Here is a 57,671-nt window from a genome sequence, read left to right on the forward strand (position 1 = left end):
AAGGCAAGAAAAAGCAAGAAAAAAGTAAAAAAAGTTTTTGTTTGCCTATATTTATGTAATAAATATAGGGTATAAAAAAATTCCTAAACTATTAGGAATTTGTATTAAAAACTGGGAAACACAGGAAACACAATTACAAATACAGAAATTGAAGATGATATTGAATTAGAAGACCAAGACGAATAAAATACAAAAACTCCCTTTTGGGAGTTTTTTGCTTTTGTAAAATTGAAAGACAAGATGATTTGCTTGTTTTGTTTTGATTTTAGTTTTCTTTTATTATTCAACGAATATTTTTCTTACTTCCTTTAGCAAGTAACTTCCCTTCTTCTCTTAATATTTTTATTTTTCTACTTATTGTTCTTCTTGAAAGACCTGTAATTTCCTGTATTTCAGTAATTTTTATTTCAGGGTTGTTCCTCATAAGATATTCTATAGAATTTTCTCTTACAGAAACATTATATCCATTATTTTCTTTGTGTTCTACAACTCTTTTTTCTTCATCTTCAACTATTAATTTGTATCTTAAATCATTGTTATTTAAGAATCAATTGTTTTCTTTTTTAGCAACATGGTTTCTATTAAAAATCACAACTAAAAAAGAGTTTTTTGTAATACTGAAAACAGGTGCTTTTGGGAAATTTTCATACTCTCCAATTATCCTTTTTATTCCTGAAGCATAGTTTTCGGTTACTCCTATTTTTGTTAACAAGTTTATGATATTTGCATTTCTTGTTCCTATGTGTCCGTTTTTTATGTCTTCAAAAGTTAGATTACCAGATATTCCTCCCGGAGAAAATACTTCTAATCTATCAAGATAAAATTTTAAAAATATATTAGATTCTACACTTCAATCTCTGTGACAAAAAGCATTTACAATCGCTTCTCTTAGTGCTTTTTCTGGATAATCTGAAAGTTCTTCTCTTGAAACAGATCCATTTATGGTTGCTCTTCTTTGATTTATAAAATAAGAAATTTGAATAGCTTTATCGATTTGTTCAACGAGAGATCCTGTTAAATCTCTTTTATCTCTAAAATTACTGCTTAAATCTTCTGTTTCAAAAAGAGCAAATTTTGTTATATATGGGTTTTGATCACTTAATAAAAGTGCTGCATTATTGTATTTACCTGTTTCTTTGCTAATTAAATTTGATGAGTATGGATTGAATTGCATAGATAAATTCTGAAATCTTTGAGAAATATAATTAAAAGTTAAATTTTGTTCTCTGCTTTCTAATTTTTCAAAATCTAAATAATTGGATTTTAAGACCATCTGTCTTCATTCGTGTTCGTTAGCTTTAACTGTCGAACTCCCTATTCTTATGTAAAAACTAGATGGTGAAACTCCTTCTTTATCATAAAAATAATATGGTTTATTTCTGCCTTCTTTCACAAAGATGATAAAGCTGTTATTATCATTGTTTATTTCAATTAAATCTCTTGCATCTGAACTAAAAGAGTTTGTTATTATTTCAGTTAACTTTTCGGTTCACTGTTTTTTATTTTCCTTTATTTTCTCCAAATCTAAAGTTCCATTTTCATCTCTAACACCGAGGTGAATTTCTCCTCCTTTTGTATTCAAAAAACTTGCAATTACTTTTTTAATTTTTTGTGGTTCAGGTAAATCTCATTTAAATTCAACCTTATCATTTTCTCATTGTTTCATTTTGCATCCTTTAATTATAAAAAAAATATATATTTCTATTTTACCATTTTATTGTGCCATTTTTGAGTTTATTGTGCCATTTAATGTGCCAAAATAAGGTTTATTGTGCCATTTTTGAGTTTATTGTGCCATTTAATGTGCCAAAATGCAGGTTTATTGTGCCATTTTTGAGTTTATTGTGCCATTTAATGTGCCAAAAATGGTTTTATTGTGCCAAAAAGCAAGTTTATTGTGCCATTTAATGTGCCACAATAAAAGAAAAAATAGAGTTTCCTCTATTTTATCCTTTGATTTTTGTAATTCCATTCATGTAAGGAACTAATACTTTAGGAACATCAATTGTTCCATCTTCATTTTGGTATTGCTCTAAAATTGCTGCATAAACTCTGTCGATTGCAATTCCAGAACCATTAATTGTGTGAGCATATTCATTTTGCCCGTTTTCGTTTTTGTATCTTATTGAAGCTCTTCTTCCTTGGAAATCTCCAAAGTAAGAAATTGAAGAAACTTCTCTAAATCTTTGTTCTGAAGGTAGTCAAAGTTCTAAATCATATGTTTTCCTTGATGAAAACCCTGTATCTCCTGTAGAAAGAACTATTTTTCTATAAGGAATCTCAAGTTTTTCAAGAATACTTTCTGCATCTTTTACAGTTTTTTCAAACTCAACTAAAGAATCTTTTTCAGAAACAACTTTAACAAGTTCAACTTTATGGAACTCGTGAGAACGAATAAGTCCTTTTGTGTCTCTTCCTCCACTTCCAGATTCAGATCTATAACATTTTGTGTAACCCACAAATTTTACAGGGCTGCTTAAGTCTAAAATTTCGTCATTGTGATAGTTAGTAATTGTAACTTCCGCTGTTGGGATCATTCATAAATCATTGTTTTCAATTTTGTATAGATCTTCAGCAAATTTTGGCAATTGTCCTGTACCATAAAGCATTTTTGATAAAACCATTGTTGGTGTTGTTAGTTCTGTATATCCATTTTCAACGTGAGTATCTAGCATGAAAGAAACTAAAGCCCTTACTAATTTTGCTCCATCTTTTTTGAAAATTGCAAATCTTGAACCAGACATTTTAACAGCTCTTGTAAAATCTAAAATATCTAAATCAACCCCAATTTCATAGTGAGGTTTAATGTTTTTTACAAGTCCTCTACCTAATTTTTCGTTTGTATAAACTACAACGTTGTCATTATCATCAGCACCTACAGGAACATCTTCTAAAGGTAAATTAGGTATTTTTAGTAACAATTCTTCAATTTCTTGATTTACAGAATTTGTAGTTTCAGAAATTTTTTCAATCTCTTCTTTGATTTTTTGAACTTCGTTTTTAATCTCTGTTACATCTTCTTTATTTCTAACTTTTTGTCCGATTTGAGCTGACAGTGAGTTTCTTGAGGCCTCAAGTTTTTGTTGCTCTGTCATTAAAGATCCTCTTTGCTCTCCTAATTCAAAGACTCTTTCGACGATTGAAACATCAAATCCTCTTGTTTTTAACTTAGCAATAACTTCTTCTTTATTATTTAATATAAACTTAATATTTAACATAATTTAAATTATACTCCATCAATAAAAAAATATGCTTAATTATACTATAATTAAATTATGAAGATTGTAACTGGGAAATTATTTAGAATTCTATACTCAAGTTTTGACAAAACTTTTTTTGTCTATCTTTTTAGATCTGAACAGGATGGAAATGAACCTATTAAAATAGTTGCAAAGGATGAGCTTTTTAGTGATGTTTATTATGAACTTGAAATTAAAACAAAAAATCACCCAAAATATGGCGAATCTTATGAATTAATAAAGTGAAAATCAATAATTGAAAAGAATCAAAAAGGTGTTATTAACTACTTTTCATCCAGTATTTTCCAAGGAATTGGGCGTGTTATTGCAAACAAAATCTATGACAAATGAGGAGACAATGCAGCTGAAATACTCTCAAAAAATCCTAAATTAATTTTTGAAATTCAATCAGAAATAACACACAAAAAAGCTGAAATTATCTGTGCTGCTTTACAAAAAAAAGACATTGAAACAGAAATAAAGTCCCTTTTTGCATTACATAACCTTTCTAATTCTTTATTAAAAAAGCTAAAAGTTGTTTTTAATTTAGAAAAATATTGAGAAATTTTAAAAGAAAATCCTTATGATGTGTTAATGTCTGGGAATAAGTTTAATTTTAATGAAATAGATGCTTTAGCTCTTGCTTTAGGTTTTTCTGTTGATAACCCAATTAGAATTCAATATTTAATTCTTGATAATATTTACAATATTTTAGATTCTCAAGGTGACACAAAATACAACAACCCCTTTTTAGGTTTCTCTAAAACTAATGAAAGATTTTACATTGAAAAAGAGTACTTTATTACTCTTTTTAAAGAGCTTTCTGCTCAAAAAAAACTCTTTGTAGATAAAGAAGAAAAGACAGTAACACACTGATTTTTAAAGGAACAAGAAGAGTTTATTGTTAAGAATTTAATTGAAATAAGAAACAAAAAAACAAGTTTCAGTGATGTAATTGATTATCCTGTTCTTCCTTCTTATCTTGATTCAATCCAAAAAGATGCGATAAACAGTTGTTTTGAGAATAATTTAATTGTTGTTACAGGTGGACCAGGTACAGGAAAAACAGAGATTTTAAAGCACATTTATAAAGGTTTTTTAAGCAGTTATAAAGAAAGTGACATGATCGTTTTAGCACCTACAGGAAGAGCTGCTTACAGAATTTTTGAAAAGTCACAAATAAAAGCACAAACAATCCACTCTTTTTTAGAAGTAAGATCAGTCGAAGGTGATAATTTCTTTTTTGATTCTTTAAACAAACAAGAGAAAAAAGTCTTGATTATTGATGAGTTTTCAATGGTTAACACAGATCTTTTTTGTGCTTTATTAAAGGGTCTTGATTTAGATAAATTACAGAAAATCGTTTTAATTGGAGACAATAATCAAATCCCTTCTATTGGTTATGGAAATCTTTTAAGCGACTTTATAAATTCAAATGTCTTTGTTGTTAGTGAACTGAAAAATAACTATAGACAAAAAGATGGAAAGAGTATTATTGATGATGCAAACATGGTTAATAAAAATGAAGTTCCTGACTTAAATACAGAATTTTCCCTTTTTATCGATACAAATCCTTTTAAAATTAACGATCAAATTCAAACTCTTTTAGAGCAAGCTCTTAAAAAATATCCAATTTCAGAAATCACTATTCTAGCACCTATTTATGGAACTCATGTTGGAATTGATGCAATAAACTTATTTGTTCAACAGCTTTTATTTACAAAAAGAAATGCAGAAAGTTTTGAAATTAATGGAAAAACTTTCTATATTGGAGACAAAGTTATTCAAAATGAAAACGACTACAAACTCGACGTTTTAAACGGTGAAATAGGCTTTATAGAGCATGTTATTAAGTTTGAGTCTAAAATTGATTTTATTACAGTAAGATTTAATGAGCAAAAACTTATTAAATACAAACCTAGTGAGTTTGCTAAATATATTTCACTCGCTTACTGTGTTTCAATTCACAAATACCAAGGTTCAGAATCTAATTTTGTTATTGTCTTAATTTTTGAAAACTACAAAAACATGCTTACTAAAAAATTAATTTATACAGCAATGACAAGGGCTAAATACTACTTAAGAGTCATCGGTGAAAGAGAAGCGTTTAATAGTTCTGTAAAAATCAACGACCGAGAAAGACAAACAAACATCTTAAAATACTTTAAAATCTTTCTTTAGCCCTTTTTAATAAAAATTTTATATAATTTAAATTATGAAATTAATAGTAGGTTTAGGAAATCCAGGAGACGAATACAAAAACACAAAGCACAATGTGGGTTTTTGAGTCCTAGATAAAATTGCAAGCGACTTAAATTTAGAATTTGATAAAAATAAATTCAATGGTCTTTTTGTTAAAACTGAAGACTATATTTTAGCCAAACCGCAAACTTATATGAATTTATCTGGTGAGTTTGTGAGTTCGCTTGCTAGCTTTTTTAAAATAAATATTGATGATATTTTAGTTATTTATGATGATATGGACTTTAAAATTGGTCAAGCAGCAATCAAGAATAACGGTTCTCCAGCAGGTCACAACGGAATGAAAAACATAATCGAAAAACTTGGAACAGATCAAATTAAAAGACTTAAAATTGGAATCGGAAGACCGGCTGATAAAAACAATAAAAATTATGTTTTAAGTCCTTTCAGTGATTCAGAAAAAGAAATTCTAGATAGGGTAATTGTAGAATCTTCTGAAGCTGCAATAGATTTTATTTCAAATGACATCAGAAGAGTTATAGAAAGATTTAATGCAAAAAACAAAAAAGCAAAATAAAAAATTTCTTCTTGCTGTAAGTGGTGGACCAGATTCTATGTTTATGCTTGAAAAATTTAAAGATAGAAACATAATTGTTGCACATGTTAATTACAACAAAAGAGAAGATAGTTGAAAAGATCAAAAAATAGTAGAGGAATTTTGCAAAATACACAAAATTCCTTTATTTATTTATTCTGTAAGTGAAAGCGAATATACTGAAAAAGGTAATTTTCAATCTCTTGCAAGAAAAATAAGATATTCTTTTTTCAAAGAAATTTATGACAAAGAGTCTTGTGATGTTTTATTAATAGCTCACAACAAAGATGATTTTTTGGAAACCGCTCTGATGCAAAAAGAAAACAAAAGAAATCCTTTTTTTTGGGGAATTAAACAACAAAATGTCTTACATTCTATGAATATTTATCGTCCTTTTTTGTTTAAAAAATGAAAAAAACAAATTGAAAATAACTTAATAAAAAGAAAAATCCCTTTTGCTATTGATTATACTAATACATTAGATATTTATTCAAGAAATAAAATTAGAAATATTTATAGAAACAAACAAACAACTAAATGTTTTTTATTTTATAAGTTTAGGATTAAAAACTTTTTTCTTCAAATAAAGGAAAAAAGAGTTTTAAAATCTTTTTCTAAATGAGAACTCAAAAATTTTTCAATTGATTTTCTGAAAAAAAATTCAAAAGTTTGTTTTTATTTGCTTTTTATATTTTTACATAAATTTTGCTTAAATATTGAATTAAGTACAAAAAAAATAAACTCAATAATAGAGTTTATTTTTGCTAATAATCAAGCTAAAAAATATAAATTAAGTGATTACTATTTTTTAGATAAAAGCAATAAGAAGTTAACAGTGATTTCTTATATGTAAATTAAAAACTATCAAATTTTAACCATTTTTTCTTTTGAAACATACATTTTATCTTCTTTTTGGATGTTGTATGTTTGTTGGAATAGTTCTGAATTACCAAGAACTACATTAGCTCTAATTTTACCAGGTGAGTGAACGTCTGTTTCTAGTCTTCTTTTTGCTGCAGATTCTTTCATTTTGTTTCTTCAAGAAACTGCTCAAGCTTCAAAGAAATCTGTTGCACTGAAATCTTTTTCCATCTGTGCAGCTTCAAGCGCACAAGCAAACCCTCCAAGATCGGCTATGTTTTCAGAAACTGTTAATTGCCCATTTACTGGTCCAAATTCAGTTTCTCTTTTATCATATAACTCGATAGCTTTTTGTGTTCTTTCTTGGAATTGTTTTAAATCTTCTTCAGTTCATCAATTGTTTAATTTTCCGTTTTCATCAAATTGAGCACCATTATTGTCAAAGGCGTGTGAAATTTCGTGAGCTATAACAACTCCAATTGCTCCATAGTTTGCAGATTTAGATCTTTTTGCATCATAATAAGGAGATGCAAGAATTGCTGCAGGGAATACAATGTGATTTTTCATCGGGTTAAAATATGCATTTACTGTTGCTGGTGACATTGATCAATATTCTTTACTTTCATCTTTGTGGTAAAGAGAAAATGCATAGTCATTGTAAACTTTTGAGAAGGCGATGCTGTTTGAAACTAAATCCCCTCCTTGCTCATAAGTTGTTGTTTTAAAATTATCGTAATATGGCTGAATTTTTTCAGGGAAACCAATCATAACATCCATTTTTGAAAGTTTTAATAAAGCTTTTTCGATTGTTTCTTTTGATAATCATGTGTTTTCTTTTAGACGTTTTTTGTAAACTTCAATCATGTTGAAAACCATGTTTTCGATGTCTTTTTTAGCTTCTTTTCCAAAAAATTCATTTGCATAATATAGACCAAAAGGCATTGAGAATAGAGCATCTGCTTTATCATAAGCAAATTTTTCTAGCTGTCTTACTTCATCAATTGAGTTAATTTTTCTTGAAAATTCTGTTGCTTTTTCTCTTATTTTTTCACTTAAATCAGAACAGAAAGAAAGAACACTGAAAATAATCATAAAGGCTTTATATTTTTCAAAGTTTTCTTTTGAAAATAAAGAATCAAATTGTTCTGTAAATCTTAAATTTACAACAGAAGCTTCTGTAACTTTTTGCCCTACAGTTTTGTCTAAAATAGCGATAAAATCTGTATTTTTGGAAACTTTTTCTAACTCTTCTCTTAATTTTAAATTGTATAGAGAAACATAGTCAGCTTGTTCTAAAGCACTTAAAACGATGTCTTTATTGATGTTGTCAAATTCAAGAGCTAAATCTGCTAATTTTAGTGCTTCTTCTTTTGTTTTTCCATAGTCTACTAAAAGATCGACAACCATGTTTTTTCAAGTTGCTAAAAAATCTTTTGCTTCCTCTTTTTCATAAGTTTCTTTTGCTGGAAGAATTGTAGAAGGACCATCTAGTCAAACAATTTTTCTTGAAGAATCTTTAAAGTCTTCGTGTAAAGAAATTCCAACAGGAAGTTGTGAAGTAGATCTTCAAAAATCTTGATCTTGTGCAAAAATTTCTTCAAATGAATTTAGTTTCTCAAGTTTTTGGATGTGTTTTCTGATTGGTTCTCAACCTAATTCTTCTCTCTTTTTAACATCCATGATCATTGAAAAGTAATTCACCATCTCTTTGATGTGTTTGTTGCTTGGTAATTCTCTTTTTTTAGTTGATCAGTCCATTAGAAGTGTTTTTAATAATTTTTCAAGCTCTAAATCAAGCTCCACAAAGGCGCTTATGCTCGATCTATCGGCTGGTATTTGTGCTTTTCGTAGTCAGTCTTTGTTTATAAATTCATAAAAATCATTTTTTAATGTTTTCATTTTTCTCCTTTATTTGTGATATTTTATGTTGTTTTTTATTGCTAATCCTCTGTAAATTTGTTCTACTAGCATAACTCTAAATAATTGGTGAGGAAAGGTCATTTTTGAAAAATTAATTTTGTTTTCAAAATATTCTTCTTCAACTCCGTTCGATCCACCTATTACAAAACAAATATTAGCTTCATCTAATAAATCCGAAAATTCTTCAGATGTTTTTTGTTTTCCTTGTAAAGAACACAAAAAAGTTTTTGTGTTTTTAGGAATTTTTTCAAGGATTTTTTCTGTTTCTTTTTTCTTTTTTAAAGATATATTTTCTTCGTTAATTTCTTTTATTTCTATTATGTTAAGTTCTCTGAAAAAGGAAATTTTCTTTTTATATTCACTTATTAGTGCTTCGAATTGTTTTTGAATATTTCCTACAGCAATTAGTGTTATTTTCATTATTTATGTCTTGAGTTTAAATAGAACATTAACATTTGAATATCAGCAGGGTTAATTCCACTAATTCTTGAAGCTTGTCCAATTGTTGTTGGTCTTACTTTCTTAAGTTTATCTCTTGCTTCGGTTGCTAAATTATCAACTTGATCATAGTCAATATTTTCGGGAAGTTTCATTTTTTCTAAACGAATCATTTTTTGAGCTTCGTTTATTTGTTTTTGGATGTATCCTTCTAGTCTTGCGATGACGCTTAATTCATAACCAAACTCAAAATCACCTAAAATATCTGTATAATCAACTTCAGGACGAGCTAACAATTGGAATTTTGATTGTCCATTTGTAGCATTATATTTTTGAGCAAGCTCACTTTTTGAAGACACAAAGTCATTTTTTAATTCTTCCATTTTTTGATCGATACTTTGATATTTGTTCACAACTTTTTGGTATTCTTCTTCTGTGATCATTCCTGATTTTTGAGCGTATTTAGACATTCTGAAGTCAGCATTATCATTTCTTAAAAGTAGTCTATATTCCGCTCTTGAAGTTAGCATTCTGTAAGGTTCCTTTGTTCCTTTAGTTACTAAATCATCAATTAAAACACCTATATAACCATCATTTCTTAGGATTTCTATAGCTTCTTCGTTTTTTAGGTATTGAGCAGCATTAATTCCCGCTATAAGCCCTTGTCCAGCTGCCTCTTCATAACCGCTTGTTCCGTTAATTTGTCCAGCTAAAAACAGACCGTTTAACAGTTTGCTTTCTAAAGATTTTTTAAGTTGTAATGGGTCAATTGCGTCATATTCAATAGCATAAGCTCACTTTGCAACTCTTGCATTTTCAAGTCCTGGAATTGATTTTACCATCTCTTTTTGAACTTCAATAGGCATAGAAGTAGAAAGACCGTTTATGTACATTAAATCACCTTCTGCTGTTTCTGGTTCAAAAAAAATTTGGTGTCTTTCTTTATCTCTAAAACGAACTATTTTATCCTCTACAGAAGGGCAATATCTTGGACCAACTCCATCAATAAGTCCTGAATACATACTTGAACGATCTAAATTTTCTAAGATGATTTCGTGTGTTTTTGGAGTTGTGTAAGTTAGATAACAGTGAACTTGTTTTTCAAGAATTCTTTCTGTTTTAAAACTAAAATTTAAAGGTTTATTTTCTAGAATTTCTTCTTCAACTTTTGAGAAATCAATTGAATCAGTTCAAATTCTTGGTGGAGTACCTGTTTTAAGTCTTAATAAATTAAAACCATTTTCTCTTAATCATTGCGAAAGATTAGAGGAAGTTCTTTGGCCGTCCGGTCCACTCTTTTCTACTTGGTCTCCCCTAAGGATTCTTGAGTCCATATAAGTACCTGTAGTTAGAATTACAGCGGGTGCTAAAAACTCCTCTCCGGTTTCTAAAACAACACCCTGAACTGTGTTTTCGTTTTTTAACAATGAAGTTACTATAGATTCTTTTATAGTAATATTTGGGTTTTGCTCCATTTCTTGAGCAATTATTTTTGAGTATTTTTCTTTGTCGATTTGAGCTCTAATCGCTCTTACAGCAGGCCCTTTAGATTCATTAAGCATCTTAATTTGAATCATTGCTCGATCAGCAAAAATTCCTTGAACTCCTCCAAGTGCGTCTATTTCTCTTGTGATAATCCCTTTTGCAGGACCTCCAATAGAAGGGTTGCAAGGCATTGAACCAATTTTGTCTTTCGATAAAGTCACTAGCAGAACTTTAAAGTTTTGTTTAGCAAGTGCAAAAGTTGCTTCAACCCCAGCGTGTCCCCCTCCTACTACTATTGCATCAAATTTGTTATTCATTTTTCTCCTTTAAAAGAATAAATAAGGTGAGATTCACCTTATTATTATATAGAAAATACGTGATAAACTGAATCGTTTATTCAAACAACATCGCCACCGTGAATTTTTGTAGATCTTCCTTCAGCAACTTTACCATTTATTATCACTTTGTGTGTTTCTAAAAACTCTTTTGAAGCCCCTCCTGTGTCTATAATCCCTAGTTTTTTAAGGAATTGACTTACCTTTATTGAACTTCCTTTTATTTCTATTTTCATATTATCTCCTATGTTGTTCCCATTAGTTGTTTATTTGAAGGACATGAAGGTGAAAGTATTAAAACTTTTGTTCTTGCTTTATTAACATAAATATGCACATTACCTTCAAAAACTGAAATAGCATCTTTTAAATACTTGTGATTTAGTGCAATTGTTAAAGATTCTTCTGGACCTTTAAATTTGTGATTTCTTGTTTTAACTTTAACATTACCCATTTCTTTTCTCTCACCACTTAATGAGAACTCTTCATTATCTACACTCAAAATTAGTTTGTAGTAAGAATCACTAGAAATTATAGATGCTTTTGAAATTAAATCTGAAAATTCTTTTTTGTCAATTTCGATTTGGTAAACTAACTCTTCTCCAGAAGGAAAAGCAGCTGAAATATCTTTATATGGATAACCAATTAATTTACATTGAATTAGCGTATTTTCAATCTTTGTTTCAACTTTATATTCTGTAACAAAAATTTCAACTTCTCCATGCAAATCCGAAGGTATAAAATCCTTGATACTTTTAGCTAAAATAGAAACATTAAAATCCGGTTTTCCATTAAGTTCAACCTTCTCTACTGCCATTCTATATCTATCTGTTGCAGAGATGGTTAAATAACCTCCGTAAGCAGCTAAATTAAGTGAATTAAGAATTACTTCAGGATTGTCTGTAGCAGCTGCAAAAATGGTGTTTTTAATTGCTTTTCTCAAATCATCTGCTGAAACAACCATTTTGTCCCCAAAACCATCAAATTGAATTTGAGGATAGTCTTCCGCTTCCATTAAATTAAGAGTATAAACATCTTCGTTATTTTTAATAGTTAAAATATCACTACTAAAATCAAATTCAATAATTCCATTTGTCTTTTTGATTATATTTTTTAATAAGGAGTAATTGATTAACGAAATTCCGGTTTTTTTAATTTCGGTTAAATTTTCAGCTGAAATAAAAGATTTAATAGAAATTTCACCATTTGAACCAATTAAATATAGTCCTTCTTCTTTTAATTGTAAAAATATACCTCTAAGATTTACTGTTAGATTTGTAGAGTCAATAGCAATTGCAATTCTATCAAAATCTTTTTCTAAATTTTTCTTATCAATTTTAAAATTCATTTTTTCCTTTCGATTAAATTAATTTATATTATATTAATTAATTTATAATTAATTATTATTATAGTGTCAATAATGTTAATAACTCCTAAAAACACTGTATAACGGGTATTTTAGTAAAAAATAACTATGTCACTTTTGTGATTTTTTGCTTAATCGAAGCAACTGCATTTTTTACATCTGTCGATCTTTTCATCTCGTTATTTATTTTTTTATAAGAAGCGAGGATGGTTGTGTGGTTTTTCTTACCAAATTCTATTCCAATCCGTTCATAAGCTAATGAAAGAAGTTCTCTCATTATTCAAATTGCCATCGATCTGGCAATAACTATCTCTTTTCTTCTACTTTTTCCGACAATATCAGTTGTTTTTACCCCATAATATGATGCAACAGCGTTTAAAATCCTTTCTGGAGTGATGTCTTCTTCTTTAACAGACATTTTTTCAAAGATAGATTTAATAACTAATTCAGTGTATTTTTTGTTTTCTTTTGTATCTGAAGTATAGAAATTAACAGCTTTTAGAGCGCCTTCAATATCTCTAATTGATTTGTGAAAGTTTCTGACAATAAAGTTAAGTGAATTGTTTTCTCAATCTTCTAAATGCATGTTTTTTTGCTCAATTTTGAACTTAAGAATCTTTAAAAGGTCTTCTTTTGTTGGTTTTTTAATCTCTAAAATCAACCCTCCCTTAAATCTTGTGATAAATCTGTCTTCAAAACCTCCCAGAAGTTCAGGAGATTTGTCAGCACAGATGATAATTTGTTTCTTTTTCTGTATTAAATTGTTAATAACATTAAACAAAATGTCAAGAGTTTTCTTTCTTGTTGCCAAGATTTGCACATCGTCAATTAACAATAGGTCAATTTGACTTAAAAAGTTTGATAAATGGTTGATTTCTTCGCTGTTTTTCTCTTTTAAATAAAGAATGATTTCGTTTGTGAAAATGTCAGGATTTAAGTAATAAACGTTTTTGCCACGTGCTTTTAGTGCATTTCCAACAGCGTGCATAAAGTGTGTTTTACCTAATCCAGAATCAGAGTGAATAAATAAAGGATTGTAATCTTTTTCGTCATAATCTACAATACTTTTTGACACCCTAAATATTTCTTTGTTAAAAGTCCCTGAAACAAAATTGTTAAAAGTGAAATCAGAAATAAGATTATCGGGAAACTTTTTGATTTTTTCAACTCTTGGTCTTTCACTTTTTTTAACACCATAATCTAAATCATTTAGTTCATTTTTTGTTAAAAACTCAATCTCAAGATTTTTTTGAAAAACATCAAAAATAGCATTTTTAACAGTTGATAAAAACTCCACTGTTAAAAAACTTTTAGCAGTGTCGTTATGTGTTAATAAAACAACTTTCTCTTCATTATAAGATATGATTGAGGATGTTGAAAAAATCGAAGATAGCATAATCGGATCTTCTACAAGTTTTTCAAAACTTTTTAACAATTGCTTATTTAATCTTTTTAGTTCATCTTGTTTAGAATTTGAGTTTTTTAACATAGTGAATAAATAATAAACTAAAATAAAGTTTTTAACAATTAAAAACGAAAATAATCTCGAAATGACAAATAAAATAATATAGTTTTTAACAAAAAAAACACCTATTTTTAGGTCTTTTTTTATTGTTTTTACTACCTAAATGTTAATAATTGTCAATAAAATCAAAGAACTTTAAATGCCTATAAAAAACGAAAAATTTTAAGTTTTTAATATATAAAAATAAAAAAAATGCTATAATTCTTATTATTTAATTAGTAAATAAATTAATCAATTAATTACACAGGAGGAATAATGAAAAGAACATATCAACCAAACAAAAGAAAACACATCAAAACTCACGGTTTTAGAGCAAGAATGGCAACTGCTGGTGGAAGAAAAGTTTTAGCTTCAAGAAGAGCTAAAGGTAGAGCAAGATTAACAGTTTCTGAAGCTTAAGAAAATGAAAAGAAATAATAGACTTAAGAAAAATTGAGAATTTCAGGAAATAATAAAATCAAAACAACAAGTTGTCACAAAACACCTTATTGTTTATTATCAAAAATCGAATGAATTTCAATTGGGGATTTCTGTTCCTAAAAAGTTTGCAAATGCAGTTATGAGAAATTACTACAGACGGCAAATTAAAGCTATTATGAATGATTATGATTACAATTCAATATTGTATAAAACAGTTTTAATTCTGCGAAAAGGGTTTTTATCCTTGGACTTTAGTCAGAAAAAAGAAGAAATAATCAAAATTTATGAAAGGTTAAGAAATGGAAAATAGAAGACAAAAACCCAAATCTTATAATTTCTTCAAAGGCCAAGAAAATCCCGAAGATAAAAAAAATATATTTATAAAGATATGAAAATGGCTACGGATTTTCATATATGTTTTTATTTTTGGAACAACACTAACAGGGTGTATTCAATCATTTGTAATTAAGACATCAACCCAAGTTGGTTCCGGTCTTGAGTTTTATAACTCAGAAGAAAAAATTTCTCCAAATTCTGTTGTTTTTGAGAAAAGCGTTAACTCTCAAGGTGTTGAAACCATAACACAAAGAAAAACAAACGAAAACTTCTATGTTTCTAACCAAACAGAAGAGCGTGAAAAAGTTATTAAACAACTTAAAAAACAAACAGAAAACAATTATGGAAAATGAGGAAACTACAATACATTAGTAGTTTTCCAAAACGAAGATGGAACTTATGAATTCCCAATAAGTAAAAATGACGAATACTTATTTATTAATTCAGATACACAAAAATACAATCAAAACCAAGAATGAAGTGAGATCAAGTTATTAAACACAACAGGTTTAGACCTTAAACATGTTGATTCTCAAGTTGAAGATCCGAAAAAAGGAACTTACTTCTTGAGTGTATCTAATGATGTATCACCTAACTTATCTTCAATTGAAAGATATAACACTTTCTCAAGAGATGTTATTGAGTATTTAAATAAAAAACTTATTAATTTAGATTCTTATAAAGATAATAAATTACAAAACGCAATTAAAGACATTGAAGAAAAAGGAAAATTAGCTTCACAAGATAGCATAAATCTTGTTAAAAGATACACAATTTCACTTTTAGACATTATGTCAAAAACTAACTTTACAAAGATAGTTAAAAATGAAGTTCAATTTAACACAGCAAATTACACTACAGAATCAACTGATTTAACTGGATTAATTCCATTTAGACATGCAGAAAGTCAAAAAATTATCATCACTTGAGGTGATGCTTGAGCGCTTGGACCTTTCTATGGATTATTTATTTGACCTATGTCAAAACTGATGGCCTCAATTTCAGACTCAATGAATCTTGAAACATTAGCTGGATGACCATCAATTATTACAATTATCATCGCTGTTTTAATAACAAAAATAATTTCTTTCTCACTTAGATTTAAATCATTATTTACACAATCTAAACAACAAGAAATGCAAGCTAAAAAAGCAAAAATTGATGCTAAATACGCACCTCACAAGGGTAATAAACAAATGGAAGCAAGACAGAAACAAGAAATTTCTGAGTTATACAAAAAATACAATGTTAGTCCTGCAGGTCCATTTAAACAATTATTAATAACAATGCCTATTTTCCTTGCAATGTGAAGAATTTTACAAGGATTACCAGGAATTAAGGCAACAACTTGATTAGGAATTAACTTAGCTTCAACATCATGACAAGAATTATTTGCAGGAGCATGAGTTTATTTACCAATCCTAATTGTGGTAGTTGTGGTTCAATTATTACAACAATTACTACCTAAAATACTTTCAAGAAAACAAAACAACAGGCTGATGAATGCGGCTGAAAAACAAGCTCTTAAAAAGCAAAACAAGATGCAAAACTACACAATGATTATTTTCGTTGTTATGGGAGTTATCTTCCAAGCGTCAGTTCAAATCTACTGAATTTTCGGGGGAATTTGAGAAATTGGACAAATCTTATTTGTGCATTACTTCCAAAGAACCAAAGTCTTTAAAGAAAAAGTTAGACCTTGAATTGAAAGAAAGAGCAAGTGAGCTTAAAACAGAGAAAAATCTCTGTTTTTTTTATTGCCTTTTGTGAAAAAAAGAAAAACAAAAATACAGGAAATTCCTGTATTTTAGTTATTATTTGTTGTAGAACTCAACGATTAAAGCGTCATTGATTTCTTGGTTTAATTCTCTTCTTTCAGGTAATCTTTTTAGAGTTGCTTTAAAGTCTTTAACTTCGATTCATTCAGCTTTTGGTCTTGTTTCAAGAGCTTCTTTAATTTGGACATTGTTTCTTGATTTTTCTTTTAGTTCAATAACATCGTTAATTGAAACTTGCATTGAAGGGATGTTTGCTTTTTTACCATTTAGTGTAAAGTGGTTGTGGTTAACAAGTTGTCTTGCTTGTCTTCTTGTTTGTGCAAATCCTGCTCTGTAAACAACGTTATCTAATCTTGTTTCAAGCATTTGTAGGAAGTTTGTTCCTGCAACACCTTTACGTTTTGAAGATTTAAAGAAAGTTGTTTTGAATTGTCTTTCACTAACTCCGTACATAAATCTTACTCTTTGTTTTTCTTGTAGGTGTAGCCCGTAATCTGAAAGTTTAACTTTTCTTTGCCCGTGTTGTCCTGGAGCATAAGTTCTCTTTTTACCTTTGGCAAATTCTTTACCTGTTTCTAAAATTGAAAATCCTAATCTTCTTGATTTTTTGAAAACTGGACCTGTGTATCTTGACATGTTTCCTCTTTCTGCACTAACTATGAAAGAGAGATAATTCCTAATTATTTTTCTTGTTCTAATAGTTTCAACATCCAGCGAGTTTACTTCTAAATGAATAAACAAACAAGAAAATGTAAATTAATATTATCTAGCTGTGTTAATGCTTTTAAATTGTATAACATTTTTGTATAATAAAAAGTAAATGGTTGAAATTTGAATAATATTAATAAGTATCCTCTCATTTCTGTTGCTAATGCTAAGTTTATTTTTAGCATGAATTTTCTATTTAAAATATAGAAAATACATTGCAAAAAAGCAAGCTGAATTACAATATCACAAAGCAATTTTCTTAGGAAACGAACTTAAAAAACTTGAAAAACAAATCATTTCAACTAACGACTCACAAATAATAGCAAGCTACAAAAACAAAGAATTTCACACAAAAATTGAAACTCTGGAAAAAAACAAAGAAAAGATCTTTGACATTCTTGATGAAAAACTAAAAAACAACCTTAAAGATCTTAAAAGAGCTAAAGAAAAACTAAACCTTCTTCAAAGCGACAGAGAAGAATTGATTGAAGAAATAAAAAAAGAGTTTTTAGAAGTTTTTAAAACAAACGCAACAATCAAAAACATTAATAATCAACTGAATATGAATGTTCACAAAGCTCTAAATTTCTATGAGACTTACAAAGAAGCATTTGTTGCTGATAAAAATCTCATAGACTGAAAGATACTAACGATCAAAAACACAAATCAAGAAATCGAAAACAACTATTCAGACATCAATCTTTTATTTGAAAATAAAAAGAAGCTTGAAAAAAATAAAAAAACAATCACAAGTCTTTATAGTCTTTTAAATTATTCTTTGGGTTATGAATTCTTTCAAAAAGATTATGTTGAAAATCAACTAAAACATCTTAAAGATCTTTTTATCGATAATCAAAAATATAAAATAATTCCTGAAGATGTCTTTAAAAATTTTGAAAAAGAGATTGCTCAAAGATGAAAAAATTCGATGCTGAATGCTCACAAAGAAAATGATTATCAACTTCTGCAAAAAGAAGTTTCTAGCTTGCTCAAAGATACAGAAATATTTAAAAATACTTATCTTTCAAAAAGAGAAAAGCATCTCTTTGTCCAAAACAACTTAAACAGCGTTTTAAATAGCCTAGACGCCTTAATTAAGGAACTTGAAGTACAAATCAACCTTTTAAGAGAAAAGGCTCAATCTGAAGCTCAAAAACTAATAAAAAACATAAAAAACAAAAACAGCGAGCTTCTTGAAAATCTTAGTTATGAATCTTTTGTGTCTTTTATTAAATCCACAAAAGAATTTAAGCAGCAAATAAACGAATTGTTTGCTAAAATTGAAAATTATAAACTAACACAACCACAGATGAAACAACAACAAATCATCTACCAAGAACTGATTAGAGAAATTCTCTTTTTGGTTGAAGAAAAAGAACTAATGCTTGAAGAAAACGAAAATCAGCTTCTTTTAAAGTTGCAAAAAGAAATGCTTGAACAAAGCCCTTCTTTAAGAAACATCAATCTTTTATTTGTTGAGTTAGTTCCAACAATAAAGAAAATAATTACAAAAGAAGTTTTAAATGAAGTCATTCAAAAACTTAACATTTTAAGAGCTATAAAAACAAAAGTAAATGCTATCTTAAACTCAACGGAAACCCTTTATGCAACAGGAAATTACAAAGAAGCATTAAAAACAATTAATAACTTTTTAGAAAAGGAAGTGAAATAAATGTATGATTTAATTTTAATTAGATACGGAGAATTAGTTTTAAAAGGCGGAAACAGAAAACAATTCACAAACACACTAAAGCAAAATATTATAAAAATAGTTGGAGAAATTCCAAGAGTTTCTTTTGACAGAATGTATTTAAGTTACAGCGAAGAAAACCTAAGAAGACTTAAATTTGTGTTTGGGATTTCTTCATATTCTCCTGTAAGAGTTGTAAAAACAGACATCACAGAAATCAAAAAAGCAGCGCTTTTAGAACTAAAAGAACAAACAAAAACTTTTAGATTAGATAGTCACAGAAACTGAAAAGGTTTTGAGTTAGATTCAAGACAAATTATTCAAGAAGTAGCTACAGCAATTTTTAACAATAGACAAGACATAAAAGTAAGCTTAAAAGAATTTGATCAATGTATTAGCATTGAAGTAAGACAAAATGAAACTTTTGTGTTTTCAGAAAATATAAGAGGGCTTGATGGACTTCCTGTTGGAATTTCTGGAAAATCACTGCATTTAATTTCAGGAGGAATCGATTCTCCTGTTGCTGCTCTTGAATTAATGAAAAGAGGAGTTCATGTTGACTTTCTTTCTTTTATAACTCCTCCACACACAGACCAAAAAACTGTTGATAAGGTTGATAGAATAGTTCAGCTGCTATCAAACTATCAAGGTGGCTCAAAATTATTCCAAATTAATTACACAGACTTAATGAATTACATCGGGCTTGTTTCTGATCAGTCTTATAAAATTAATTTAATGAGAAGAAGTTTTTACAGAATAGCCTCAGAAATAGCTCAAGAAGGTAAATATTTAGCACTTTCTAATGGAGAAAATTTAGGACAAGTGGCTTCTCAAACAATGGAATCAATTATGGTTATTGCTTCACAAAGCAAACTTCCTGTTTATAGACCTTTATTAACTTTTAACAAAAATGAAACTATCAAAATAGCAGAAAAATTAGGAACATATCAGATTTCAATCGAAAAAGCGAATGAGGCTTGTGAGTTGTTTGCGCCTAAAAAACCTGTAATTAAGCCAACTTTCTTCCATGCTCAAAAGCTTGAAGAGGAACTTTCAGAAATGCTTAATTTAGAAAAAGAAGCAATCGAAAAACACATGGTACTTAAGAGATTTAAAAACAAATTACAATAAAAAAAACTCAGCTAATTAAAGTGGCTGAGTTTTGTTTACTTTTAGTTTGTCTACATCTATGATTTCATCAAAAAGGTCATAATGTTTTTGTTCTAAATTGTGATTAACAAGAATTAGTGTTATTTCTGGATCTTGAGCAATTTTATTAAGAATTATTTCAACATTCTTTTTATCAAGATTAGAAAAGACTTCGTCTAAAACATAGAATTTTCTGTCTAAAAAGAACATTCTTGCTAAAGAAAGTCTTTGTTTTTGACCTTCTGAAAGAGTTAGTGCACTTTCTTTGTGTTCGATCTTTTGAATAACTTCATTGTATAAATTTGATTTAGAAAGAGCTTGTTGAATTTCTGTGTTTTTGTCTTGAGTTCATAAAGAAACGTTGTTTTCTATTGTGTCATCAAAAACGATGTTGTCTGAATTTAAGTAAGTGATGGAGTTTCTGTAGTCAATATCACTGAGTTCTTGAATTTGAGTATCATTGACCAAAATTTCACCTTTAAAGTTTTGTTCAATACCTAAAATCATTTTAAAAATGGTGCTTTTTCCAGAACCCGATTCACCTTTTACAAAGTATTTTTTACCTTTTTCAAATCTTAAATTAAGATTTTCAAATACCTTTGCATTTTCGTTGTATTCAAAAGAAACATTTTTAAATTCTATTGAGTTAATTTCTAAAATAGGGGTTTTTCCTTTATTTTCGTCGATGTTATATTCAACTTTCTTAACAATATCTTTAGTTGTTTTGATTTTTTTAATATTGGAAATATAAGCAGGAATTGTTTCAGCAAGTTTAGGGAATAAAAAGGCAACAAACGTAATTGAAAATATAGTAAAGAACTTAGTATTCATTAGAAGTAAAATGGCAATTATGGTAATTGAAATATATTGTAGAACCTTTAAAAATATTTCTGGGAGTATTGAATTTTTCTCTCTTGCAATAGAAAGAGTCTGTTCTTTGATAACTAAATCCTTATTTTCTTTTTCAGCATTTTTAGCAATCATGTGAATTTTGTTAGCGTAATAAAGTCTGCTAAATCCATCGAGCTGATTATCAATTATTTGATAGAAATCTTCTCTAACTTTTGCGAAAATGTTTTGTTTTCTTTTTTGACCGGCGTTAAAAAAGAAAGAAATAACGATGGAATAAATTACAATAACCAAAATAATTGGTATTAAATAAATATTAATTGAGGCAGCAGAAACTAAGCTTGCAATAAGGGCAATTGTAGTTCCAACCATTTTAATTTGTGAAGCAATTACTTGATCAAAAACTAAATCACTATCATTAAAAATTAAGTTAAAAACTTTTGAACCTTCATAGTTGTAGTTGTTTTTTGCACTAGTTAATCTAAGTTTTTCAAAAACATTTTTTATTAGCATTTGTTGAAATTTGGTTCTGAAAAGAATGTCAAAATTAACCCTTGCCCATATAGTTAGTTTAGTGAAAACATCGACTGCAACTACAAGAGATAAAATAAAGATGAAGTTTTTAAAAACATCTTCTAAAGGAGTTGTGGTTTTTACTGAATCATAAATAATTGCAGAAGCTCATGAAAGTAAAATACCAAAGAATAAAGTTGCTAGAGCGTTGATTGCTTCAGCAAAAATATAGAGAAACGTGTATTTTTTAGAAGTCTTGAATGCTAATTTCATTTCTCATTTCCTCCATATCTATTACAACGTTATAATCGCTATAGTTGGTAGCGTGGTGACTGATGTTTAAGATTGTTAATTCTTTGTTTTCAAAAAGAAGTTTTTCAATTTTTGTAATGTTTTCTTGATCGATGTTAGCGAGTGCTTCATCTAAAATTAGTAATTTTTTGTTATTTATAAAATGTCTTGCGATGTTGATTCTTTGTTTTTGTCCTGTAGATAAACTGTTGTTGATATCAAGATTATAATTTGGATCGATGTGAGCTAAATTTACTTTTTCAAGAGCATCTACAACTTGCTGTTCTTTGTGTTGTTCTCAAAGGGTTACATTGTTATAGACACTGTCAAAGAAAACAAATTCTTTTGAGTCTAGAAAGGTAAACAAGCTATTAACGTCTTTATTGGAAATGTTTTTGATGTTGTAATTGTTATATAAAATTTCGCCTTCATAACCTTTTAGTTGTTTAGTAATAAGATTGATCAGCGTGCTTTTTCCAGAACCAGATCTACCTTTAATTAAGTATTTTTTTCCTTTTTCAAACTTAAAATTAAAGTTTTGGAACACGATATTTTTATCGTTGTATTTGTAGTTAAGATCTTTTATTTCTAAATATTCAAATTCGACATCCTGGTTTTCAAAAACGTTTTTTTCTGTGTATTCAGGTAATTGCTGAAACTGGTTAATTTTGTCTTTAAGACTTTTGTAGTTAACGAAGAATCACATTGACATTCTTGCAGAAAGACTTATTTTAAAACTTAACATCGGTATAGCTGTTATAGTTGCTAAAGGTTCACCCTTAAATAAAACAAATCACCCAGTTACTCCAACAAGCATCATGTCAGTTATTGTTATTATTAATCAAGAACCGACTTCCATTGAAAAAATTAACATAAATTTTCTTGCTAACTTTGTTCTAACTTTATAGTTTATATCTTCGAGTCTGTGTACAAAAATGTCTCTTGTATTTAAAAAATAAAACATTTTATAAGTTCCTAAAAAGGAATTTAATTCAACCGTTCCCTTTTCGTAAGTATCAAAAATTCTTCTAAAATTCTTGTTTACAAAAGGAGCTAAAGCTAAAGGAATAAAGGTTGTGATTATAGAAAATAAAAGAATGATAAGAGCTAAATTAAGACTTAAAATCAAGGCTAAAACTAAAGAAGCGATAATGGACGTTGCATATCCAAAAAGAGCAAAGAAAGGTAAATAAACTCTGTCAATAATCATCGGAACTTGATCTTTGATTTGTGAAATGAATTTACCTTTTGCAACCTTGTCAAAATTCAGTGTTGTTTCGTTTACTGTGGATTTTAAAATATCCTCTCTCATATGAAAACGAAGTCTACTTAACAACTTACCGTTTTTAAGCACCATTCTTGCAATCATAGATAAAATTGACACAAGAATTACAGCTCCTTGTATAGATATTCAAATATAAAATTCTTTTTCTTTATTTTCTTGTATGTATTGATTAATAATTGAAGGGATATAAACAGCAAAAACTAACTCTAGTGCAACTATTATTTCTAAGAAAATAGTGATAAAAGTTAGATTTTTCTCTCTTTTAAGATATTTAAACACATTACTCTCCTTTTTCTTATTTTATTATATAATTTTTTTATGTACGATCACAAAAAAATAGAGAAGAAATGACAAGAAATTTGATTAAAATCAAATGCTTTTAAAACAACAGACAAAAATGATAAAAAGGCATATGTTTTAGATATGTTCCCTTATCCTTCAGCTGCAGGACTTCATGTTGGTCACCCAGAAGGATACACAGCAACTGATATAGTTTCAAGATACAAAAGACTGCAAGGATTCGATGTTCTTCATCCAATTGGATGAGATGCTTTTGGATTACCTGCTGAACAATACGCACTTAAAACAGGAAATCACCCAGCACCTTTTACACAAGAAAACATAAAGACTTTTAGAAAGCAACTACAAAGCCTTGGTTTTTCATATGACTGAAACAAAGAGGTCGACACAACAGATCCTAAGTTTTATAAAATAACTCAATGAATCTTTAGAAAACTTTATGAACATGGACTAGCTGAAATTAAGGAAGTTGATGTAAACTGATCAGAGGATTTAGGTACAGTTTTAGCTAATGAAGAAGTTGTAACAGATGAACACGGAAACAGAGTTAGTGAGCGCGGAGGTTTTCCTGTTGTAAGAAAACCGATGAAGCAGTGAGTTCTAAAAATCACAAACTATGCTGATAAATTATTAGAAGGATTAAACAAAGTTGATTTCCCCGAATCTCTAAAAGTTCTTCAAGAAAATTGAATTGGAAAATCAATAGGACACAAAGTTGAATTTGCTTTAGAAAATAGCTCTGAAAAAATCTCTGTGTTTACAACAAGAATAGACACAATTTTTGGAGTTTCCTTTATAGCTTTAGCTCCAGAACATCCTTTAGCAATTGCACAAGCACAAAAATCAAAAGAGGTTTTTGAGTTTTTAGAATACACAAAAACACTGAGTGACAGAGATAGAATTTCAAATCAAAAAGATAAAAAAGGAATCAAAACAAATCTTGTTGCAATTAACCCAATAAATGGAGACAAAGTTGAAGTTTATGTTGCAGACTATGTTTTAAACACATATGGAACAGGTGCTGTCATGGGAGTTCCTGCAGAAGATGAAAGAGATAAAGACTTTGCAACTAAACACAAAATAAGCGTAAAACCTGTATTTTCGGAAAATAACACTTTAGTTAATGCTGATGTATTTAGTGGATTAGATCAAAATAAAGCAACAGAAAAAATTGTTGATTATCTTGCATACAACCTTGTTTGTGAAAAAGAAACAACCTATAAATTAAGAGATTGAATCTTTTCAAGACAAAGATATTGAGGTGAACCATTCCCTGTTTATTTTGACGAGCAAGATAACGTTTATATAGAAGAAAATCTTGTTGAACTTCCTTATATGGAAAACATAAAACCTTCTAAAACAGGAGAATCTCCTTTAGCTAATAATAAAGAGTGATTATACTTTGAAAAAGATGGTAAAAAATACAGAAGAGAAACAAATACAATGCCTCAATGAGCAGGAAGTTCTTGATACTTTTTAGCTTATATTCTTAAAAATGATGATGGAACTTATTTAGAAATTGACTCCAAAGAAGCTTATGAAAGATTTAAAAAATGATTACCTGTTGATCTTTATATAGGTGGTCAAGAACATGCTGTAGGACACTTAATTTACTCAAGATTCTGACACAAATTCCTGTATGATATCAATATTTTACCTGTAGATGAACCTTTTATGAAAGTAGTAAACCAAGGGATGATTTTAGGTACTGATGGAGTTAAAATGTCCAAAAGTAGAGGTAATGTTATAAACCCTGATGAAATTGTTGAAACTCATGGAGCAGACACATTAAGAACTTATGAAATGTTTATGGGTCCTTTACAGGATACAAAAGAATGAAGCACAGAAACTCTAAACGGAATTAGAAAATGATTAGATAGAGTTGAAACGGGAATTATGAAGTTCGTTAATAGTCCTGAATTAGTTGATAAAAATGCAGATGATAAAGAACTTCAATCTGCACTTCACTCAACTATTAAAGATGTAACATTAGCAATTGAAACCTTAAAATTCAATATTGCAATTTCTAAAATGATGGTATTTATAAATACTCTTTACAAAACAGAAAAAATATCTTCTAAAGAAATTCTTATAGATTTTGTAATTATGCTATCAACAATTGCTCCTCACTTATCTGAAGAACTACTTGAAAAACTTCAAGCAAAACGAATCAAAGATCAAAGATGACCAGAATTAGATGAAACAAAGATTCAAAGTGGTAATATAAATATCCCAGTTCAAATTAATGGAAAAGTTAGAGCAGTAATAGAAAAAGAAGAAAACGATACAGAACAAACTCTCTTTGCAAAAGCAAAAGAAAATGCAAATGTTAAAAAATATCTTGAAAACAAAGAAATAAAAAGAAAACAATACGTCAAAGACAAAATTATAATCTTCAACATATAAAAAAAAATGCCATAAAGGCATTTTTGTTTTAGCTTTGTTTTGAAGATTCTCTTGCTGCAACTTTTGTAACGATTGAAGTAATTTCTGTACCAAGCTTTAGAGCTTTTTCAAGATCTTCAGGTTTGTCTTTTAATCCTTTTAATTCTTTAACTATGTTGTATAGTTGATCGATTTCTTTATCTTCAAACATTTTGAAAAACTCAGTTGAAGATTTTCCGCCTTTAAGAAGTGAAAGACCGATGTAATTTTCTTCTACATATTTCTCTTTTTGTTCTCTTGTTTCTGATGAACAAGAAACTACTGCAAAAGCTGAAAAAGGAACTAAAACAGCTATTGGTGATAACTTAATTAATAATTTTTTCATACTTTATATTTTATAGACTTTTACAAAAAAAAAAAAAAAAGTGCAAATTCTTGTTATGATAAAGAAAATAAAACAGAGAATTTTATTGATTCTCTGTTTTTTTCTTCATGCTTATTTGTTTAATTGTTTGTTTTATTTATAAATGTCTTCTTCAGAAGCTTTGATTACTTCTTCAAATGATGCACCAGCGTTAGCTAGAACATAGGCAGAAAAGGAATTTTCAACAAGACTTCCTTTTGAGATATAAATGTTTTTATCAGCTGCCATAATTTTAATACTTTCAGCTGAAAGTATTGCAGATCCTAAATCTCCAAAGATTAATACATCAGAAATTTCAGGGTGTTTTTCGATTGCTTCAAGAATTTTGAAAGGTTCAGTTCCTAAATCTTGACCTTCATTAATTCCCCCTAAAGCTTCGATTTCAACGTTTTGAGGATCTTGAGGAATCATTTTTGTTAAGTATTCTTTTAAAACTACAGCGAGTTTTTGATAGTGTGAAACTAGGATAATTAGTTTTTTCATTAGAAAATATCCACTAGATTTTTAATAATAATTGAGCTTGAGTATGAACCTGGATCGATTGTTCCTTGAGATCTTTCTTTTAGATAAGATGCTCTTCCTTTGGTTGCAATCATTTGCTCTGTATCTTTTAGTTTTTGTTCCACAAAGTCTTTAATTTCTTTTTTAGTTTGTTCATTTACTTCATTGATGTTTTCTAAAAAAGTACTTAAAGGTTTTCAAATGTCGTACATTGTTTTTTCGTTTAAAGAAACTTTTCCAAGCATTTCTAGTGAAGATGAAAAGGCTTTAGCCATAATTTTCAGTTCTTCAAGAGAGAATGTTGTGTGTTCTTTGAGGTTATTTGCTGAGTTGATAAAAGCCATACCATAAAGTGGTCCAGATGCTCCACCAACTTTTGACATCAGTGTTCTGCCAACAAGACTAAATAAAGAGAATAAGTCACTCTGTTCAGACAGATCGTTTTGCATTAATTCGCTAAAACCTCTGTTCATGTTGATTCCATGGTCTCCATCACCGATTTTTTGATCAAGACCTGATAATAAACTTTCGTTTTCTTGAATTTCAGAAGCTATTTTCTTGAATGCTTCTACAACTTTAACATCTATTTTCAATTTTTTACCTCTGTTTCTTGATCTAGTAATTCTTTAAGTTCTGCATCAAGTTTTAGTAAAGAAATTGATAATCCTTGCATTTCAAGAGAAGTCATAAAGTTTCCTACATGACTACTGTAAATTTTGATGTTTTTAGAATTTAAGTAGTTGTGTGCATCGTTTGTTGCAATAAATAATTCTGATTCTGGAGTTCCTCCAAGACCATTTACCATTAAAGCAACTTCTGAGTTATTGAAGTCATAGTCTTTAAGAATTAAATCAATCATTTCTTCAACCATTTCTTTAGAAGATTTAACTTGTTCTCTCTTGATTCCTGGTTCTCCGTGGATTCCAAGACCAAATTCAACTTCTTTTTCTCCTAAACTAAATGATTCTTTTCCTGTTGTAGGAATGATGATTGAGTTTAAAGAAATTCCAAAACTTCTTACATTATCACTTACTTTTTGAGCAACTCTTTTTACTTCTTGTAAATTAAGTCCTTTTTGAGCGGCAGCTCCAGCAATTTTGTGTACAAATACTGTACCAGCAATTCCTCTTCTTCCGATTGATCAAGTTGAGTTTTCTACAGCAACATCATCTTGAACTAAAACAGTTTCTACTTCTTTACCTTGAGCTTGTGCTAATTGTTGAGCAATTTCGAAGTTTAGTTTGTCTCCTGTATAGTTTTTGATAATTAATAGAGTTCCTGCTTTTGAGTCTAAAGCGTTAATTGCTGCTTCAACTTGATCTGGTGTTGGAGAAGTGAAGATCGCACCAGCAACTGCTCCACTTAACATTCCTTTTCCTACAAATCCCATGTGTGCAGGTTCGTGTCCTGAACCTCCTCCACACACAAGAGCAACTTTGTTTTGGTCGAAGTTTGCGTCTACAACAACATTAAATCCTTCAACTCTTTTTAGTTTTTTGTTTGTTTTTATGATTCCTTGAATCATTTCTTCTACTATATTGTTTCTGTCATTTATAAATTTTTTCATTTTGTCTCTTTTCTTTTATATTAGTGTATGAAATGTATCGTTGGTTATATGAGGGTTAGAAAATTGAGTTATGGATTAGATTAGTCCAAATCCACCAATAATTGCTCCAGCAACAGAAGGTGCAACAACTGGAATTCATGAGTATGATCAGTTAGCTCCAACGTGTTCTTCTTTTCTTGATTTTAATACTGTTTTTTCAGCTAAGAAGTAAACAATTCTTGGTCCTAAGTCTCTAGCTGGGTTAATTGCGTATCCTGTAGATGAACCTAGTGAAGCACCAACAGCAATAACAACAAATGTTACAGGAATTGGTCCAAGTGCATCAAGTTTATTTGCACCTTTTCCAAAAGCAAGAATTAGACCTAAAAGTAGTAATGTTCCTACTAATTCATATGAGAAGTTAAAGATTGTTCCTTTTTCTTTGTTTCCAAAAGCAGGGCCTGTACAGTGAGCTCCTCTAACTGTAGCTAATTCTGTTTCTTTAATGTGTTTTCAGTTAATGAAGTCTAAAATAATTTGAGCAGCAATAGCTCCTAAAAATTGAACTGGAATGTAGCTTAATACAAAAGCATCTTTATCCTTAATTGCTGCAAATATAGAAACAGCAGGGTTAAGATGAGCACTACCTCCAAGGGATAGAGAAACAATTACCCCTGAAAATACTGCAAGTCCTCAACCTAGAATAATTACTATTCATTTTCCAGGTTGGTTTGCAAACATTTTGTTTGCTGAAACACTGTATACAACACCATTACCAAGTAGTATTAAAACAAGTGTTCCTAGAAATTCTGATAAAACGTCTAAGTGCATGAATACTCCTTTATTCGATATCTTTTGTTCAGTTTAATGTTTTTTTAACAGCTGTATTTCAACCTTTAATTAATTTTTGAATTTCTTTTTCACTTAATTCTGGTTTAAATACTTTATCAATTTTGTTTATTTTTTTAATTTCTTCTAAATCTTTTCAGTATCCAACAGCAAGTCCAGCTAAGTATGAAGCTCCTAAAGCTGTTGTTTCGATGTTTGAAGGTCTTTCAACTTTCAAGTTAGAAATAGATGATTGGAATTGCATTAAGTAGTTTGATTTTGAAGCTCCACCATCTACTTTTAATAGAATAATAGGTTTTTTAAGATCTTTTTCCATAGCTTGGATCAAGTCGTTTGATTGATATGCAATAGCATCAAGAGTTGCTTTTACAAGGTGTTCTCTTTTTGTTCCTCTTTCAAGTCCAAAGATAGCTCCTCTTGAGTATGAATCTCAGTAAGGTGCTCCTAATCCTGTAAATGAAGGAACTACATAAACTCTTTGATCGTCGTTTACTAATGATGCAAAGAAGTCTGATTCTGCTGAGTTATAAAGGATTCTTAAAGAATCTCTTAGTCATTGAATTGCTGCTCCAGCAATAAACACAGAACCTTCTAGAGCATAAACTGTTTTTTCTTTTCCAAGTTTTCAAGCGATTGTTGTAAGAAGTTTATTTTCACTTTTTACTGCTTCTGTTCCTGTATTAACAAGTGTGAAACATCCTGTACCATAGGTATTTTTAACCATTCCCACTTCTGTACATAGTTGTCCAAATAGAGCTGATTGTTGGTCTCCTGCTACTCCTGTAATAGGAACTTCTCCTTGTGCTCTGTTTGATCAGTGGTGTGGTGATACAACTCCGTAGTGTTCTGAAGAGGATTTAACTTCAGGAAGAATTTCTCTTGGAACTTCTAATAAATCAAGAATTTCTTGATCTCATTCTAAAGTGTGAATGTTGAATAATAGTGTTCTAGAAGCGTTAGAAACGTCAGTTGCGTGTACTTTTCCATCTGTAAGTTTTCAGATTAATCAAGTATCGATTGTTCCTGCTAATAATCTTCCTTCTTTTAATTTTTCTTGTGCTTCAGGCACATTTTTTAGAATTCATCTAATTTTTGTACCACTGAAGTAAGGGTTAATAATTAGTCCAGTTTTTTCTCTAATTTTTTCAGATAAACCTTGTTCAATTAAACCTTCACAGTATTCTGTAGTTCTTCTGTCTTGTCAAACAATTGCGTTATATACAGGAAGCCCTGTTTCTTTATCTCAAAGAACAACAGTTTCCCTTTGGTTTGTGATTCCAAGTGCTGCAATGTTGTGTGATTTTATTTTAGCTTTGTGCTTTGCACTTTGCATTGTTGAAAGTTGAGTATTTCAAATTTCTAAAGGATCATGTTCTACTCAACCTGATTTTGGGAAGTATTGAGTAAATTCAGATTGACTAACAGCTTGTATTTCTCCGTTTTTGTCTACAACTAGACTTCTACAAGATGTTGTCCCAGAGTCAAGGGTAATAACAAATTTTTCGTTCATTTTTTCCTTTCTAGATTTAGAATCTAACTTTGTATTTTGGATTGTAGTTTTCTTTTTTAACTAAACTTAAACCTGCTTTTTCTACTAATTTAGCAATTTCAATAGCGATTGCTGGAGCAGATGCGATTGCAGGAGATTGCATTCCTGCTGCGTTAATAAATTTAGCATTTTTTTCAGCTGGTCTAATAACAAAATCGTTTGTTGCAATGTCTATTGGTCTTGAACCAGCTAGAGTCATTTCTGTTTTTTCCAGTCTGATCGAAGGAATAATTTCCTTCCCAATTTTTCCGATGTAATCAAATTTTTCTTTAGTTACAAGTCTTGTTTCTGCTTTTGGAACTCCTTCTTCAGCAGTTGGTCCAACAAGAACTCTTCCATCTAACATAGGTGCTACAATAACACCTTTTCCGTGAATTGTTGGAACTTTAAAGCAAATTGAGTTAACAATTCCTGCTTCTGTACGAGATAAGATTCTGTATTCTCCACGTCTTGTTGTTTGTTTAAAGTCTCCGTATCCAGCTTTTTCAGCTAATACATCTGCGTAGTGTCCTGCAGCATTTATTACTAATGAAGATTTAATTTCTTCTCCATTTTTTAGTTTGATACTAAATTCATCGTTTTCAAATTTAATATCTACAACTTCTGCACTTGCTTTAACTTCTGTTCCGTTTTGTTCAGAAGCACCTAAAAATGCATAAGTTGCTCTAACAGGATCGATTGCTCATGAGCTTGTACATAATAAAGCACCATGAACTTCAGGGTTAACGTTAGGTTCTTTTTTAAGAACTTCTTCTTTTGTGATAACTTTTAGAAATTCTTTAGGAACTTTATTGATTAATCCTCTTTCATAAAGCATGTGAACATGTTTCATTTCTTCTTCATTAAATGCAAGGATTAATGAATCTACTTGAACTCTTGGGAATTCGAGGTCTTTGAAGATTTTTGTTCTTCATAATTCATTTCCTAGAACATTTAATTTAGCTTCAATTTTTCCTGGATCAGGATCGAAACCTCCGTGTATTGCACCTGAGTTACCTTTTGAAGTTTCATCAGCGAATACTGGGTTTCTTTCAAGAAGTAACGTATTTAGTTTATATTGAGATAATTCATAAGCAATTGATGCCCCGATTATTCCTCCACCAATAATAACTATGTCGTATTTTTCTTTTTGCATACTACCTCCAAATTTTGTGTGTAAATATATTATAAAGTAAAACTTCACAAATTTTCTAAATTATTTAAAAAAAGTGCAAAATTTTGAAAAATAGTGCAAATATAGGGGGTAAAACACACAAAAAGCACTAAAATAGAATTTAGTTAATGAATTTTTAGCAACAATTTTTTGCTAAAAACCAATTTTTAAAAATCCAAATATTTAAAGTTTTAAAATGTTATAATTTAAATAAATATAAGGAGAAAGATGAATTTAGAACAAAAGGCTGATTTTTTATTGCAAAAAAGAGAAGAAATGAATGCAACTAGAAAAGAGTTTGCTGATTTTTTAGATTTAAATAAAAATGAAGATAAATTAATCAAAATTTGAGAAACAAAACAACAAGAAATTCCTGATTTTGTAATTAATAAACTTAAAAATTCATCTTTTATAGCTCCTTTTAAAGATGATGATAAAAATTATCTATTTACTCAGATAGATTTATTTGCTGGAATTGGCGGAATAAGAATGGGTTTCCAAAATCATGGAGGAAAGACTGTTTTTTCGTCTGAATGAGATAAGTTTGCTCAAAAAACTTATAAAGCTAATTACGGAGAAGAACCTGCAGGAGATATAACTCAAATAAATCCAAAAGACATACCTGATCATGATGTACTTCTTGCTGGTTTTCCTTGTCAACCTTTTTCACAAGCGGGTCTAAAATTAGGTTTTGAAGACACGAGAGGAACTTTATTTTTTAACATTGCTTCTATATTAAAAGAAAAAAGACCTAAGGCCTTTATGTTAGAAAATGTTAAGCAACTAAGAGGTCATGATAAAGGAAAAACACTTAAAACAATACTAAATGTTTTAAGAGAAATGGACTATTATGTACCTGAACCAGAAGTGTTAAATGCCTATCATTTCGGAGTTCCGCAAAACAGAGAAAGAATTTTTATAGTTGGCTTTGACAAAACTAAAATAAAGGAAAAATACAGTGATTTTGAGTTTCCTAAAGGAAAAATTGATCCAAATCTTAAAGTTGCTGATATTTTGATGAAGCCAAATGAAGTCAATGAAAAGTTCACAATTTCAGACAAACTTTTTGAAGGTCATAAAAAAAGAAGATTAAAACACAAAGAAAATGGAAATGGTTTTGGTTTTAATCTAATTTTTCCAGAAAGCAAATATACAAACACAATTAGTGCCAGATATTATAAAGATGGAAGTGAATCTTTAATTTCTCAAGAAGGTAAAAATCCAAGAATGTTAACCCCAAGAGAGTGTGCGAGATTGCAAGGATTTCCTGAAAACTTTATAATACAAGTTTCAAATGCACAAGCTTACAAGCAATTTGGAAATTCAGTTTGTGTAAAAGTTATTGATGCAATAGCTAAAGAAATGGTTTTATTTATGAAGAAAAACAAGCTTATTTAGGAGCTTGTTTTTCTCTAATTAAAAAGTTAATTCTATTGTTGATTTCTTCTGGTTTTTCGAAAAATAAAGCGTGTCCACAATCACTTAATAGAGTTAGATTTTTCGATCTTTCTTGACAAATTTTGATAATTGATAAAGAAGGGACAAATTCATCGTTAATTCCCGTAATAAATTCATAGTTATCACTTCTAAAATACAACTCTTTTATGTTAGATTTTAAATATTTTGGATTAACTATTTGAGTTGTTACCATTTTTAAAAAATTCTTCTCTTTTGCTTGTGAAGAAGCTAAAAATACAGCCGCAATTTTATTTAAATTGTCTTTGTAACTGTTTTTATTTTGGTAAACAAGATTGTCACTACTTTCAAGAGCATCTTTTAAGTTTTTTGGAAGTAGCCATCTTTGCAATCTTGTGTTTGCTTGTGTTATAGTTTCTTTAATTTTTGAAGAAAGGATATTGTAATTAATAGGTGAACCTAAAAGTGCATAAGGGACAATTTTGTTGATAACTAGATTTAGTGCACTTGCTCCTCCAAGTGAGTGTCCAACAACTAAAACAAAGGAATAACCGAGTGATTTGACAAATTCTTCTGCAATTTTTTGATAGTGTTCGATACTGATTTCATCATTATTTGTTGATTTTCCGCAACCAGGAAAATCAAAAGCAACAACGTCATAATCTCTATTTTTTAGATTATAAACTTGCTGAGCAAAGTTAGACGACGAAGCAAAACCGTGTAAAAACAGAACTTTTGGTTTGTTGTTATTTTCTTCAATATAAAAGATGTCTTCGTTTAATATTTTTATGTATTTTCTTTCCATTAATCACCAAACATAACTAGTAAGATTTCATCAACTGTAATATTTCCAAAATACTCACTTAAATTTTCTATAGTTTCTAATTTTTCTTTTATTTTTTCTTTTAAGTATTCAGTACCCTTAATTTTATTTTCGATTTCTACAAGAGAAGTTTTACTCAAAAAGTCTCCTTCAAAAGCAATATTTTCAATTCTGTTTTTTACGATATTGGCACTAATTTGTAGAATTCCTCCATTAGTTTTTAGTTCATTGAAAAAGGAAAATTCAGGGTTTTTACCATATAATCACTCATCAGACATTCTGAATGCTTTCAGTTCATCCACTTGATCATAATATTTTTTGTCTATTGCTTGAATTGAGCCATCATATTTTTGAGCAAGAAAATCAGCAAATTTAAAAATAAATTCATGTACGCTAATTTTGTCTTCTAATTCATCAATTAAATTAGTCACTCTTTGTCTTGCACTCTCAATTCCTTTAGATTGCATTTTTAGTTTGCTTGGGTTTAAAACTTGAGAAAGTTTTGCTAAGTTTGCATCAAAAAGGATTGTTCCGTGGTGTACCATTCTGTCTTTATAAATAAATTGAGCGTTTCCAGAAAATTTAGCACCATTGATAACTAAATCATTTCTACCTTTAAATTCAGCATTTAATCCCAGTGATTTTAAAAACTCTAAAACAGGTGCTAAGAATTTTTCATAGCTTCTTTCATCTTTTTTAGTAATAAAAGAGAAATTTACATTTCCTTTATCATGATATACAGCTCCACCACCCGAAAGTCTTCTGTATAATTCAATATTTTGTTCTTTTAAAACGTCTAATTTAACCTCTTTGTGTGCGTTTTGGTTTTGTCCAATAATAACGGCGTTTTCGTGTTGATAAAGATAAATAATATCTTCTTTATTTTCTTCATCCTTGATCATTAATTCTTCTAAAACAAGGTTTACATAAGGTGAGTAGTTGTTGCTTATAAAAATTTTCATTATTCCTCCATTGCTATTAAATCAAAGTTTGTAACAGATTTAAAAATTTTTTTTACTTTATCTAAATTTTCTTGACTTAAATTCAAGTTTTTTAAACCAAAAATACGGATTTCACCGTAATCTCAGCGTTTTTGGTATCTATTTTGATCTAAAAGAAAAAGTAAATCTTCAATAAATCAATCAAAGTAACTGTCGCTAAAATTTAGATCTCTTAAAACGCCTTTAATTTCTATTTCCAAGATTCTGTCAAAGTGATTTTTGATGTAAAAATCAAAAGAAAGATTAAGCTCTTTACTGCTTTTTGTTTGTCATTGATTATTCATATTTAAAATTATAGAACAATAAACATAAAAGAGGTTGAAAAAGCTAAAAAATTAATTATAAAGACCAAAAAAACGAAAAAACAAGCTTTTTGTGAAAAAGGCTTCGTTTTTTTTTTTTTTTTTTGTGTAGAATGAAAAAATAAGTGAAAGGAAAATTAAACTATGAAAAAGTCAAAATTATGATTACTTTTATCAACAGGATCAGTAGCTACAGTTTTGAGTGCAACTACAGCAATTTCCTGTCAACAAGCAGCTAAAAGCCCTGCTACAGGAGGAGAAGAAAAACCTAATACACCTCCAGCTGACAACCAAGGTGGAAACCAACAACAAGACCCAAGCAAACAAACTCCACCTTCAAACGACAGACAAGATCAAAGAGATTCGAATGAAGATCAATTCAAAAATGAAGCAATCTTAAGTGAACAAGAAGAAAAGAATTTATTTAAAGATTTAAAAGATCTTAGAAGTGTTTTAAGAGAACAAAGACTAACTTCTTTAACTCCAGCACAACTTGCACTTGCTTTTGAGTCTCTAAAAAATATTGGACAAAGAGCAAAAAACTTCGTTGTTAAAGAAGAGGATAAAACAAAGATTTTTGAAACTACAAAAAGAGTTGTAAAAGGAAGCAAAAGTCTTTTCAGCGATATTTCAAGTTTTGCAAAAAGCAATGAAAAGCAAATAGAACAAATTGAAAAGTCTTATAAAAAATCAGCTTCAAACCACGAAAAAGAAGATAAAGATGATGAAAAAGACGCAAACAACGCCGGAAAAGACAACTCTTCAAAAGAACAAAAATCAAAAGATGTTTTAGCAATTTTAAAAGATGCAAACAATGTTCTTCCAGTAACATTAACAACAACAGCAATTATGGCATCAGCATCTTATGCACTTTGAGCAGTTTCTACAGAAAACAAAAATGTTTATTTACATGCAGGTAGAACATTTTTAGCTTCTTACCATGCACTTTCTGCAGCAAATGCGGCAGTAAGTGGAGCTATTAAATTACTAGAAGACGGAAAAATCAGTGTAAAAGATTTCGTTAAGTTCTTTAAAGAGTCAATTAAAGCAGCTAAAGCTATCGCAAGAAGTTTCAAACACCCAGAATTCCAAACATCAAAAATATCAGAAACACTTCAAGGTTTCAAAGACAAAATTGTAAACGCAATCAAAAAGAAAAAATAATTTTAAATTCCTTTATCATAAGGAATTTTTTTGATGAAACTACAGAAAAATAAAAGCTTTTTAATATAATAACGAACATCGCCAAAAGTCTAAAAAGGTGGTATAATTGAGAGTATGAATGCAGGGGATATAGTAGTTGGAAGAGTAAAAAACATCTTCAAAAATTATTTTTGAGTCGATATCGATGATGACTATCAAGGAGTTGTCTTTATAAATGAGGTAAGTGACTATTTTGTTAAGGATTTACATGACTTTTTTAAATTAGGAGATTATGTTAAATTAAAGATAATTAATGTAAATCACTATAACAAAAAAATGTCTTTATCATTTAAGGCACTAAATCCAAAATTACTCAAAAACCCCTTTAATTATAAAATTTGTGAAACAGACAGCGGATTTGAAAATCTTTTTAAACACGCATTAAAAGAGGTAGAAGAATGAAAAAAATAAAACTTAATTTAGCAAGCGCAGTTGAAGAAACGGCTATTTTAGAATACCAACAACAAGTTGAAAAAATTAATGAAGCAATGGATAATTTTTCAGCAGTTGGTTCAGATTTTCTTGGTTGAAAAGACTTACCAGAAAACTCAAATTGAGCAGAAATCGAAGAAATGAAAAAAGCAGCAAAAAGACTTCAAGCTGAAAAAATTGAAGTACTTGTTGTAATCGGAATTGGTGGTTCTTATTTAGGAGCTAAATCTGCACTAGATATTATCCAAGGTTCTCTTCCTGGAGAAGAAAGAAAAATGGAAATCATTTTTGCAGGAACTTCAATTAGCTCAAACCACCTTTATCAAACACTTAAATATGTTGAAAACAAAAAGTTTGCAATCAATGTTATTTCTAAATCAGGAACAACAACAGAACCAGCGATAGCTTTTAGATTCTTTAAATCATTATTAGAAGATAAAGTTGGAAAAGATAAAGCAAGAGAATTAATTTTTGCAACAACAGACGCAAACAAAGGAACTCTTTATGAATTAGCAAGCATCAAAAATTACCAAAAATTTGTAATTTTAGATAATGTTGGAGGAAGATTCAGTGTACTTTCTCCAGTTGGATTATTCCCACTAGCATGTGCCGGAATTAATATTGATGAAATCATCAAGGGAGCAAAAGAAGCTAACGAAATCTACAAAACAAGCGATTTAGTTAATAATGATGCTTACAGATATGCAGTTGCAAGACACATTCTAGGACAAAAATTCCAAGCAGAAATGTTAGTTGCCTATGAACCTAACTTTGCTTTCTTTAATGAATGATGAAAACAATTATTTGGTGAAAGTGAAGGAAAAAATCAAAAAGGATTATTACCTACTTCTGCAATTTTCTCAACAGACTTACACTCATTGGGTCAATACATTCAAGAAGGTTCTAAAGTTTTATTTGAAACTGTAATTACACTAAAAAATCCAGAACACGATTTATTAATTACAGAAGATGAAGAAGATTTAGATAAACTAAACTATTTAGTTGACAAAACAGTTCACTGAGTTAATAATGTTGCTTTTGAAGCTACAATGGATGCACATGTTAGTGTTGGAAAAGTTCCTAACATTCACTTATTACTAGAAGATTCAAAAGAAAGAACATACGGATGATTAGTTATGTTCTTCGAAAGAGCTTGTGCAATTTCAGCTTATTTATTAGGAGTTAATCCATTTAACCAACCTGGAGTTGAAGTTTATAAAGCTAACATGTTTAAACTTTTAGGAAAAAAATAACATAAATTAAGCTGATTTTCAGCTTTTTTTAGTACTTTTAGCCCTTGTTTTAGTAAAGATTTAAAAAAAAGCAAAAAAATTTAAAAAATTCTTCACACTTAAGCAAAATTATGTTATAATAATATTGAGACATAGATAAAGATAAATTTGTGTCTCAAAATAAAAGCATATAAATGCTTAACAAAAGACAATTAGTCTTACAGAAATTTTAAAGTCTAACTCTGGGCTGTTAACCGATTGGTACCATATATACACTATAATAATCAAAAACGCCGCTTGGCGTTTTTTGATTTCTTATTTCAAGATTCTGAAGTTTTCAACAAGTAGAAAATACTTGTAAAATTTCTATCGATAAAAAAACATTAAATTTCTTTATTTTTTAGCGTTTTTGTGTTAGAATAATTACGAGAGTCGAAAGGCTCTCATCTCAATTGTCAAAATATCATTAAACAAAATCATATTTTTATTTATAAACATATATCAAAAAAGTTCAAAGTTCAAATTATTCAAAAAGTAAAATATATATTTCGAAAGTTTTTTAAAAATTTTAAACTCCTACAAAATATTTTATTCATTCTCAATATTTTAGGTTATTATCATTTTATTTATTATTTTTATTTATTTTTTTCAAAAACATTGTTCATATTTTTATTCTCCTTGTTTTTTTTAAAAAATTCAAATAATAATATAGAAGAGTACGTGTTCGTACTCTTCATTTTTTTTTATTTCTTAAAAACTTCAAAAATGAATAAAAAGATGAAAAATTGCTCAAAAAAAGACCTTAAATATACGTAAATGAAAAAAATCAATTTTTTTTGCAAAATTTTGAACAAATGGGTTTATAATAATTTTGTAAGAAAATTTACGGAGGTATAATGAAAAAATTCGCAAGAACAGTTTTAGGAGATATTGATCCTAAAGAATTAGGTGTGGTAGATTGCCACGATCACTTAATTAAAAACTACGGTCCTGAGGCTCATGAACATCCAGACTTCGTTATGATGTCTGTTGATGCAGCTATTAAGGAAATGAATGAATTCATTGAAAAAGGTGGAAAAACAATGGTTACAATGGATCCACCTAACGTTGGTAGAGATGTATACAAAATGCTAGAAATAGCTGAAAAACTAAAAGGCAAGGCAAACATTATTATGTCAACAGGATTCCATAAAGCGGCATTCTACGACAAAGGTGCTTCATGATTAGCTTTAGCTCCAATCGACGACATCGTAAAAATGGTTGTTGCTGAAATTGAAGAAGGAATGGATGAATTAAACTACAGTGGACCTGTTGTTAAAAGATCTAAATCTAAAGCCGGAATCATTAAAGCCGGAACAGGTTATGCAGCAATTGATAGATTAGAACTTAAATCACTAGAAGTTGCAGCGAGATCATCAATTGAAACAGGAGCTCCAATTCTTGTACATACACAATTAGGAACAATGGCTTATGAGGCTGCACAACACCTAATTGACTTTGGAGCAAACCCAAGAAAAATCCAATTATCTCACTTAAATAAAAACCCAGATAAATACTACTATGAAAAAATCATCAAAGAACTAGGTGTAACACTTTGTTTTGATGGACCAGATAGAGTTAAATACTACACAGATGCAACTCTAGCAGAAAACATCAAATACTTAGTTGATAAAGGATACCAAAAACACATTACAATGGCGCTTGATGCAGGAAGAATCCTTTACCAAAGACACTACGGAATTGAAAAAGGAAAACAAACTTTTGGTTTAGGATACCTATTCGATAGATTCCTACCTCTATTAAGACAAGTGGGAGTTTCAGAAGAAGCAATTCAAGATATTCTTGTAAACAACCCAAGAGAAATTCTAACTTTTGATGAAAAAAGAACATACGATGTTTCAAAAGTTAACCCAAGAGTACTTAAATTAAAAGAAGAACTCAAAGTTAAATAATTATTGAAAGGTTAAGGTCTTAATTAATGATTAACGAAATTAAAAAAAGCAAAAAAACCAAAACCTTAATTGGTTGATCAATCTTTGCTTTAATTAACATAGTTATCATTTTAATTACTTTATTAGTAAAAGCTGCTATTCCTACAGGAAAAGCTTCAGCTTGAAGTGGAGAAGCATGAAGAGATGCTTTCTTCTTCTTACTAAACAAAGTATATTTAGATAACTTCTTTAAACAGCCAGCCTTATTACTTGGATCATTAACATTACTTGGATATTTAGTAATTGGGCGGGGAATTAGAGAGTCAATTATCGGTTCTCTAAAAACAATTATTGGATATTTATTATTAACAATTGGTTCAGGAACACTTGTAGGATTAGCAAGACCTGTATTTAACGAAATCAAAGGACTAGGGGGAACAGGAGTTGTTCCATTAGATCCTTACTTTGCTTTATCAAGTGCAAACGATTTCTTTTCATCAGGAGCAAAAGAATCAATATTTAGTAATTCATATGTATCATTAATATCATTTGCGTTCTTAGCTGGATTTGTTGTAAACATTATTATGGTTGCACTTAAAAAATTCACTAACACAAATAGTTTAATGATTACAGGACACGTTATGCTACAACAAGCTGCTGTAGTTACAACAATTCTTTACATCATTCTGTTCCACGACTTGAGAGCCTTTGATGGAACAATTACTGCAGGAGAACAAGCTGGAGTTGTGATTATGTCAGGACTACTACTTGGAACTTATTGAGCTGCAGGTTCAACAGCAACAGTAAGAGGAACAAACGCAGTTACTCAAAATGCTGGATTTGCTATTGGACACCAACAAATGTTAGCCATCGCTACAACATACAAATTAGGAAGATTCTTCGGTAAAAAAGAAGATTCAGCTGAAAACAAAAAATTACCTTCATATCTAAAAATATTTGAAGATAACATTTTCACACAAACAATCATCATCTTATTCCTATTTGCAATTCTATTCTTAATATTAATAATTGCAAAACCAGGAACACTCAACAATGATTGAATTTCATTTGGAAAAGATCTAGCAATTTGAAATTCAACCTTAGGTGGAGCAAACTTTGTCTTAAACATCGTTGCAGGATCTCTAAAAATAGTTGCAGCTCTTATTGCAATTATGACAGGGGTAAGAATGTTCATTACAGAACTACAACAATCATTCCACGGAATTAGTGAAAAAGTAATTCCAGGAGCTGTTGTTGCAGTTGACGTAGCTGCTGTGTATGGATTCTCAATTAACTCAGTTACATTTGGATTCTTATCAGGAGTTATTGGACAATTCATCGGTGTTGGATTAATTATTGCAATATCATTAATTCCAGGACAAAAAGTTGTTTTCGTCACAGTACCATTATTTATTACATTATTCTTTAACTCCGGTTCATTAGGAGTTTACGCTAATGCATCAGGTGGATGAAAAGCTACATTATTCTTACCAGGAATCATTGGATTCCTAGAAATCTTAATAGTTTCATTCGCTACAAAAGCAATTTCCAACAGTGTTGTTGCACTTGGAAAATCACCAGTTGATACAGGATTCATCGGAATGGCAGACTGAAACTTATTCTTCGGTTCTCTAATGTGAATCTCATCATATCACTATATTGTTGCATGAATTTTAGTTTCATTAGCAATAATTGGATTTGTGTTCATGGGTCAAATTGTTGACAACGGATCACAAACTAAAAAAACATTTTTACAAAAAATACTAAAACTAAATCCTGTGTTAGTATCTAACTAAAAAACATAAACAAATAGTTAGCACTACTAATGTGCTAACTATTTTAATAAAGGAGATTTTTATGAATAAACCACTAAAAATTGTAGCTGCTTGTGGAAACGGAATGGGAACAAGCATGATTATCAAACTTAAAGTTCAAAAAATTGTTAAAGAATTCGGAATTGATGCTCAAGTTGAAGCTCTTTCAATGGGGCAATCAAAAGGAATGACAAACTCTGTTGATATTATTATCTCTTCAAAACACTTATCAAGTGAATTTGATCACAATCAAATGGCTAAAATTGTAGGTGTTACAAACTTAATGGATGAAAACGAAATTAGAACAGCACTTAAAGAAGCGTTAGGTTTATAAAATGGCTAAAATTAACTTACTAGAAATACTACAAACAAATCAAACTGTAAACCTAGAACAAGAAGCTAAAGACTGAAAAGAAGCAGTTTATTTATCTATTAAACCTTTAATAGATAAAAATTTAGTAGAACCAAGATACTATGATGCTGTTATTAACAGCACTATTGAACATGGTCCATATTACATTATTGCTGATAATTTAGCTATGCCACATGCTCAAAGTGATGCAGGAGTACTTCAAAACTCATTCTCTCTTGTAACACTGAAAAAACCCGTATATTTTGATGGAGATGAGCGTCCAGTAAGCATTTTAATAGCACTTGCTGCTACAAGTGCAGAAGTTCACACTTCTGAAGCTTTACCACAAATAGTTGCTGTATTTGAAAACCCAGAAACTGTTGAAGCTGTAATGAAATGTAAAACAAAAGAAGAAGTATTTGAAATTATATCTAAAATTGATTTTCAAAAATATCTATCATAGAAAGGAAAATAATGCCATTACCATTATTACAAATTGCACTTGACAACCAAACAATTGGAGATGCAATTTTATCTGCTAAAAAAGCAGAAAAATACATAGATGTTATTGAGGTTGGAACAATTCTTTTAGCATCTGAAGGAAAAAAAGCTATTAAAGAACTTAAAAAAGCTTTTCCTAAAAAAATAATAGTAGCTGATGGAAAAATTGCTGATGCAGGAAAAGTATTTTCAAAAATGTTTTTTGAAAATGGAGCAGACTACACAACAGCAATTTGTGCTGCTGAAAATGCTACAATGGAAGATCTTGTTAACTACTCAAAAGAATTTGAAGGAAACAAAGAAATTCAAGTAGAAATGACAACAAACTTCAGTTGAGATCAAGTTGAAGCTTGAAAAAAAGCAGGAGTTCCTCAAGTCGTTTGACACAGAGCGAGAGATGCTCAAGCTGCTGGAGTTAAATGAGGACAAAAAGATATTGACACTGTTAAAAAACTTGCTGATATGGGATTCAAAGTTACTGTAACAGGTGGAGTTGAAGTTGAAGATATCAAATTATTTAAAGACATTCCTATTTATATTTTCATAGCAGGAAGATCAATTAGAGATGCTGCAGATCCAGAACAAGCTGCAAAGGAATTTAAAGATGAATTTAAAAAATACTGAAGCGAAAAATAGATTTCTTGGTATTTACGAAAAAGCCATCAACAACAAATTTTCTTGAGAAGAAAAGATTTTAATAGCTAAAAAAGCAGGTTTTGACTTTATTGAATTCAGTGTTGATGAATCAGATTTTAGACTTGAACGTTTAGACTGAAGCGAACAACAAATCAAAGATTTAAAACTTCTATTACTTAAACACAACTTCTACTTTAATTCAATGTGTTTAAGTGCACACAGAAGATTTCCTTTTGGTTCAGAAGATCCCGAATTAAGAAAACAAGCTCTTGTGATTATGGAAAAAGCTCTAATTCTTGCAAAAAAACTTGGAATTAGATTAATTCAAATGGCGGCTTATGATGTTTATTATGAACCTGCTTCCAAAATCACAAGACAAAGATTTATTGAAGGAATGAAAGAGTGTGCTAAACTTGCTCAAAAATACAGTGTAACACTTGCTTTTGAAACAATGGACACACCTTTTGCTGGTACAATCACAAAATGTCTAACATTCTTAAAAGAAATTGATATGCCAAATTTCTTTATTTACCCTGACATGGGTAATCTCAATCAATTTACAAGCGACATTGAAAATGAAATCACACTAGCAAAAGACAAAATCGTTGCTTTCCACTTCAAAGACACAACTCCTACAAAATTTAAAGAAGTAGAATGAGGACAAGGAACAGTTGATTTTGTTAGAACACTAAAAACTATTAAAGACATTGATTTCGCTGGTCCAATCTTAATTGAAATGTGATCAAAAAACGAAAAAGATGAAACCATGGAACACAATATTGAAATGCTCCAAAAAGCAAAATCATTCTATGAAGAACAATGAAAGGAAGCAAATAAAGATGCATAATCCAGAAATTGAAGCTCTAAAAAAAGAAGTATATGAAGCAAACATGCTTCTGCAAAAATACAAACTAGTTATTCATACTTGAGGAAATGTTTCAGGAATAACAAAAGACAGAAAATATATGGTTATTAAACCTTCTGGCGTTAAATATGAAACAATGAAACCAGATGACATGGTTGTTATGACTTTAGATAACGAAATCATCGATTCAAAATTAAGACCTTCAAGTGATGCTCCAACTCATACACTAATTTACAAAGCAAACCCAAATATTAAAGGAATAGTTCACACACACTCTCCTTTTGCTGTTGGATGAGCACAAGCCGGAAAAGACATTCCTTGCTTTGGAACAACACACGCTGACAATTTCTATGGTTCAATTCCTTGTACAAGAGAATTAAGTGATGATGAAATAAACGGTGAATACGAACACAACACAGGACTTGTAATTCTTGAACACTTCAAGAAAAACAACATTTCTTTAGAATCCACAAGTGCAACACTCGTTAAAGAACATGGCCCTTTTGTGTGATCTACAAAAAGCCCTGAAGAAGCTGTTAATTTAGCTCTTACGGTTGAAGAAATAGCTAAAATGGCAATCAACACCTTAATCATCGATCCACACAAAACACAAGCTAATAAAGTTCTTCAAGATAAACACCACTCACGTAAGCACGGTCCAAATGCTTACTATGGACAAAAATAATTGATAAAATTTAGTAAAATAATTTAAGGAAATTTTATGCAAGAAAAAATAGTAAAAACGAAAGTAAATAGAACTGATGATGGTTTTTGAGTTGTCCCTGGTTTTTGAAAAGTTTTTAGTCCTAAATCCTCCGAATCAAGAATTAAAAAAACAAAAACCTTAGAGGATATAATTCACTATAACGATTTAGACAACAAAAACGTTATTTTCTCTTTCAATGGCGATAACCGTTTTGAACTCTTTAACAAACTTCAAAAAATTCGCAACACAAACATTTATATTGACTTTAACAAAGTTAACAAAATGAAAAAAGAAGAAACCCTAGAATTTGAAGTAATCGATAATTTAGTATTAGTTATTGATTTTAAAACCATCAAAAGAATTTATGAGGGAAAAAGCTTCTTTTTCACAAAAGACTATTACATAAAATTTTTAGAAGATACTTTACTAAAAAAACAATCCAAAACAGAAAACACAAACACAGAACAAATACAAAAAATCAAAGCTAAGTTTACAATGTTTGGATTAGAAGAAATTTAAGAAAAATAGAAAAAATACAGGAATTTCCTGTATTTTTGTTTTGCAAATTATTTTTTGTTTAGTGCAAGTTGTGCAAGAGTTCTAACCATTACACCCATTGGTTTTTCACCTGATTCAGCTGTACCAGCAATATCTAAGTGTGTGAAGTCTTTGTTTTCTGAGAACTCTTTTAAGAACATAGCAGCAGAAATTGATCCACCTTTTCCTGAAAGATCTGTATTTTTTAGATCTGCTACTGTAGATTTTTTAATGTTTTGTGCAAAAGCATCGTGTAGAGGTAGTCTTCAAACAAGTTCTCCTTGCTCTTTAGCAGCTGCTTGAATTTCTGATCATAACTCATTTGATGTTGAGAATGCTCCTGTGTATGTTGTTCCTAAAGCAACTAAAATAGCTCCTGTAAGCGTAGCAACTGTAATTAATCTTGTAGCATTCATGTTTCTAATAGCATATGTCATTCCATCAGCTAATACTAATCTACCTTCAGCATCTGTGTTGTTTATTTCAACTGTTTTTCCATTCATTGATTTTCAAACAGAATCAGGAAGTGAAGCGTCTCCGTTTACTCTGTTGTCTGTAATTGATAAAACAGCAGCAACATTAGCTTTTGGTTTTAGTTCAGCAACAGCTTTTAGAGCAGAAGCAACAATTGCAGCTCCTGACATGTCGTATTTCATTCCTGACATGTGACCACCAGTTTTAATGTTGTAACCTCCAGAATCGAATGTGATTCCTTTTCCAACAAATACTGTTTTTTCTTTAGAAGCAGGATTTCCATTGTATTCAATTGTTACAAGTCTTGGTTCAAACATTGAACCTCTGTTAACTGAAAGTAATAATCCCATTCCAAGTTCTTCAATTTCTTTTTTGTTTAAAACATTAACTTTAAGGTTTGGGTATTTAGAAACTTCTTTTCTAACTTCTTCTGCCATTCATTCTGAGTTACAGATGTTTGGTGGTGTTGCTTGTAAGTTTCTTGCGAAGTTTACAGCTTCCATCATTTTTTGCACTTTGTTAATTGCAACTTCAATTTGATCTAAATCTTTGTAAACAACATTTAGTTCTAAAGCTTCTTCTTTTTTAGAAGTTTTAGCTGAATAAATGTCGCTGTGTGCAAATTCATAAGCTTCATATAGTTTTTTAACAAAGTATCCAGCACTTACTTTTTTTGATAAAAATGATTCTAAATCAAGATCATAAACTCTTGGTAAGCTTGCTAATTTAGGCATTAGAGTTTCAAATAAAGTTTTTGATTCTTCTTTTTCACCTAAATAAATAACAGCAAGGTTTTCGTTTAGAAATTCTGTAATTGCAAGATTTTTTTCGATTGTGCCTTTTTTAAGCTCTTCACCTTTGAATACAGCTTTTAAGACAACGTTTGTGTTTGTAAAATTATTAATAAATTTAATCATCTTTTCTCCTTAATTAATAATAATATTGTATAACTTTTTAGAATTTAACTTCTAAAAAATTAATGTTTTTACCTTTATCACTTCATTTTTTCTCATAACCGGTCATGATGTTGCCAATACTTAGCTCGCTTGCATGAAAATCCCTTGTCATTTGAGTGATTTTAGCACCATATTCCTGAATTGATTCAATTGAGTAATCAAAGAATCTATCATTATCTGTTTTAAGCTTTAAAACACCTTTTTCTGACAGAAGATTCTTATAAATATCTAAAAAAGATTTATAAGTTAGTCTTCTTTTGAAGTGTCTTTTTTTAGGTCAAGGATCTGAAAAGGTCAGTCAGATTAAATCTGTTTTTCCTTCCAGTTTTTCAGGCAGAGTTGCAATGTCTTCATTGATTATTTTAAAATTGCTTAAATTCATCTTTTTAGCCCTTTTCATAGACTTAAGAGCAACTGTAGGGTATTTTTCTATTCCAATAAAATTTAAGTGAGGATTCTGGATTGCCAACTCAACTAACATCTCTCCTTTTCCCATTCCCATTTCTAAAACAGTGTTTTGGTCTATTTTATGAGGAAATTCAGTTATTATGTAATCGCTTGCTAAAAGATCTTCTTTAGCATTGGGTATATTTCTTAATCTCATAATAAAATAATACTAAAAAAAACACAAATTTTAGTTTTTAAACTAAAATTATTTAGTATGAATAAAAGAAAGTTTGTTAAATTTGGATTTGTGGCAATACCTTTATTGTCATCTTTTAGCATGCTTTCTTGTCAAAAAACAGAACAAACGCAGCAAGAAACAAAGAGTTTTGTCAATATTTATTCTTATTCAAAAAATGGAAAACATTTTTTGAATCCACAACAACTAGAAGATTTTCAAAAACAAATAAAGACAAGACTGTTTTATGGTCCTGAAATTAAGTTTTTAAAGGGAATTTACATTGATAAAGATTTAGCGCTGTTTAAAAACAACGATTCACTCGAAGCTTTCTTTTCAGCCAATTCTCAAGAAATTTATTTAAATACCTCAAAGTTTCAAAATATAAAAGAAGAAGATAAAGTTGAGTTGCTCTTACAAATCTTTTATCATGAATATATTCACTTTTTAGACTCTGTGTATTTATCAAATAAAAAATACATAATAGAGCCTCAAAACTATTTTATTCCCTTTCAAAACATTAAAAAAATTTATGATAAAAGGTTTGTAACTAAATTTCTTGATGATTTAAATGCAACAGATAAAAACTTTGATAATTTTAGACCTAGTCTTGAAAATGCAAACAAAAATTATCTCTTTTCTCAATATACTTATAAAGACATAATCAATAATTTTACATTAGCAGAATACAAAGAAAATTCAAAACAAGATTTTCCGAAAATACAGGAAAATACTGTATTTTCGATAAAAAATCCTTTTGATTCTCAACTTAAAAAAGTTTATAGTGATCCTGAATATAATTATTCTTTAGAAGAGTTATTAGCCAGAGAATCTTTTAAGCATTTTTATTTAGAATCTAAAAACTCATTGCCAAATTGAGACAATAATGTACTCAAAGAATGAATTAAAACTGCTTCAGTTCAAAAAGAAAAGAACGGAGTTTCCCACTCATTAAAACCAATAGTAAATGGTGGAGCTTTTGGCAATTTTGAACTCAAAGACAAAGACCAAAAAAGCTTTGTTTTAAAGAATAAAATTCAGAATTTATTTAATGATTTTCTTTCTGAAATAGGGGCATTTTCCCCTATTTCAGCAATTATGTATAATGATTCTTTGAGTTATCAAAATGGAATTTTAGAAAATAGCAGAAACTACGATCAAATCAAAATTTTAGGAAATCTTGAAAACAAAATTACAGGAATTATTTTTTCAACAAAAGATCAAAAAGAGCAAATTTCTTATGTTGATTTTGTAGAAAACAACTACAAAGCTAAAAAAACTTTTGAGTCAAAAACTTTTGATCTCTTACCTAAAACACCCGTTTATTCCTATGTTTCAAGAGATTGAATAGATGCTCAAAACATTGACTTTTCAGTTAAACCTAAATTTTGGAGTGATCTAAACAAAAATAATGAAGTCGAACAAAACGAAATAAACCTTAATAACATTGATCAAAAAGAATATTACGCAACTAGTTTTAGAAGTTATTTAGATTCTTATTTATCAAAAGATTCTAATAAGTTATATAATTTAATAAGTCCAATTAAAAAGGAAGAAAATGAATCTGATAAATAAATTTGTTAATGTGCAAGCTTATAAATACAACGGAAAACTCTATCGTCAATGAACTGGAGCAAGAATCATTGAAGATAATCCAGACTACACAGTAGCTTGCTTAGATTATAAAACTAAAGTAATGGAAAAATCAAAGCAAAAATGAAGCATCAAAGAACCAACACTTTGATTTTTTCCAAAAAACAGCTTATACAACGCTGTAATAACACATAGAAACAAAAATTACTATACTTATATAAACTTGGCTTCTTCATTCTTTTTTGAAGATAATACAATTAAATTTATTGATTATGATTTAGATATCAAAGCATATCCTCAAAAGGAACTAAATATAATTGATAAAAAAGAATTCTTAACAAATGCAAAAAAGATGAAGTATCCTAAAAAATTAATGGATGTTGTTTTAGAAGAATTAAAAAAAATTGTCAATCTTTATTATACTGACACTTTTATATTTGATAAAAACATTCTTGATTTTTACTTAAATAAATCAAAAGAGAATTAGAAGGCAATTGTTTTCTAATTTTTTAGTTTTTAAAGCACTTTTTCATTTCTTTTGCAATTGCTTCTATGACATTTGCAGTCATTGCATTGCCTGCTTGAGCTAAAAGTTTAGATTTTTTGAGTTTTGAATTACTCTTTAGAAGCTTAATTTTTTGTTCAGGAAAGCCTTGCAGTTTAAAAGCTTCATATCCATTTAGTTTTATTAGTTTTCCATTTTTTACATATAATAAACCTTGTCTTCCGTTTCTCAAAGTAGGGAAAAATCCTTTATAAAGTCTTAAATCAGACTGTCTTCAGTCTATTATAGTGTCTTCTATTTTAATTAAATCACTATATGTTAATTTAGATTGGTTGTATTTGTTATTAAGATATTTTTGAAATGTTAAATTATCCTCTTTTAGTTCTTCGACATTTTGAGAATCAAAAAAATTATTTAAAGGGACAACATTTTTGTTTCCTTCTGGAAAACGAAAGTCACCACTATAAAATTCTTTCTTAAATCCTACAATATAAATCCTTTCTCTTGATTGGGCAACTCCAAAGTTTATACTGTTTAAAACCTTATAGTAAGTGCTATAACCAATTTCTTCTAAAAGATTCAAAATGGTTTTGAGTGTTTGTCCTTTATTGTGATTTAATAAACCCTTTACATTTTCAAGAATGAAATATTTGATATTTTTGTCTTTAAGAATCTTAATTAAAGAAAAGATTATTTGACCTCTTTGATCTTCAAAACCTTCTCTTTTTCCTGCTATTGAAAAAGTTTGACAAGGAAAACCAGCCAACATAATATCGAATTCAGGGAGATTCTCTGTGTTTAAAGTTGTTAAGTCTCCAAAGTTATTTTTATCATTAAATAACACTTCATATGTTTGGAGTGCATCTTTATTTATTTCAGAATGCCCAACACAACTAAAACCAGCATTCTCTAGTCCTAATCTTCCTGCTCCGATTCCTGAACAAAAATCAAAAAATTTCAATATTCCTCCTAACTAATAACATTAACTAAATTATATAAAAGTTTTACTTCAAAACCGCTTTAAATATCCTGATTTAAAGTTAATATATCATAAAAAAAAGAAATAAAAAAAAGCAGCGACGTCCTATTTTCCCATCTCTGGTATCGTCGGCGCTAAAGGGCTTAACTACTGAGTTCGGAATGGTATCAGGTGATCCCCTTTGCCTTGGTCACTAACAATATGGTACACTAAAAAATTTTTTTTCAAAGAAAAAAAGTTAATTTTTTAAATTTTGCTTTAGAAAAAGAATTAACCCTTCTGTATTTAGTCAATATGAATTTTCATTTTCTTTTAGACCTTGAATAATATTTTTTATTTGATTACCTTCTTTGCTTTTTTGAATTTTTTGTTCTTTATTTTTTACAAAAACTTTGATTTTATGCAGTAATTTGTCAGAATAAGCACCATCTAAAAAGGAAATTATATAGAGATTTTTATTTTGGTTATTTATGTTGAAATTAGCTAACAAGTCATCTATTTGTTTGCTTGTTCCGCTATTTTTTTCCCTCATTCTTCTGGCTTTTAAAACAAATAATTTATCTTTAATTTTAAAGCAAACATCAAACATCTTTGTGTGCGTATTATTTAGAAATGGGAAATCTAAATAATTATTTAGTTTTTCTGAATCAAAAGATTTATCGAAAAATATAAAAGAAAATTCTTTACTTAAAAAATCTTCAACAGTTTCTGTTTTTTCAAAGTCATTGTCTTTTAGCATTTTCTCAAGTTTATATCTTCTTATCTTTTTGCTATTTAGTTTTTTAAAATCATCGATTTTTGCTTGAACAGAAGAAATATTAGTCATTTGTATTATTTCTCTACACTGAATGTAATGATCCGCAATTTCTGTAAATATAGAAAAGCGCTTTTTTAGTGTTTCTACAGAATAAATAAACATCTTAAGAAAACAATTAAACTGATTTGCTTTTCCGTATTTACTTGCGAAAAGTTTGAACAACCTTTCGTAATTTTCTTCACTTTTATTGATTTTGATTTCTTTTAATGCTTCTGTAATTTTTTTGTTGCATTCTATGTATTTATTAATTTCTGGATGAATTCTAGCATCTCAATAAATTATATTATTATCTTCCTTCTTTGTTGAACAAAATAAAAGTCAATCAATATTATCTACCATTTTTATTTCTCCTTCTGCTTTCAAAATTCGTTACTTTAATTATATAAAATTCCTGTTTGAAATAAGCGGTAACTTTTAATATATCATAAAAAAAGAAATAAAAAAAAGCAGCGACGTCCTATTTTCCCATCTCTGGTATCGTCGGCGCTAAAGGGCTTAACTACTGAGTTCGGAATGGTATCAGGTGATCCCCTTTGCCTTGGTCACTGTAAATATGATACACTAAAAAAATTTTTTTCAAAGAAAAAAGTATATTTTGTGTAACTATTCTTTTTGAATCAGTGACTTTTGACTTTTTGTTTATTGATAATTAATTTAAATATATAATTTAAATATGGATTTTAGTAAAGTATTTGAATTACAAAAAGAATTAGACAAAAAGTTTGGAGAAGCAAGGGAAGAAAGGTTTGTTTTTCTGAGTGAAGAACAGTGAAAAGAAAGTATTTCAATAGCAATAATAGTTGAAATAGCAGAGTTTGCTAATGAATTACAAAGCTTTAAATACTGAAAAGTACACACAGAACAAGATCGTCCAAAACTAATGGAAGAATGAGCTGATATCATTCACTTTTTAAGCTCCTGTTCTTACAAATTGGGTGTTGATCCACAAATAACTCCAGAAGTTGTTTCTAAACAAATAAACACACAATTATCAACTGTTTTTAAAAGTGCTGTTGAATTTCAAGGAAAGTTCGACAAACAAACATTAACCAAACTTTTTTCACAACTAATAGGATTTTTAGAAATTCTCAATATTGATCAAAAAGAACTGTTTGACGCTTATTACAGAAAAGCAGAAATCAATATTAAGAGAATAAAAAACAATTATTAAATTGCTATTTTTTGGCTTTTGTCAAAAAATGTTATAATTTAAAAATTATGGCTAAAGATAAAATAACATTAGGTTGTGAAGTTTGTAAATCAAAAAACTATACAAAAAATAAATCTATAAACACAAGACTTGAAGTAAAAAAGTTTTGTAAAAAGTGTGGAATACAAACATTACACAAGGAAGAAAAGTAATGACAAAGAAAAAAGAAAAGAATAATCAAGAAATAAAACAGAAAAAAGAAAAAAAACATATATTTAAAAATTGAATAAAAGAAATAAAGAGAATTAAGTGACCAACCACAAAGGTTGCTAAAAATAACTATTTATTAACTTTATTATTTGTTATTGTTTGTTCGCTATTATTTTTAGCAATCACTGTTTTAGTGACTTATATTTGAAAACAAATGGGGGTAGGATTTTAATGTCAAGAGAAGATTTTAAGTGATATATGATTTCAACAGTTTCAGGAAAAGAAGAAAAGGTTATTGAATCACTAAATAACCGTGTTAAATCAGAATTATTAGAAGAACAATTTGGTGAAATCAAAATGTTTGAAATTCCAAGAATTAGCCAAAGAGAACTTGAGAAAAAAGCTAAAGGTGAAGCTTACAAAGTTAAAAAAGATAATTTATACAAAGGTTATATTTTTATTAACATGAACATGACTGATGAAGCTTGATTTATGATCCGTAACACACAATATGTTACTGGACTAATTGGTTCTCACGGAAAAGGAGCAAAACCAACTCCAATTTCAAACAGAGAAATCAGAAAAATGTTTGAAGCTGAAAAGAAATCATGAGAAGAATTTGAAGAAGGAAAACACTTATCACCATTCAAAGTTAATAAACGTGTATTAATTACAGATGGACCATTTAAAGACGCAGAAGGAGAAGTAGCTGATTTAGAAAATGTAGCTGGTTCAACTTGAGTTAATGTTGAAGTATTTGGTAAAAAAACACCTGTTCAGTTCGATAACACAATTCTTAAATTAATCAAAGAAAAATAATAAAAAAAATTCAATTTGTTGCAAAAACGCCAAAAAATTGAATTTTTTTATACTTTTTCGCCGTAAAAGTGCAAATTTTATTGAATTTTAAGTCCATTAATATATAATTATAAGTGTATTAAAAGACAAAGAAAGGCATACAAATATGAAATTTACTAAAAAATTATTATTAGGACTTGGAACCAGCTTTACAGGACTAGCTTCTGTAGTAGCAATGGCTTCATGTAACTCAAATTCAAACAGTGCATCAAGCAGCACTGACAACACAAAAAACTACGCAAAAAATGACTATGCAGGAATTGCTGATTTAGTCGCATCAAAAGCAACTGAAGTTAAAGCAGCGATTGATGCAAACAAAACAAAAGAACTAAAAATCGTTTTAATGACAGCTGGAGGAAAAGTTAACGATAAATCATTTAACGAATCTCTTTGAGAAGCTGTTTCAAAACACTCTACACAAACAAACAACAAAGTAAGTAGATATGTTGAACCATCAGAATCTAACCTTAGCGATTCTTATGATGCATTAATCAAAACAGATGCAAATGTATGAGTATTAACAGGATTCCAACACGGAGACGCATTTACAAAATGATACAAAAACCCTCTTAAAAAACAAAGTTTTGACGCAAAACACCCAATCGTTATTGCAATTGACTGAGAATCAAATGATGATCTATTACCAAAAGGACAATTTATTTCTCTAAACTATAGAACAGAAGACGCAGGATGAATCGCAGGATATGCTGCTGCAGATTATTTAGCTCAAACAGTAGCGGATGATTCTAAAAGAAATACAGTTGTATTTGGAGGACACAATGGAGCTGGAGTAACAGGATTTATTGCTGGATACCTAGGTGGAATTTACAAATACAATGAAGAAAATGAAAAAGTAACTAAATTAACAGGCGATAAAATTGTGCTTAATACAGGATTTGATCCATCTCAAACAAAAAATAAAACATTAGTTGATACATTGGTATCAGAAAAAGAACCTAAAATTGTTTTACCAGTAGCAGGAACATTTACTAATGTTGCTTTAGAAGATGTTAAAAAAGCAAATAAAGGACAATTAATCATCGGGGTTGACACAGATCAATCTAAACCTTTTGCTACAGATGCATCAAAATTCATTACATCAATCGAAAAAAGATTAGGAGCTACTTTATATAGAGTTCTTACAGATTTATTTATTAAAAAAGGAGATAAATCAGATATTATCTCAACATTTACAGAAGGTGCATCAGGTAAAAATGCTCACGTTTATTTAGGATACTACGATGGGTTCGTAGGTGTGTCTAAATCATCATTAGCGGGAGATAACAAAGATAAAGCTCAAGCAGCTCTAGATAGAGCGGTTGCTAAATTCAAAGAATTATTACCACAAGCAGATAAAGATAATAGAGAAAAAATGGAATCAGCTTTAGCAATTCCATTCATGACAGTAGATGGATCTGCAAAAGGGGAAGGCAAAAAAGATAACCAAGGGTTATTAGATGAATTAGCAGGAAAAATTAATGCTCAAACAGGTAAAAAAGCAGCGCCTGCTCCAACTCCTGCACCATCTGCTCCAGCTCCTACAGGTGATGGACAAGGACAAGGACAAGGCGGACAACAATCAGGAGACCAAGCGAGGAACTAAAGAAAATCCAGCTGATAAAATGCAAGGGGATGCTCCTGCTCCAGACGATAAAGAAGATTCAAATAAAAAAAGAAATATTAGCAAAAGAGGAGCAGGAGAAGAAGAACCTAAAAATAAATCAGGAGAAGTAGGTTCAATGCAAGGACAACCAGCAGCTAGTGGAACAGAAGGACAACCAGCAGCTAGTGGAACAGAAGGACAACCAGCAGCTAGTGGAACAGAAGGACAACCAGCAGCTAGTGGAACAGAAGGACAACCAGCAGCTAGTGGAACAGAAGGACAACCAGCAGCTAGTGTGGAACAGAAGGACAACCAGCGAGCGGTAGCGAAGCGACAGGAATGAATAATACACAACCTTCTGGAAACACAGCAGAAGCAGGAATGGCTAATCAACAATCTTAATTAATTATCAATATTGTTGTATAATATAAAAAAATAAAAAAATAACTTTAGGGTTATTTTTTTAGACAAAGAAAAAAGAAAGATAATGTAATGAATACACAAAAAAACTATGCTATTCAATTTATAAACGTAACAAAAGAGTTTGGACCTATTGTTGCTAATAAAGATATAAACATTAACATCAAAAAAGGCACAATTCATGCCTTAATCGGTGAAAATGGTGCTGGAAAAAGTACATTAATGTCTATTCTTTTTGGGTTATATACCCCAACAAGAGGAACAATCAAAATAAATGGTCATAGTATGTACATTAAAGATCCAAATCAAGCAAATGATTTGGGTATTGGTATGGTTCACCAACACTTTAAGCTTGTGCATGCATATACCAATTTACAAAACATCATCTTAGGTGATGAGTTTGTACAAAAAGGTTTTTTAGACCTTAAAACATCAATTGAAAAAATTAAAACAATTCAAAATAAATACAACCTTCATTTTGATTTAAATCAAAAAACAGGAAATGCTACAGTTGCAACACAACAAAAAGTAGAAATCATGAAAATGCTTTATCGTGATGCAGAAATTCTTGTTTTTGATGAGCCTACAGCTGTTTTAAACCCTCAAGAAATTGAAGGTTTATTAGAAACAATGAAGACTTTTAGAGAAAATGGAAAAACAATTATATTCATTTCTCATAAATTAAATGAAGTTAAATCAGTAGCAAATGAAGCTACTGTTATCAGAAGAGGAGAAGTGGTTGGACACTTTGATTCTTTAGAAAATGTTTCTATTTCAGAAATTTCAGAAGCAATGGTTGGAAAAAAAGTTGTAATGCCAAAAAACACTTTAGACACCATTTCAGAAGAAGTTGGTTTTGAATTTAGAAATGTTACAGCAAAACATCTAAAAGGAATTGAAGATGTTTCATTCCAAATTAACAAAGGAGAAATTCTTGCTATTGCTGGAGTTGAAGGTAATGGACAAGAAGAAATCGAATTTGTTGCATCAGGTTTACTAAAACCTTCAAAAGGTCAAGTCTTTATTAATAAAGATGGAGAACTTAAAGACATTACAAAATTAAGTGTGTTTAAGAAAAAACAACAAGGAATTTCTTATATTCCTGGAGATAGACATAAATATGGACTTGTTCTTGATTTCTCAATCGGACAAAACTCAATCATTAGACGTCTAAATGATTCTAGATTCCAAAAAGCAGGAATTATTTCTTCTAAAAAAACAAATGAGTTTTATAAAGAAATTGAAGAAATTTATGATGTTCGTGGAGGAAGGGACGGAATTTCAAAAGCTCGTTCTCTTTCTGGAGGAAACCAACAAAAAGCTATTGTAGGTAGAGAGATGCTAACTGAACATGATTTTATTATCATTATTCAACCTACAAGGGGACTTGATGTTGGAGCAATCAACATCATTCACCAAAAAATTCTTGAAGAAAAACAAGCAGGAAAAACAATTTTATTAATTTCATACGAGTTAGATGAAGTATTTGCTTTAGCTGATTCAGTAGTAGTTATTAATAAAGGAAGAATATCAGAAAAAACGGCAGTAAAAGACATTACTAGAAATGAAATTGGATTATTAATGGCGGGAGTAGGAAATGAATAATACAAAGATTTCACCTTTTAAAAGGTTTTCTAACTTCTTCTTTGAAGAAGATAATACAAGCGCAAGAAAGAAAATTTTCAGTTCTCTTTGAGCGATTGTATTCGGATTTATTATTGCTTCCATTTTCATTGCATCTTTAGGTGCTAATCCAATTACTGTTTTTTCAGAATTATTTTCAAGTGCAATTTCTGATTTAAGACTTCCTAAGTTTTTTGCAATTATTTCTGTATTCTTACTAGCTGCAATAGCGGTAGGGGTCGGATTTAAAGCTTCGATGTTTAACATCGGGGTTGCAGGACAGATGATGGCAGCGGGAATTGTATCATTTGCTGTTGTCACAAAAATGTCACCAAGTATAGATGATTCTCAAATAGTTGCCTCTTCATTAGGTCTATTTGTAGGACTATTAGCAGGTATTTTAGCTGCTCTATTAACTGGT

At 29.5% G+C, this 57,671-nt stretch carries 56 protein-coding genes and 2 rRNA genes (1 of these 58 running past the window's edge); 31 read left to right on the plus strand and 27 right to left on the minus strand.

Annotation, left to right across the window (positions count from 1 at the left end; translation table 4 throughout):
• Window positions 1-265 precede the first annotated feature (265 nt).
• Together JV122_RS02310 and serS are read right to left on the minus strand one after the other, a co-directional pair.
• Window positions 266-1,666 (minus strand): RNA-binding domain-containing protein, encoded by a 1,401-nt coding sequence (locus JV122_RS02310; protein ID WP_205842906.1) that lies wholly within the window; start codon window positions 1,664-1,666, stop codon window positions 266-268.
• 280 nt (window positions 1,667-1,946) lie between these two features.
• Window positions 1,947-3,218 carry a serine--tRNA ligase gene (serS, locus tag JV122_RS02315; RefSeq protein WP_205842907.1) on the minus strand — a complete coding sequence of 424 codons (1,272 nt, stop codon included), beginning with the start codon at window positions 3,216-3,218 and terminating at the stop codon, window positions 1,947-1,949.
• Window positions 3,219-3,275: 57 nt separating this feature from the next.
• Here serS and recD2 point away from each other — a divergent pair, with 57 nt between their 5' ends.
• From recD2 to tilS, 3 genes are read left to right on the plus strand one after another with little or no spacing between them, the layout of a single operon-like run.
• Window positions 3,276-5,420, plus strand: a complete 2,145-nt coding sequence (gene recD2 / locus JV122_RS05010) for an SF1B family DNA helicase RecD2 (protein WP_205842908.1) — start codon at window positions 3,276-3,278, stop codon at window positions 5,418-5,420.
• A 34-nt stretch (window positions 5,421-5,454) separates the two neighbouring features.
• The gene (gene pth, locus JV122_RS02325) at window positions 5,455-6,018 is read left to right on the plus strand and encodes an aminoacyl-tRNA hydrolase (protein WP_205842909.1); all 564 of its coding nucleotides are present in this window, start codon (window positions 5,455-5,457) and stop codon (window positions 6,016-6,018) included.
• Entirely contained in the window at window positions 5,993-6,889 is an 897-nt protein-coding gene (tilS, locus tag JV122_RS02330) for a tRNA lysidine(34) synthetase TilS (protein WP_205842910.1), read from the plus strand. Before pth ends, tilS begins: the two co-directional genes overlap by 26 nt.
• A gap of 8 nt (window positions 6,890-6,897) precedes the next feature.
• On the opposite strand, the gene JV122_RS04575 is transcribed toward tilS, so the two are convergent.
• The 6 genes from JV122_RS04575 to dnaA all read right to left on the minus strand — a co-directional run bounded on the left by JV122_RS04575 (window position 6,898) and on the right by dnaA (window position 13,927).
• Entirely contained in the window at window positions 6,898-8,796 is a 1,899-nt protein-coding gene (locus JV122_RS04575; RefSeq protein WP_205842911.1) for a M13 family metallopeptidase, read from the minus strand.
• 9 nt (window positions 8,797-8,805) lie between these two features.
• Window positions 8,806-9,237, minus strand: a complete 432-nt coding sequence (locus JV122_RS02340; protein WP_205842912.1) for a 23S rRNA (pseudouridine(1915)-N(3))-methyltransferase RlmH — start codon at window positions 9,235-9,237, stop codon at window positions 8,806-8,808.
• Window positions 9,237-11,057, minus strand: a complete 1,821-nt coding sequence (gene mnmG, locus JV122_RS02345) for a tRNA uridine-5-carboxymethylaminomethyl(34) synthesis enzyme MnmG (RefSeq protein WP_205842913.1) — start codon at window positions 11,055-11,057, stop codon at window positions 9,237-9,239. Before mnmG ends, JV122_RS02340 begins: the two co-directional genes overlap by 1 nt.
• A 44-nt stretch (window positions 11,058-11,101) precedes the next feature.
• The gene (locus JV122_RS02350; RefSeq protein ID WP_205842914.1) at window positions 11,102-11,311 is read right to left on the minus strand and encodes an RNA-binding S4 domain-containing protein; all 210 of its coding nucleotides are present in this window, start codon (window positions 11,309-11,311) and stop codon (window positions 11,102-11,104) included.
• An 8-nt stretch (window positions 11,312-11,319) separates the two neighbouring features.
• Complete coding sequence (dnaN, locus tag JV122_RS02355; RefSeq protein ID WP_205842915.1) at window positions 11,320-12,420, minus strand: DNA polymerase III subunit beta; 1,101 nt, start codon at window positions 12,418-12,420, stop codon at window positions 11,320-11,322.
• Between the two features lie 124 nt (window positions 12,421-12,544).
• A complete protein-coding gene (dnaA, locus tag JV122_RS02360) occupies window positions 12,545-13,927 on the minus strand; it encodes a chromosomal replication initiator protein DnaA (RefSeq protein WP_205842916.1) in 1,383 nt (460 codons plus the stop codon).
• A gap of 291 nt (window positions 13,928-14,218) precedes the next feature.
• Between dnaA and rpmH the strand changes: the two genes are divergently transcribed.
• Genes rpmH through yidC form a run of 3 tightly spaced genes read left to right on the plus strand, consistent with a single transcriptional unit; the run spans window position 14,219 to window position 16,449 of the window.
• Window positions 14,219-14,362 (plus strand): 50S ribosomal protein L34, encoded by a 144-nt coding sequence (gene rpmH, locus JV122_RS02365; RefSeq protein ID WP_205842917.1) that lies wholly within the window; start codon window positions 14,219-14,221, stop codon window positions 14,360-14,362.
• 4 nt (window positions 14,363-14,366) lie between these two features.
• Complete coding sequence (gene rnpA, locus JV122_RS02370; protein ID WP_205842918.1) at window positions 14,367-14,693, plus strand: ribonuclease P protein component; 327 nt, start codon at window positions 14,367-14,369, stop codon at window positions 14,691-14,693.
• Window positions 14,683-16,449 (plus strand): membrane protein insertase YidC, encoded by a 1,767-nt coding sequence (gene yidC / locus JV122_RS05015; RefSeq protein WP_205842919.1) that lies wholly within the window; start codon window positions 14,683-14,685, stop codon window positions 16,447-16,449. Before rnpA ends, yidC begins: the two co-directional genes overlap by 11 nt.
• 84 nt (window positions 16,450-16,533) lie before the next feature.
• On the opposite strand, the gene rpsD is transcribed toward yidC, so the two are convergent.
• Window positions 16,534-17,133 carry a 30S ribosomal protein S4 gene (gene rpsD / locus JV122_RS02380; protein WP_205842920.1) on the minus strand — a complete coding sequence of 200 codons (600 nt, stop codon included), beginning with the start codon at window positions 17,131-17,133 and terminating at the stop codon, window positions 16,534-16,536.
• A gap of 235 nt (window positions 17,134-17,368) precedes the next feature.
• Here rpsD and JV122_RS02385 point away from each other — a divergent pair, with 235 nt between their 5' ends.
• Entirely contained in the window at window positions 17,369-18,877 is a 1,509-nt protein-coding gene (locus JV122_RS02385) for a hypothetical protein (protein ID WP_205842921.1), read from the plus strand.
• Window positions 18,878-20,026 carry a tRNA uracil 4-sulfurtransferase ThiI gene (gene thiI / locus JV122_RS02390; RefSeq protein WP_205842922.1) on the plus strand — a complete coding sequence of 383 codons (1,149 nt, stop codon included), beginning with the start codon at window positions 18,878-18,880 and terminating at the stop codon, window positions 20,024-20,026.
• A 15-nt stretch (window positions 20,027-20,041) separates the two neighbouring features.
• On the opposite strand, the gene JV122_RS05020 is transcribed toward thiI, so the two are convergent.
• Window positions 20,042-21,679, minus strand: a complete 1,638-nt coding sequence (locus JV122_RS05020; protein ID WP_205842923.1) for an ATP-binding cassette domain-containing protein — start codon at window positions 21,677-21,679, stop codon at window positions 20,042-20,044.
• Window positions 21,654-23,261, minus strand: a complete 1,608-nt coding sequence (locus tag JV122_RS05025; protein ID WP_205842924.1) for an ATP-binding cassette domain-containing protein — start codon at window positions 23,259-23,261, stop codon at window positions 21,654-21,656. The genes JV122_RS05020 and JV122_RS05025 overlap by 26 nt, the downstream gene beginning before the upstream one ends.
• 39 nt (window positions 23,262-23,300) lie before the next feature.
• On the opposite strand from JV122_RS05025, the gene leuS reads away from it, so the two are divergent.
• Window positions 23,301-25,688: a leucine--tRNA ligase gene (leuS, locus tag JV122_RS02405; RefSeq protein WP_205842925.1), complete on the plus strand. Its 2,388-nt coding sequence runs from the start codon at window positions 23,301-23,303 to the stop codon at window positions 25,686-25,688.
• 28 nt (window positions 25,689-25,716) lie between these two features.
• On the opposite strand, the gene JV122_RS02410 is transcribed toward leuS, so the two are convergent.
• The 7 genes from JV122_RS02410 to glpO all read right to left on the minus strand — a co-directional run bounded on the left by JV122_RS02410 (window position 25,717) and on the right by glpO (window position 31,671).
• On the minus strand, window positions 25,717-26,052 hold the full coding sequence (locus JV122_RS02410) for a hypothetical protein (protein WP_205842926.1): 336 nt from the start codon (window positions 26,050-26,052) through the stop codon (window positions 25,717-25,719).
• Window positions 26,053-26,184: 132 nt separating this feature from the next.
• On the minus strand, window positions 26,185-26,574 hold the full coding sequence (locus JV122_RS02415; protein ID WP_205842927.1) for a PTS-dependent dihydroxyacetone kinase phosphotransferase subunit DhaM: 390 nt from the start codon (window positions 26,572-26,574) through the stop codon (window positions 26,185-26,187).
• Window positions 26,574-27,185 (minus strand): dihydroxyacetone kinase subunit DhaL, encoded by a 612-nt coding sequence (dhaL, locus tag JV122_RS02420; RefSeq protein ID WP_205842928.1) that lies wholly within the window; start codon window positions 27,183-27,185, stop codon window positions 26,574-26,576. The genes JV122_RS02415 and dhaL overlap by 1 nt, the downstream gene beginning before the upstream one ends.
• Window positions 27,176-28,159, minus strand: a complete 984-nt coding sequence (gene dhaK / locus JV122_RS02425) for a dihydroxyacetone kinase subunit DhaK (protein WP_205842929.1) — start codon at window positions 28,157-28,159, stop codon at window positions 27,176-27,178. Before dhaK ends, dhaL begins: the two co-directional genes overlap by 10 nt.
• 75 nt (window positions 28,160-28,234) lie before the next feature.
• A complete protein-coding gene (locus tag JV122_RS02430) occupies window positions 28,235-28,969 on the minus strand; it encodes an MIP/aquaporin family protein (RefSeq protein WP_205842930.1) in 735 nt (244 codons plus the stop codon).
• Between the two features lie 10 nt (window positions 28,970-28,979).
• Window positions 28,980-30,497: a glycerol kinase GlpK gene (gene glpK, locus JV122_RS02435; protein ID WP_205842931.1), complete on the minus strand. Its 1,518-nt coding sequence runs from the start codon at window positions 30,495-30,497 to the stop codon at window positions 28,980-28,982.
• 16 nt (window positions 30,498-30,513) lie between these two features.
• Window positions 30,514-31,671: a type 2 glycerol-3-phosphate oxidase gene (gene glpO, locus JV122_RS02440; RefSeq protein WP_205842932.1), complete on the minus strand. Its 1,158-nt coding sequence runs from the start codon at window positions 31,669-31,671 to the stop codon at window positions 30,514-30,516.
• 246 nt (window positions 31,672-31,917) lie between these two features.
• On the opposite strand from glpO, the gene JV122_RS02445 reads away from it, so the two are divergent.
• Window positions 31,918-33,087, plus strand: coding sequence for a DNA cytosine methyltransferase (locus tag JV122_RS02445; RefSeq protein ID WP_308699324.1), 1,170 nt, complete (start codon window positions 31,918-31,920; stop codon window positions 33,085-33,087).
• Here the strand turns inward: JV122_RS02445 and JV122_RS02450 are convergent.
• From JV122_RS02450 to JV122_RS02460, 3 genes are read right to left on the minus strand one after another with little or no spacing between them, the layout of a single operon-like run.
• Complete coding sequence (locus JV122_RS02450; protein ID WP_240463460.1) at window positions 33,080-33,910, minus strand: alpha/beta fold hydrolase; 831 nt, start codon at window positions 33,908-33,910, stop codon at window positions 33,080-33,082. The two genes, JV122_RS02445 and JV122_RS02450, sit on opposite strands and share 8 nt — an antisense overlap.
• Entirely contained in the window at window positions 33,910-34,890 is a 981-nt protein-coding gene (lplA, locus tag JV122_RS02455) for a lipoate--protein ligase (protein ID WP_205842933.1), read from the minus strand. Before lplA ends, JV122_RS02450 begins: the two co-directional genes overlap by 1 nt.
• Entirely contained in the window at window positions 34,890-35,213 is a 324-nt protein-coding gene (locus tag JV122_RS02460; protein ID WP_205842934.1) for a hypothetical protein, read from the minus strand. The genes lplA and JV122_RS02460 overlap by 1 nt, the downstream gene beginning before the upstream one ends.
• 162 nt (window positions 35,214-35,375) lie before the next feature.
• Here JV122_RS02460 and JV122_RS02465 point away from each other — a divergent pair, with 162 nt between their 5' ends.
• The 11 genes from JV122_RS02465 to JV122_RS02515 all read left to right on the plus strand — a co-directional run bounded on the left by JV122_RS02465 (window position 35,376) and on the right by JV122_RS02515 (window position 45,422).
• Window positions 35,376-36,395 carry a hypothetical protein gene (locus JV122_RS02465; protein WP_205842935.1) on the plus strand — a complete coding sequence of 340 codons (1,020 nt, stop codon included), beginning with the start codon at window positions 35,376-35,378 and terminating at the stop codon, window positions 36,393-36,395.
• Between the two features lie 114 nt (window positions 36,396-36,509).
• Complete coding sequence (locus tag JV122_RS02470; RefSeq protein ID WP_205842936.1) at window positions 36,510-36,845, plus strand: S1 RNA-binding domain-containing protein; 336 nt, start codon at window positions 36,510-36,512, stop codon at window positions 36,843-36,845.
• The gene (locus JV122_RS02475; protein ID WP_205842937.1) at window positions 36,833-38,119 is read left to right on the plus strand and encodes a glucose-6-phosphate isomerase; all 1,287 of its coding nucleotides are present in this window, start codon (window positions 36,833-36,835) and stop codon (window positions 38,117-38,119) included. Before JV122_RS02470 ends, JV122_RS02475 begins: the two co-directional genes overlap by 13 nt.
• Window positions 38,120-38,994: 875 nt before the next feature.
• Window positions 38,995-40,050, plus strand: a complete 1,056-nt coding sequence (locus tag JV122_RS02480; protein WP_205842938.1) for a phospho-furanose lactonase — start codon at window positions 38,995-38,997, stop codon at window positions 40,048-40,050.
• Window positions 40,051-40,076: 26 nt separating this feature from the next.
• Window positions 40,077-41,825: a PTS ascorbate transporter subunit IIC gene (locus JV122_RS02485; RefSeq protein WP_205842939.1), complete on the plus strand. Its 1,749-nt coding sequence runs from the start codon at window positions 40,077-40,079 to the stop codon at window positions 41,823-41,825.
• A gap of 61 nt (window positions 41,826-41,886) precedes the next feature.
• Window positions 41,887-42,177 carry a PTS sugar transporter subunit IIB gene (locus JV122_RS02490; protein WP_205842940.1) on the plus strand — a complete coding sequence of 97 codons (291 nt, stop codon included), beginning with the start codon at window positions 41,887-41,889 and terminating at the stop codon, window positions 42,175-42,177.
• A 1-nt stretch (window position 42,178) separates the two neighbouring features.
• Window positions 42,179-42,658 carry a PTS sugar transporter subunit IIA gene (locus JV122_RS02495; protein WP_205842941.1) on the plus strand — a complete coding sequence of 160 codons (480 nt, stop codon included), beginning with the start codon at window positions 42,179-42,181 and terminating at the stop codon, window positions 42,656-42,658.
• Between the two features lie 11 nt (window positions 42,659-42,669).
• Window positions 42,670-43,332, plus strand: coding sequence for a 3-keto-L-gulonate-6-phosphate decarboxylase UlaD (locus tag JV122_RS02500; protein ID WP_205842942.1), 663 nt, complete (start codon window positions 42,670-42,672; stop codon window positions 43,330-43,332).
• On the plus strand, window positions 43,301-44,179 hold the full coding sequence (locus JV122_RS02505; protein WP_205842943.1) for an L-ribulose-5-phosphate 3-epimerase: 879 nt from the start codon (window positions 43,301-43,303) through the stop codon (window positions 44,177-44,179). The genes JV122_RS02500 and JV122_RS02505 overlap by 32 nt, the downstream gene beginning before the upstream one ends.
• The gene (locus JV122_RS02510; RefSeq protein ID WP_240463461.1) at window positions 44,172-44,882 is read left to right on the plus strand and encodes an L-ribulose-5-phosphate 4-epimerase; all 711 of its coding nucleotides are present in this window, start codon (window positions 44,172-44,174) and stop codon (window positions 44,880-44,882) included. Before JV122_RS02505 ends, JV122_RS02510 begins: the two co-directional genes overlap by 8 nt.
• Before the next feature lie 36 nt (window positions 44,883-44,918).
• Window positions 44,919-45,422, plus strand: a complete 504-nt coding sequence (locus JV122_RS02515) for an MPN499 family protein (RefSeq protein ID WP_205842944.1) — start codon at window positions 44,919-44,921, stop codon at window positions 45,420-45,422.
• A gap of 47 nt (window positions 45,423-45,469) precedes the next feature.
• Here JV122_RS02515 and JV122_RS02520 read toward each other — a convergent pair whose 3' ends face one another.
• Together JV122_RS02520 and trmB are read right to left on the minus strand one after the other, a co-directional pair.
• Complete coding sequence (locus JV122_RS02520; protein ID WP_205842945.1) at window positions 45,470-46,831, minus strand: M17 family metallopeptidase; 1,362 nt, start codon at window positions 46,829-46,831, stop codon at window positions 45,470-45,472.
• 37 nt (window positions 46,832-46,868) lie between these two features.
• Entirely contained in the window at window positions 46,869-47,474 is a 606-nt protein-coding gene (trmB, locus tag JV122_RS02525; protein WP_205842946.1) for a tRNA (guanosine(46)-N7)-methyltransferase TrmB, read from the minus strand.
• Between the two features lie 57 nt (window positions 47,475-47,531).
• Here trmB and JV122_RS02530 point away from each other — a divergent pair, with 57 nt between their 5' ends.
• Together JV122_RS02530 and JV122_RS02535 are read left to right on the plus strand one after the other, a co-directional pair.
• A complete protein-coding gene (locus JV122_RS02530; protein WP_205842947.1) occupies window positions 47,532-49,067 on the plus strand; it encodes an MYPU_1760 family metalloprotease in 1,536 nt (511 codons plus the stop codon).
• Window positions 49,051-49,572 (plus strand): DUF402 domain-containing protein, encoded by a 522-nt coding sequence (locus JV122_RS02535; RefSeq protein WP_205842948.1) that lies wholly within the window; start codon window positions 49,051-49,053, stop codon window positions 49,570-49,572. The genes JV122_RS02530 and JV122_RS02535 overlap by 17 nt, the downstream gene beginning before the upstream one ends.
• A gap of 22 nt (window positions 49,573-49,594) precedes the next feature.
• Here the strand turns inward: JV122_RS02535 and dcm are convergent, their stop codons facing one another.
• From dcm to rrf (JV122_RS02555), 4 genes are all read right to left on the minus strand, one after another.
• Window positions 49,595-50,551: a DNA (cytosine-5-)-methyltransferase gene (dcm, locus tag JV122_RS02540; RefSeq protein ID WP_205842949.1), complete on the minus strand. Its 957-nt coding sequence runs from the start codon at window positions 50,549-50,551 to the stop codon at window positions 49,595-49,597.
• 110 nt (window positions 50,552-50,661) lie between these two features.
• Window positions 50,662-50,767: ribosomal RNA gene (gene rrf, locus JV122_RS02545) — 5S ribosomal RNA — on the minus strand.
• A 40-nt stretch (window positions 50,768-50,807) separates the two neighbouring features.
• Window positions 50,808-51,725, minus strand: a complete 918-nt coding sequence (locus tag JV122_RS02550) for a hypothetical protein (protein WP_205842950.1) — start codon at window positions 51,723-51,725, stop codon at window positions 50,808-50,810.
• A gap of 105 nt (window positions 51,726-51,830) precedes the next feature.
• Window positions 51,831-51,936 (minus strand): 5S ribosomal RNA (gene rrf, locus JV122_RS02555).
• Between the two features lie 123 nt (window positions 51,937-52,059).
• Between rrf (JV122_RS02555) and JV122_RS02560 the strand changes: the two genes are divergently transcribed.
• The 8 genes from JV122_RS02560 to JV122_RS02595 all read left to right on the plus strand — a co-directional run.
• A complete protein-coding gene (locus tag JV122_RS02560) occupies window positions 52,060-52,557 on the plus strand; it encodes a dUTP diphosphatase (protein ID WP_205842951.1) in 498 nt (165 codons plus the stop codon).
• Window positions 52,558-52,604: 47 nt separating this feature from the next.
• Window positions 52,605-52,748, plus strand: a complete 144-nt coding sequence (gene rpmG / locus JV122_RS02565) for a 50S ribosomal protein L33 (protein WP_205842952.1) — start codon at window positions 52,605-52,607, stop codon at window positions 52,746-52,748.
• Entirely contained in the window at window positions 52,748-52,978 is a 231-nt protein-coding gene (locus JV122_RS02570; protein ID WP_205842953.1) for a preprotein translocase subunit SecE, read from the plus strand. Before rpmG ends, JV122_RS02570 begins: the two co-directional genes overlap by 1 nt.
• The gene (gene nusG, locus JV122_RS02575) at window positions 52,978-53,565 is read left to right on the plus strand and encodes a transcription termination/antitermination protein NusG (RefSeq protein WP_308699325.1); all 588 of its coding nucleotides are present in this window, start codon (window positions 52,978-52,980) and stop codon (window positions 53,563-53,565) included. The genes JV122_RS02570 and nusG overlap by 1 nt, the downstream gene beginning before the upstream one ends.
• A gap of 145 nt (window positions 53,566-53,710) precedes the next feature.
• Window positions 53,711-55,207 (plus strand): BMP family ABC transporter substrate-binding protein, encoded by a 1,497-nt coding sequence (locus tag JV122_RS02580; RefSeq protein WP_205842954.1) that lies wholly within the window; start codon window positions 53,711-53,713, stop codon window positions 55,205-55,207.
• A complete protein-coding gene (locus JV122_RS02585; protein WP_205842955.1) occupies window positions 55,152-55,613 on the plus strand; it encodes a prolipoprotein diacylglyceryl transferase in 462 nt (153 codons plus the stop codon). The genes JV122_RS02580 and JV122_RS02585 overlap by 56 nt, the downstream gene beginning before the upstream one ends.
• 86 nt (window positions 55,614-55,699) lie before the next feature.
• Window positions 55,700-57,232: an ABC transporter ATP-binding protein gene (locus JV122_RS02590; protein WP_205842956.1), complete on the plus strand. Its 1,533-nt coding sequence runs from the start codon at window positions 55,700-55,702 to the stop codon at window positions 57,230-57,232.
• Window positions 57,225-57,671, plus strand: the 5' portion of a protein-coding gene (locus JV122_RS02595; RefSeq protein ID WP_205842957.1) for an ABC transporter permease subunit. It continues 1,488 nt past the right edge of the window; only the first 447 of its 1,935 coding nucleotides appear in the window; it begins with the start codon at window positions 57,225-57,227; its stop codon lies beyond the right edge, outside the window. The genes JV122_RS02590 and JV122_RS02595 overlap by 8 nt, the downstream gene beginning before the upstream one ends.

This window comes from Mycoplasma procyoni, assembly GCF_017052595.1.
Taxonomy (GTDB): domain Bacteria; phylum Bacillota_I; class Bacilli_A; order Mycoplasmatales; family Metamycoplasmataceae; genus Mesomycoplasma_A; species Mesomycoplasma_A procyoni.